The sequence below is a fragment of the Phyllobacterium sp. 0TCS1.6A genome (assembly GCF_026420825.1).
Classification (GTDB): Bacteria; Pseudomonadota; Alphaproteobacteria; order Rhizobiales; family Rhizobiaceae; genus Phyllobacterium.
The window spans coordinates 57672-115342 of record NZ_JAPMAB010000012.1; the positions used below are offsets into that span (position 1 = coordinate 57672).

Consider the following 57671-nt stretch of genomic DNA (forward strand, 5'->3'; position numbering starts at 1 on the left):
AGGGCTTCCGGCGCGCCGGCGAGCTCGCCGTCATAGCGCTGCCGGGCCTGCTGCTGATCGCGATCATCTTCGGCGGCGTCCGTTCCGGCGTCTTCACCGCCACCGAAAGCTCGTGCATAGCGGTCATCTATGCGGCGCTGGTCACCATCCTCGGCTACAGGTCGATGGGTTGGAGTGATTTCGTCCACGCCACGCTTGGCGCGGTGCGGACGACGGCGATGGTCCTGCTGATCATCGGGACGGCGGCATCGTTCAGCTGGCTCATGGCCTATCTGAAGGTCCCTGCCGCGTTGATCGCCGGCATGAATGCCATTTCGACCGATCCGCTCATGGTGCTGCTGCTCCTGAATGTGCTCATGCTTCTGCTTGGCACGTTCATGGACATGGGACCGATGATCATCATCTGCACGCCGATCTTTCTTCCCCTGGCCCAGCACTACGGCGTTGATCCGGTGCATTTCGGCGTTATCCTGATCCTCAATCTCGGAATCGGGCTGAACACGCCTCCGGTCGGAACGGTGCAATTCGTTGCCTGCGCGGTTGGGAAAATCACCGTCTGGCAGGCGATGCGGTCGATCTGGCCCTTCTACGGCGCCGGCATCGTGGTGCTGGGACTGGTCACCTACATTCCGGCCATTTCGCTTTGGCTTCCGAGCATCTTCAAATAGGAAGGCAGATAGAAATGGATGTTGTGGACCTCAAGGTAGAACGAAAGCCCAAGCTGTGCGAGACGGTCGTCGCCGCGATCCGGGAACAGCTGCGCACCGGCATTATCCAGCCGGGGCAGAAGCTGCCGACCGAGGGCCAGTTGACGGGAGTCTTCGGCGTGAGCCGCACGGTTGTGCGCGAGGCGTTGGCGCAACTTGCGGCAGCGGGACTTGTCGAACCGCGCCAGGGAGCCGGCGTGTTCGCCACCGAGCAGATCAGCACTGTGCTCGGCGCGCTGGCATCCGAAATGGGAACGAAAGACTCCATCGCGCTGAACGTGCTGGAGGTGAGGCTGGCAATCGAGATCGAGTCTGCGGGCCTCGCGGCCGTGAGGCGCAATGCGGCGCAGGAGGCCGCGATCCAGGAGGCGCATTTCGAGTTCGGCAGGCTGCTGCGCAACGGCGATCCGACCGGGCCGGCCGATCTCGCCTTTCACCGCGCCATCGCCAGCGCCACGAACAATCCCTTCTATGTCGAGATGCTCGATGTGCTCGGACGCCGGGCAATTCCCTGTGACGTGACCTCGCCGTGGTCCACCGAAACGACGCAGTCCGAAACCTACCAGCAGGGATTGCAGCGCGAGCATCTGACGATCCTGACGGCGATTTCGAATGGTGATGCCGATGCGGCGCGCGACGCCATGCGGGCGCATCTTTCTTCCAGCCAGCAGCGATACCAGGAACGCTTGCAGGAGCGCCGAACCATGCCAGACGCGGGTTGAGCCCGTTTCTTCAATCCAACCAGAGTTGCCCAACCAGAATTGCAGGAAATCATGACCCAGCCTACCACCGACTATTCCATCCGTTTCGCTATCGACCCTTCCGCTGCTGCAGCCATGGGCACGGATGAGCTTCGGCACAATTTCCATATCGGCGATCTGTTCCAGCCTGGCCAGGTGACGCTCACCTATACGCATTACGACCGGATGATCGTCGGCGGCGCAATGCCCGGATCGGCGCCGCTGGAGCTTCAGGCCATCAAGCCGACAGGAACCGCGAATTTCCTCGACCGCAGGGAATTGATCGTCGTCAATATTGGCGGCGCCGGCAGGATCGAGGCCGATGGCGCTTCATTCGAGCTCGCCGCTCGCGACATGCTTTATCTCGGCATGGGCGCGAAGGGTGTTTCGTTCGCGAGCAGCGATGCTGGAAACCCCGCCAAATTCTATCTGCTGAGCGCGCCGGCGCATCAGGCCTACCCGGCACGTCTCATCCGTATCGGCGATGCGAAGCGCATCGATCTCGGCAGCCGCGCGACATCCAATGAACGGTCGATCTTCCAGTTCATCCATGCGGATGGCGTCAAGACGTGCCAGCTCGTCGTGGGCATGACCCAGCTCGCCGAAGGCTCCGTCTGGAACACGATGCCCTGCCACATCCACGATCGCCGGATGGAGGCATATCTCTATTTCGACCTGTCGGAAACGGCGCGCGTCTTCCATTTCATGGGCGAGCCGGACGAGACACGCCATATCGTGGTGAAAAATGAAGAGGCGGTCCTTTCGCCGGGCTGGTCCATCCACTCAGGCTCCGGCACCGCAAACTACGCCTTCATCTGGGCCATGGCCGGAGACAATATAGACTATACCGATGTCGACGCGGTCGCCATCGAAGATCTTCGTTGAACCGCGGAGCATACGATATGAACCAAGCAATGTTCTGCCAGAGCGGCGACAGGCCATGGACACCTACGCTGGACGGGAATCGCCGACGCGTGCTGGTCCATACGGACGAGCTGATGATCGTCGAATTCGCCTTTGAGAAAGGCGGCGTCGGCGCCCTCCATTCCCATCCGCATGTGCAGGGAAGCTATGTGGCGGAGGGGAGTTTCGAGGTTACAATCGACGGCGTGACCGAAATTATCGGCGAAGGAGGCAGTTTTATCGTCCCTTCCAACCTCGTTCACGGCGTAAAAGCGCTTGAAAAGGGGCGTCTGGTCGACAGTTTCACGCCACACCGCGCGGATTTCATCAGCTGATTCAACTGTCGCCGGAAGAGATGGTTACATTTGCAACTATCTCTTCCGGCCTTAACCGCGACGACCTGTGCGACTAAACATGATTTCTCTTTTCATGTTTAGCTTTTGCCCCTATGTAGCCAGTCTCCAGGGGCTCATATGCACCGCTTGCAGATGTTTCCCGATTATTCATTGCGGTCGGCAGAGACATTGAATCAACGATCAATCATCACGCGGCGGTCTTTGCTCGCCATGTCGGCAGGCTTCATCCTGTCACCGCGTTTGTCATATGCCGCAGAAGGCCCGAGGCTCGCCGCCATCGATTGGGCGATGCTCGAAACGGCATTCGCCCTCGGAGCCCATATTGTCGCCGGCACGGAGATCAAGCAGTTCCGCCGCACCTCGGTCGAACCGGCTCTACCGACGGATTTTATCGATCTCGGTTTGCGCGGCTCCCCGAATTTCGAGCTGTTACGGTTCATTCAGCCGGATTTCATCCTGAGTTCGCCATTTTATGCGCAGCACGGGGCGAAATTCTCGCAGATCGCGCCAGTGATCTCGCTCCCCTTCTACGTTGCCGGCGAGCCACCGTTCGAAAAGACGCTGGAAGCGGTGCGCAATCTCGGCGCGAAGCTGGCGCTGGCCGATCGCGCGGAACAGGTGGTCGCCGAGGCAGAACGCAACCTGGCGCGCTATCGGGCAGAGCTCGGGCGCAAGGCGGCGCGACCGATCTATGTGATCAATATTGGCGATGGGCGTCATTTTCGCGCTTTCGGGGCCGATAGTCTGTTCGGCAATATCATGGTCCGGCTGGGACTGACCAATGCGTGGCAGGGAGCCACGGAGTTCAGTTTCGCGGCGCCGGTCCCGATAGAACGGCTGGCGGAGATGCCGGAGGCGCAGATCGTTATCGTCTCCGAAATTCCCGTCGAAGCGAGGTCGACCCTGCGCAGCAGCGTGCTGTGGAACGCGCTTCCTGCCGTGCGTCGGAACCGGGTGCTGCAACTGGAAAATGTCGGGCCCTATGGCGGGGTCATCGCCGGCATGCGGTTTGCGCGGCTGCTGCACAAGGCCCTGACGGAGGCGACGGAATGAACGCTGCACTTCGCCCCCGCAATCTTGTCGCGATCATCGCGGCAGCCATGCTGGCGTCTGCCCTGTCGGCCTATAATATCGCCCGCTATGCACCTGCGACAGGCTTTCCCGCCTGGCCGTTCGATCCGGCGTCGATGTCGCTCGATCAGATCATCATCGCCTATGGCCTGCTTCCGCGCGCCGCTGTCGCCCTTCTTTGCGGCGCGTGTCTCGGCCTTTCCGGAGCCCTGCTGCAGCGGCTGCTGCGCAATCCCATCGCGGAACCGGCGACGCTCGGCATTTCGTCGGGCGCGCAATTGGCCATAGTGGCGGCGACGCTGTTTGCTCCCGGGCTCGTCGATGGCGGCCGGCAGGGCGTTGCATTCGGCGGCGCCGCGCTTGCGGCCCTTATCGTCGTCGGGTTGAGCTGGCGGCGCGGGCTCGACCCGATCGCCATGATCATCGGCGGTCTCCTCGTCGGCATAACGGCGAGCGCAATCTCTGCCGCGCTGGTGCTGGCACAGGGCGAGTACCTCATGTCGCTCGTTTCGTGGAACGGCGGCGCGCTGAGCCAGCAGGATTGGTCCACATCGAGAAACCTCCTGCTGCAGTTCTTCGCCGGGGCACTGGCAGCGGCCGTTCTGACGAAACCGCTGACGATACTCGGCCTCGACGACAGCAGTGCCAGGCGGCTGGGACTGAGCATCAATCTCATCCGGTTCGCCGTCATCGCCATTGCCGTATGGCTCGCAGCTTCGGTCGCCGCGGCCGTCGGCCTCGTCAGCTTCATCGGCCTTGCCGCGCCCGCCTTCGCCAGGCTTGCCGGCGTCCGCAAGGCGTCGTCGGTGCTGCTGCTCGCTCCGGTGTACGGCGCCTTGCTGCTGCTGCTTGCCGATGGCGTCGTCCAGCTGCTCAGCTCCTCGACGGGAGAGACCTTCCCCACCGGCGCGGTGACGGCGCTGCTCGGCGGGCCGCTGCTGCTCTTTCTCCTGCCGCGGCTGAAATTGCGCGAACTTCCAAGGCAGACGCCGACTATCGACAGAGTGAAGATCAGGCGGCCCTGGCGCGTCGTAGCGATCCTCTTCGCCGTGGTGCCGCTCCTCGTCTTCCTGATGCTGACGACGGGCCGCGCCCCGGCTGGTTGGGTCTTCTCGGTCGGCGACGTCTTCCATGAGCTCCTGCCATGGCGGTGGCCGCGGCTCGCCGCTGCCGGTGCAGCCGGTGCCCTGCTTGCCGTGGCGGGAACCATCATGCAGCGGATCACCGGCAATGCCATGGCGAGCCCCGAGGTCATGGGCGTCAGCGGCGGCGCCGGCGTGGGTTTTGCAGCGGTGCTGTACCTCGTTGAAGCGCCGGGTCCGCTCGAATTCCTCATCGGGTCGATCGCCGGTTCGCTCACGGTGCTGGCGATCGTCGTCGGCTATGTGCTGCGAAAGAGCCTGCCGCCAGATCGCCTGCTGCTCGCGGGCATTGCCATAAGCTCTTTTGCAACCGCCATCCTCTCGCTGCTGATCGCAACGGGGAATCCGCGCTCCTGGCAGATATTGATCTGGATCAGCGGCACTGCGCTTTCGGTCACGGCCGAACAATCCGTGGTGCTGATGGTCCTTGCCGGCCTCGTATTGGCGGGCGGGCTGTCCTGCCTTCGCTGGCTCGAGATCCTGCCGCTCGGCGAAGCCGTGCCCTCGGCGCTCGGCATGTCGGCCCGGAGGACGCGCATCATGTTGTTCTGCCTCGCCGCCGTCGCCACGGCCGCCGCGTCCATGCTCGTCGGCCCACTGAGCTTCGTCGGCCTGATGGCTCCCCACATGGCGCGGATGGCAGGCTTCCGCCGCGCGCCCAGCCATCTCGTCGCTGCCTGCCTCATCGGCACAATTCTCATGCTCGTCGCCGATTGGGCGGCGCGCACCGTGACTTTCCCCTACGAGCAGCCGCTGGGGATATTCGCCTCGCTCATCGGCGCGCCCTATCTTCTCTGGCTCATCGGGCGGGAAAAGCCATGATCCACGCTAATCCTCGCCCGGATCGTCCTGCCTGCGCAGAAACCCGACATAGAGGCTGGCACCAGCCAGCAAGGCGGCAAGGCCGAACCAGGTAAAGATATAGACCAGATGGTTGTTCGGGAATGATATGCGGGTCAGCCCGCCGACCGGCCAGCGGCCTGGATTTGGCGTTGCATCGGCGTCGATGAAATAGGGCGCCAGGTTCGATATGTTGCGCTGCTCGCCTATCGCCGCGACGTCGCGGGAATACCAGCGGTCGGAAGCCGGATCGTTGGAGCGAAGCAGCGTCCCTCCGGGTTCTGATATCCGCAAAAGGCCCGTGACGCGCGCGGGCGCCGTCCCCAGCGCCTCCGGACGCGAGGCAGGGCTGTGTTTCTCCGTCGGCACGAAACCGCGATTGACAAGGACGGCAGTGCCGTCATCGAGTATCAGCGGGGTGATCACCCAGGCTCCGGCGCCAAGCTCCGTTGCCGCATAGACCAGGGTCTCCTTGTCATGCAGAAAGGTGCCCGTCGCCGTGACGTGCCGATATTCGCTGTTGGCGGCCGTCACGTTCGGCCATTCCGATCGTGGCGGTGGCGGCAAAGCAGGCGCGTTGACACGTGCCTCGACGCGGGAAATCAGATCGAGTTTCCACGCCCGCCGCTCGATCTGCCACATGCCGAGGGCGACGAGGACTGCGATCGTCAGAACGACCGCGACGCCGACAAGAACCCTCTTCAACAGGGAGCCCCGTCTCCCGGCGGCGTTGGTCATGGTGTTATCCGTTGCCGCGAAACTGTTGTGTCATGGCATGTTTCTCATCATCTCCGGGCTCATCGGCATCATGTTGGAGTTGAGATGGTGCATGACCCAGAGCGAACCCGACAGCGCAATGGCGACGATGACGATGGTGAAGATCAGCGCCATCATGGTCCAGCCGCCCTCCGACTCCATGTTCATGTGAAGGAAATAGATCATGTGAACGACGATCTGGACTACGGCGAAGGCCATGATGAAGAAGGCGGTCAGCGTGGGATTGTCGAAGACATTGCCCATGACCAGCCAGAATGGCACTGCCGTCAGGATGACGGACAGCACGAAGCCGGTGATATAGCCCTTGAAGCTGCCGTGCCCGGCCTCATGGCCGAGGCTGTGGCCATGATGGGTGTCAGAGGCGCTTTCGTGTGACTTTGGTTGCTGGCTCATCCGAGGACTCCCATCAGGTAGACGAAGGAAAAGACGCCGATCCAGACGACGTCGAGGAAATGCCAGAACATGGAAAGGCACATGAGGCGGCGGCGGTTTGCGGGAATGAGGCCGTGTATCGAAACCTGCACCATGAGTGTTGCCAGCCAGACAAGGCCGAAGGTGACATGCAGGCCGTGCGTTCCGACGAGCGTGAAGAACGACGAGAGGAATGCACTGCGCGACGGTCCCGCGCCCTCATGGATCAGGTGGATGAACTCATAAAGTTCGAGGCCGATGAAGATCGCGCCGAAAACGCCCGTTATCGCCAGCCAGACAAGCGTCGATTTCTGGCGTCCCCGCTCCATTTCCAGCATGGCAAAGCCATAGGTGATCGAGGAGAAGAGAAGCATCGCCGTGTTGATGGCGACGAGCTGAAGATCGAACAGGTCGGCCGGCGAGGGGCCTGCCGCATAGTTCCGCCCGAGCACCGCATGGGTGGCGAAGAGCACGGCGAAGATGAGGCAATCGCTCATCAGATAGAGCCAGAAGCCGATCATCGTGCTTTCTTCGGGATGGTGCTCCTCCCGCAGATAGAATTCCGGCTTTTCCATTTCCTGGACGTTGGTATCGCTCATGTCACACCTGCCCGGCAAGCAGCGTCGTGCGCTTGTTCTCTGTCTCGATCACTTCTTCGACGGGAATGTAGAAGTCGCGCTTGTAGTTGAAGGTATGGCCGATCGCCACCGCGAGCATCGCGATGAACGATACCGCCGCCAGCCACCAGATATACCAGATGATGGCGAAGGCCAGCACGACGCTGATCCCGCCGAGGATGATGCCGGCGCCGGTATTCTTCGGCATGTGGATGGGCAGGAATCCTTCCGTCGGGCGTTCATAGCCGCGCTTCTTCATGTCCCACCAGGAATCATGGTCATGCACTACCGGCGTGAAGGCGAAATTGTAATCCGGCGGCGGCGAGGAAGTCGCCCATTCCAGCGTCCGCCCATCCCATGGATCGCCGGTGAGATCGAGCAACTCGTTGCGGCGGCGGAAGCTGACGAACAGCTGGATGAGGAAGGACAGGATGCCGATGCCGATCAGGAGTGCGCCAAAGGCGGCGATGACGAACCAGATCTGCAGCGAGGGGTCCTCGAACTGGCTCACGCGCCGCGTGACGCCCATCAGCCCCAGGACATAGAGCGGCATGAAGGCGAAATAGAAGCCGGTCAGCCAGAACCAGAACGACATCTTGCCCCAGAACGGATCTAGCTTGAAGCCGAATGCCTTCGGGAACCAGTAGACGACGCCGGCCATGAGCCCGAACACGACGCCGCCAATGATGACATTGTGAAAATGGGCGATGAGGAAGAGGCTGTTATGCAGCACGAAATCCGCCGGTGGAACTGCGAGCAGGACGCCGGTCATGCCGCCGATCACGAAGGTGACCATGAAGCCGATCGTCCACAGCATGGGCACTTCGAAGCGGATGCGGCCGCGATACATGGTGAAGAGCCAGTTGAACATCTTGGCGCCGGTCGGAATCGATATGATCATCGTGGTGATGCCGAAGAACGAGTTCACGCTGGCGCCCGAGCCCATCGTGAAGAAATGGTGCAGCCAGACGATATAGGACAGGATCGTGATGACCACGGTGGCGTAGACCATGGAGGCGTAGCCGAAGAGCCGCTTGCCGCAGAAGGTCGCGACGACTTCCGAGAAGATGCCGAAGGCGGGGAGGATGAGGATATAGACCTCCGGATGGCCCCAGATCCAGATGAGGTTCACATACATCATCGGGTTGCCGCCGAGATCGTTGGTGAAGAAGTTCGTGCCGACATAGCGGTCGAGCGAGAGCAGCGCCAGCGTTGCGGTGAGTACCGGAAAGGACGCCACGATCAGGACGTTGGTGCAGAGCGACGTCCAGGTGAATACCGGCATCTTCATCATGGTCATGCCCGGCGCGCGCATCTTCAGGATGGTGGCGATCAGATTGATGCCGGAGAGGGTGGTGCCGACGCCGGCCACCTGCAAGCCCCATATGTAGTAATCCACGCCGACCCCGGCACTGTAGTCGGCCCCCGAGAGCGGTGGATAGGCAAGCCAGCCGGTGCGTGCGAACTCGCCGACGAACAATGAGATCATGATGATGACCGCGCCGGCCGCTGTCATCCAGAAGCTGAAATTGTTGAGGAACGGGAACGAAACGTCGCGCGCGCCGATCTGCAGCGGCACGACGAGGTTCATCAGGCCCGTGACGAACGGCATGGCCATGAAGAAGATCATAATCACGCCATGCGCCGTGAACACCTGGTCGTAATGGTGCGGCGGCAGGTAACCTTCAGCGCCATTGAAGGCGATGGCCTGTTGAATGCGCATCATGACCGCATCCGAAAAGCCGCGCAGAAGCATGATCAGCGCCAGGATGATGTACATGATGCCGATCTTCTTGTGATCGACGCTGGTCAGCCATTCGTGCCAGAGATAGCCCCACTTCTTGTAATAGGTGATCAGTGCAAACAGAGCCGCGCCGCCAAGCGCAACGGCGATGAAGGTCGCGACCAGGATTGGCTCGTGATAGGGAATGGCCTCGAGGGTCAAGCGCCCGAAGACGAACCTCAGAAGATCAGAATCGAAAGACATGGCATAAACCGTTCTTTTTTGTCGACGCGAGCGTCAGGTCAATTGTGCAACTGGTTGGGGACATGGGACCCATCGTGAGGCTGGCTGTCCGTCGGCTTTTCCTCGTCCCGCGGCGCCGTCCCGCTGGCAGGGAAGGTCGCAGCCGTTCCCCCATCCTTGGCATGGCGGTTGTCATATTCGAGCCGTGCGCGATTCTCGGCGCTTTCCTTGCCGCCGCCGCCCATCATGTCGATATGCATCATCTCGTTCATGCACATCTTGCCCGGTGCGGCGCACATGTTCAGGATCGCCTCATAGAGGCCGGGATCCGTCGAAGCGAAATAGCGCACCGGTTCCTTTTCGCTCGGTTTTTCCAGTTTCAGATAGGCGTCGCGGTTGAGCGCCGTGCCGCGCGACTTGGCATTGGCCAGCCATTGGTCGAAATCCTCCTTCGACAGGCCATGGAACTTGAAACGCATGTGGGAGAAGCCGTCGCCGCTGTAATTGGCGGAGAACCCGTCATATTCGCCCGGCTTGTTGATGACGGCGTGCAGCTTGGTCTCCATTCCGGGCATGGCGTAAATCTGCCCGGCAAGCGCTGGAATGTAGAACGAGTTCATGACGGACGAGGAGGTGATGCGGAAATTGATCGGCACATCCACGGGAGCCGCGAGCTCGTTGACCGTGGCAATGCCCTGGTCGGGATAGAAGAAGAGCCATTTCCAGTCGAGCGCCACTACCTGCACGGTGATAGGCTTCACATCGGCCGGCACCGGCCTTGCCGCATCGAGCCTGTCGAGCGGCCGATATGGGTCGAGCTTGTGCGTGCTTATCCAGGTGACCGCGCCCAACGCTATGATGATCGCGAGCGGCGCGGACCAGATCACGACTTCGAGCCGCAGTGAGTGGTGCCAGTCGGGATCATATTTCGCAGTCGTGTTCGAGCGGCGATAGTGCCAGGCGAAGAACAATGTCAGCAAGATCACCGGGATGATGATGATAAGCATCAATATCGTCGAGATGACGATGAGATCGCGCTGCTGCGTGGCTATGTCGCCGGAAGGCGACATGACGACCATATTGCACCCGCTGAGATACAGCGCCGGCAACAATAGGATCAGAAGACGGATTAGTTTCACTGGATATTGCACGTCCGTGGCTTCCTGTTTAACGCAGATTTCGCTCTAACCACGAAATCCTGCAGGATGAATATTCGCCTCCCGGGATAGCGGTTCATCACCGCCTATGTGGCCATTATGAGGGCATCAGCGGATATTTGTCCGCTGATCCGCAGCGGCATATTGCTGCGGTTCCTTCAAAAGCACTGTCCTTATCTTCGAAATGGCTTCCTCCGCGCTCGTTCCATAAGGAATTAGTCCCTTCAACCGCCCATCGGCGCCGATCATGAGCAGCGCCATGGTATGGCTCATATGATAATCGCCGTCCTCGGCCGGTTCCTTCCTGGCATAGACCCGCCAGCCATCGATGACCTTGCGCATTTCGGCCGGATCGCCGGTAACGCCTCTGATGCGATCCGAGAACGCTGTCACATAGCCATGCAGCACCTCCTGCGTGTCTCGTTCCGGATCGACCGAGAAGAAGTACGTTTTCAGGTCCTTGCCCTCCGGCCCGAGCTGCTGAAGCCAGGCGGATAGTTCGAACAGCGTTGTGGGGCAGACCTCGGGGCAGCGCGTATAGCCGAAATAGGCGAGCATCGGCCGGCCGTGAAAGACGGATTTGTCCACCTTGGCGCCCGTGTCGTCGACAAGCGTGAAGGCCGCGTTGAAAGGGCCGCTGGTTTCGCCCGGCAGCCACCGGCTCAACAATGGAGCAGAGAGCAGGCACAGGCCGAGAAAGGCAAAGGAGAAGAGGACCGTTGCGGAACTGCGCTTCATGACAGCGCCTCCGCTTCACGGCTGCGTTTCGCCGCAGCTGCAATGAGGGAACGAGCGATCGTTGAATTCAAACCAAGACGAATGACGCCAATGTTACGCATGCGAACATGCCTCCATAAACGGGAAGACAACAGGAGAATTGTACTTCCGCCGAGAACCGATCTGAACAGCCGTGCTGTCCAGCACTAATCCCAAGTCTATGAATTCAATGCAGGCGGTGCGCGTGGCCCCGTATTGGGTGACAACGGCCAGGGCATTATCGTAGCGGTTGGCCACGTAGTCAATTCTGCCGGCCCGAAAATGCCCCGGGGCTTCCAGACTGAAACAGGTTCGGGCGGCAGCATGCCACTGCTTATCCGGCAAGCTTCGCATTTGCGCTTGAAATGCGCTTCGGCCTGCCAGTCCGAAGGATCATCCGTCGTGCAGATCACCGGTACGCTGCCGTCCGGCAAGGCGTAGAGTGCCAGTTCCTCGGGAGAGAGCCCTTCGCGGGCCTGCGCCGGCTTTCCGTGGGCGAAACCGATGGTCAACAGGCCGACTGCGCAAATGATGCGCACCGCCAATTGCAACCGGTTTATCCACTCGAACGTCACGCTATTCTCCTTGCATCGACCACGCTGCTGATAGCGCCCATTTCGATCATGCTCAATGCGACAAAATATGCCTGTAATACTCAAGTTTTCTGTCTAGCAGCGATGAACCGTGGCGTAAAGGCGCAAGCGGAGCTTCAGGCGAAATTTTCAGAGATTCTCCTAAGTTGCCGATTTTGCGGGATAAAGTCGGTGGCAACGCCCAATCGCGGCCGTTGCCGATCTGGGGCTGGTGCGGCAGAATGGCAGGGCAGGAGCCGCTACATTTGGCCGCGCGGAAGTTCTGGAGATCAGAGCGCGATGGTTGAGTATACGGGCGCCGACGGCTATTGTCTTTCCTTGCCAGCAGAGCCGCTTTGCGAAACAATGCGGTGCGGCGCAGTGGCCGATTTGAGGAAATGCCATGTCCAGTACCGTCCATTATGGGCCATCATCATCGACAATGGAGCGGGACGCGCGTCAGATCCATGACGACAAGCCCGTTTCACCGGGCAGTATCGCCATCGGCGTGGTAATCGGGAGAGCGTCGGAGTTCTTCGACTTCTTCGTCTACGGCCTGGCTTCGGTACTCGTTTTTCCACGGCTGTTCTTCCCGTTCGAACCGGACAGGCTGACGGCCACGCTCTATTCCTTCATGGTGTTCTCGCTGGCCTTCCTCGCACGGCCGGTCGGTTCTCTGGTCTTCATGACGGTCGACCGCTGGTATGGCCGTGGCACCAAGCTTACCATTGCGCTCTTTCTCCTCGGCGGCTCGACTGCCTCGATCAGCTTTCTCCCGAGCTATGACAGTATCGGAGTCTGGGCGATCTATCTTCTCGCGCTTTTCCGCCTGGGACAGGGCTTTGCACTTGGCGGGGCCTGGGATGGGCTTGCCTCCCTGCTTGCCCTCAACGCACCGCAGCAGCGACGTGGCTGGTACGCGATGATACCGCAGCTTGGCGCGCCGATCGGCTTTGCGCTGGCAAGCGGCCTTTTCGCGTTCTTCGTCGGCAATCTGTCGGACCAGGACTTTCTCAGCTGGGGCTGGCGCTACCCGTTTTTCGTTGCCTTCGCCATCAATGTCGTAGCGCTTTTCGCGCGCTTGCGGCTGGTGACGACGAAGGAGTTCGGCAATCTGCTGGAGCGCGAGGAACTGAAGGCAGCGCCGGTGCTGCAGGTGCTGCGCATCCATGGCCGCGATATCATCCTTGGCGCCTTCGTTCCCTTGGCGAGTTTCGCCATGTTCCATATCGTGACGATATTCCCGTTGAGCTGGGTGACGCTGTTCAGCCAGCAATCGACGGGCGAGTTCCTGACCGTGCAGATTGCCGGCGCGGCGCTCGGGGTTGTCGGCATCGTATCCTCCGGCCTGCTTGCGGATCGGATCGGCCGGCGCAACCAACTTGCCATCGGCGGCGCGATCATCGCGATATTCAGTTTCGTCGGCCCCTATCTTCTCGAGGCCGGAACAGCGGGGCAGGACGCCTTCGTCATCATCGGCTTTGGTATTCTGGGCCTGTCGTTCGGCCAGGCCTCCGGCGCGGTATCGTCGCGTTTCGGCCGCGGCTATCGCTATACGGGGGCGGCGTTCACGTCCGATCTGTCATGGCTTGTCGGAGCTGGATTCGCGCCCTTGGTGGCGCTGTTCCTCTCCAGCCGGTTCGGGATTGCGTTCAGCGGCTACTACCTGCTCTCCGGCGCGCTGTGCACGCTGGCCGCCATCAGCCTGAGCAAGGCTCTGGAAACGCACGACTGACGCAAGCGGGGTCGCAGCAAAAATGCGCGACCGTTTTCCGGTGGGCTTCTGTCCACCGTCGCCGCGGCGATACCGTCAATTCAAATGGCTTGATCTAGATGGAGATACCGCCGCAAAGGCCGGTGACAAGGATAGCCATGGCTACCACGATACCAAGTGCCGAGAGGTAGCGTATCGGGCATGACGCGCAGGACCACGCAGCATCGTCGTCCTCTTCGATATCATCATAACCCGAAAAATCACTCATCACGACTCCGTTCCGCCCAACAAATTCGTATGGTCGGTATCATTGACGCATAAAACATTTGTGACAAGAGCTTAATCGAACGGCAGAGCCAAAAAACAGGCATTCTTTACCAAATTCGCTTGGGATAACGTGAAATTCTGCCGCCGGAGGCGCCCGAATTGGTGCGCAGGACCGTCAATCGGCCTCCGGCATGGACAATATCTCCCTGAGGCAAGCCTTGCATGTGCCCCGCCTGCAATTATGATCGTGCGCGAAAGACAATGGAGAAAACATATGGATCTTGGCATCAGGGGCCGGCGGGCGATCGTATGCGCCAGTTCGAAGGGACTTGGGCGCGGCGTCGCGGAAAAGCTCGCGGAGGCCGGCGTCGATCTGACGCTGAACGCACGAACTGAATCGACATTGCGGGCGACGGCCGACGAGATCGCACGGAAGTACAATGTCAAGGTGCAGATCGTCGCCGAAGACGTCACCACCGAGGCGGGGCGGCTGGCGCTGCTGAAGGCCGAGCCTGAGCCCGATATTCTCATCAACAATGCGGGTGGACCGCCGCCCGGCGCGTGGTCGGACTGGGGCGAGGCGGAATGGACGTCGGCGCTGAACAACAACATGTTGACGCCGATCTTCCTGATGAACGCCATCCTGCCGGGCATGATTGCGCGGAAATGGGGCAGGGTGGTCAACATCACCTCCAGTTCGGTCAAGGCGCCGATAGCGCAACTTGGCCTGTCGAACTCCGCCCGGGCGGGCCTGACTGGTTTCGTCGCGGGAACGGCACGCCAGGTAGCCAGGCATGGCGTGATCATCAACAATCTCCTGCCGGGCTCGCATGATACTGACAGGACCAAGGGCTTTCTGGAGAAAGCCGCCGCAACGCAGAATATTTCCGTCGAGGAGGCCCGTGCGGAAGCCTATCGGAAGAATCCTGCGGGCCGCTACGGTACATCGGAAGAATTCGGGGCGGCGGCAGCCTTCCTCTGCAGCCAATATTCAGGCTTCATCGTCGGCCAGAACATCCTGCTCGACGGCGGTGCCTACAATTCCACCATGGGATGATACTTCCCGGCAGTGGAAAATGTCCCTGACCGCGGCGGCATCCGACCGCCGCGGTCATTTCTCGATTACTTGATGATTCTCGCGATCTTGCGCGTCGCCGGCTCACCAAGCACTGTCTGGCCATCGACAATGACGTAGCGATCATTGACTTCCGGTACGTCAAGCGTGTGCAACTCGGCCGTCTCGGGCAAGGTCGAGCCAACGGCAATACAATTTCCACGTGCAAGTTCTGCAACTGGAGTTGACTTTCCTCCCGCCGATCATGATCCTCCGTCGCTTGACGCAAGATCAAAGGGGACTGAAATGAAGTTCAAGCTGAAGTTCCGGCCGCTGGCCGTTGCCGCCATAATCGGTTCGATGGCGATTGGCGCATCGCTGGCGATCGCACAGACGCCGGCATTCTTCCGCATCGGCACTGGTGGAACGGCCGGAACCTACTACCCGATAGGCGGGCTTATCGCCAACGCGATCTCAGGCTCCGGCGACAAGGGCGTGCCGGGATTGGTTGCCACGGCCGTGTCTTCCAACGGCTCCGTTGCGAACATCAATGCGATCAAGGGCGGCAGCCTTGAATCCGGCATGACGCAGTCGGATGTGGCCTATTGGGCCCATAGCGGCACGGGTCTCTACGAGGGCAAGGGCAAGGTCGACGATCTTCGCCTGATCGCAACGCTCTATCCGGAAACGATTCATCTGGTGGCGCGCAAGGGTGCCAACATCAAGTCCGTCGCCGATTTGAAGGGCAAGCGCGTTTCGCTCGACGAGCCTGGTTCGGGCACGATCGTGGATGCGAAGATCGTCCTCGCCGCCTATGGCTTGACGGAAGACGACGTTCAGGCCGAGCATCTGAAGCCGGGACCGGCAGGCGAGCGCCTGCGCGACGGCGCGCTCGACGCCTATTTCTTCGTGGGCGGTTATCCCACCGGCGCCATTTCGGAACTTGCCACCTCCAGCGGCATTTCGCTGGTGCCCATCACCGGTCCGGAAGCCGAGAAGCTGCTCAAGGATTACAGCTTCTTCGCCAAGGACGTCGTGCCGGCCGACACCTACCAGGGGGTTGCGGAAACGCCGACCATTTCCGTGGCGGCCCAATGGGTTACGAGCGCGAAGCAGCCGGAGGAGCTGGTCTACAACATCACCAAGGTGATGTGGAACGACGCCACGCGCGCTGCGCTGGATGCCGGTCACGCCAAGGGCAAGTTGATCACCCTGAAAAACGCGACCACCGGATTGGGCATTCCGCTCCATCCCGGGGCCGAGCGCTTCTACAAGGAAGCCGGTGTTCTGAAATAGCAGCGGCAGCTGCCGTCGCCATTGTGAAACGCGGCCCTTTGGCCGCGTTTCCTGCTGGATTGGCATCTGGCTGGATTGGTATTTGAAAGAATGGAGTTCTGATGAGCGACTCATCGACCGACAAACCCATATCCCCGATGGAACTCGATGAAGCGAAAGCGCGCGAGCTTGAGGAGAAATTCGATTCGGAGATACGGTTCCGCCCGCTTTCGCCAAAGATCGGCTGGGTCGTCGGGGCATTGCTGGTCACGCTCTCGATATTCCACTACTACACCGCAGGCTTCGGCCTGCTGTCGGAGATGGTTCATCGCGGGATCCATCTGTCATTCGTCCTCGGTCTGGTATTCCTGGTCTTTCCGTTCTCGCGCAAGGGCTATGACCAGCCCGCTACGGCCTCGCTGCTGAGACCGTTCGGCATATCCATCCTCGACTGGCTGCTCGCGCTGGGCGCCGTCGTTGCGGTTCTCCATGTTCCGCTCATACCTCTGGACGAACTGGCCTTCCGCGTTGGCAACCCGACACAGACGGATGTCGTCCTTGGAAGCATCCTCGTCATTGTGCTCCTGGAGGCGACGCGGCGCTCGGTGGGCTGGCCCCTGCCAATCATTGCCATCCTTTTCATGGCCTATGGTATTTTCGGGCAGTCGATGCCCGGCATCCTCGTTCATCCGGGCGCAACGGTTTCGCAGCTCATCGATCATCTTTATCTTACCACCCAGGGCATATATGGCATCGCCCTCGGCGTCGTCGCGACCTATGTCTTCCATTTCGTGCTTTTCGGCGTGTTCGCGACACGGATTGGCCTCGGGCAATTGTTCCTCGATTGCGCCGCCTGGGTAGCCGGGCGCTATGCCGGTGGTCCGGCCAAGGTGTCGATCTTCGGCTCGGCGCTGTTCGGCATGATATCCGGTTCGTCCGTCGCCAATACGGTCACTGTCGGCTCGCTGACCATTCCGGCCATGATCCGGCTCGGCTACAAGCGCCATTTCGCGGCGGCCGTAGAATCGGCCTCGTCGACCGGCGGCCAGATCACGCCACCCATCATGGGCGCGGCTGCCTTCCTGATGATCGAGTTCCTCGATCTGCCCTATACGACGATCATACTGGCCGCCATCGTCCCCGCATTCATGCATTTCTTCGGCGTTCTGGTGCAGGTTCATTTCGAAGCCAAGCGTTCCGGCCTGCGTGGAATGACGCCCGAGGAGATGCCGGACCTCAAGGAAGCCTTCAAGCGCGATTGGCCGACGGTCATTCCGCTCATCGTCCTCGTGGGAATATTGCTGGCCGGCTACACGCCATACCTCGCTGCGTTCTGGGGCATCACCCTTTGCGTGCTCGTGGGATTGTTCAATCCACGCAAGCGCATGACGATCATGGAAGTGTTCGATTCGCTGCGCGATGGCGCCAAATACGCTCTGGCGGTCGGCGCTGCCGCCGCCACCGTCGGCATTGTCGTCGGCGTGGTGACATTGACCGGCGTCGGGTTCAAGATCTCCTTCATCGTGACATCGACTGCCGCCGAGATGGCGACCTGGTTCGGCTCGATATTGCCAAGCATGCTGTTTGCTCCGCAGACGCTGACCTTGCTTTTCACGCTGATCATGACGGGCATCGTCTGCATTCTGATGGGCTGCGGCATCCCGACGACAGCGAACTACATCATCATGGCCACTATCGCCGCGCCAGCGCTTGGACTGCTCGGTGTCGAGCCGATCGTGGCCCATTTCTTCGTGTTCTATTACGGTGTTCTCGCCGATATCACCCCGCCTGTCGCGCTCGCCGCCTATGCTGCCGCCGGCATGGCGGGAGCCGATCCGTTCAAGACGGGCAATACCGCGTTCCGGCTTGGCCTCGGCAAGGTTCTGGTGCCGTTCGTCTTCGTCTTCTCGCCATCATTGCTGCTCGTCACCCAAAATTTCACATGGAGCGCCTTCTTGACCGCTTTCATAGGCTGTGTGCTTGGAATCACGTTCCTTGGCGCGGCGCTGTCGGGATATATGCTGGTGCGCACGCGTGTATGGGAACAGGTGCTGCTGGTGGTCGGGGCAATATTGCTCGTCGTGCCGGAGTTCTATTCGTCGCTTGCCGGGGTGATTCTGGTTGTGCCGGTGCTGGTACGCCAATTGAAGGCGATGAGGGCAGGTACCTTGGCGGGCGGTGTTTCGGTCTAATGTGAGGCCCGCTGGCGTTTGACCTTGTCCAGTTCCAGCGCGCGGGTCAGATCGGCTGCAAGTTCGGCGATGGCCTTCAAGACCTCGCCTTTCTCCCAACCGACGATACAGGCGTCGCCAAAGAGAACGATGAAACGAGCTTCGAGCGCCAGTTTGCAGCCCTTCAGCCGGGCGGTCTCGTCCAGGTAGCTTTGCGGTGGAGAGATTGGAATCATCATGTTCTCTCTTTCGGTCAGGGTATGTTCAATCGCGCGCAAGCCCGTGGAACAACCGGAGGGTCAGGATCGACAACGGCCAGAGCGCTCTTGTCTGGCTGGCGGTAGCGGGTAGGGAACGGGCAACAGATAACAAGGTCGCTGGCGCATGTCCGGTTGGGGACACGATCGTCACTCGAGCGGCAACGGCAGGCAAGGGCGAGGTTCATGCCGCGCCGGTGTGGCAGCGAACGCGACGGCAGGTGAAAACCCTGTCGTGGCAAGCGCAAGCAAACTGTGGATCATGGCTCCCCCCAAAGATCATGCCGCAACTCGGTCGATAGCGTACAAAGATAAAGCCAACTCACTATGAATGTCGAATGGAATTGAGGGGAAACCCTCAAAAAACAACTTCAATAATGCTTCAAGATTAATTGCAAATCGGGCGTTTTTTCGCGCACTCAGGCGCAAGACGGCAGCTTGGAGGCGAGTAGCCCTTCAGGAGACGTTGTAGACGGCTATGAAATGGATCGTCGCTGCGAGAACGACGAAGCCGTGCCAGATTGCCGTATTGAAGGGGATGCGCTCGAAGACGTGAAAGATCACACCCGCGGAATAGACCAGGCCGCCGGCGACGATCAACCATAATACCTCCGGCGCCAGCCGCTCGGCCAATACCGGATAGGCAAGGACGCCGCTCCAGCCGAGAGCGAGGTAGAACACGATCGACAATGCCACCATATTGTCGGGCCTGATCAGTTTCAGCACGACGCCGACTAGCGCACTTGCCCAGACGGCCGCCATCAAGGTCCACAGCTGGCACTGCGCAAAGAACGGCGTATAGGTGCCGGCAATCAGCAGGTAGATCGCCGAATGATCCCAGCGCCGCAATTGCATCTTGATCGGCGTGGCCGGCCACATGTTGTAGGCGGCCGAGATACCCAGCGACAGCAGCAGCGTCACAGCATAAATGATCGCCGGTGCTGGGCCCAGCTGGTTCGACCCCGAGAGGAGCACCACAGCGCCTGTCAAACCCAGGAGGACCCCGACGATATGCAGCACGCAATCCGCCCGATATTCGGCGACCGAATATTGGCGGATGGCCGCTGTGGGAGCCCCTGGTGAGTTCAAGCCGTAGTCTCCTGCATTACCCGCAATGGGCTATCCGGTATAATGTCCGTGTCGGCTCTGCGGTTCAACCCGCAGTGTCGTTATTTGCCGATGACCTGTTCATGCGCCGAAAATAATGCTCGGCGTGCTGATAAAGGTTCTCGGCTTCCGAATGGTTTCCAGCGACGACCTGCTGTTCTGCCTGGGCCAGGTACTTCTCATAGTTCCTTCTGGCATTGTCGTCGTTGGAGCGGTTATCCGATTGTCTCGGGGTTCTGGTCTGTCTGTTTTTCATCTGGTTCTCAATCGATCTGCTGCGCGACGATCTCGCGCATTTCCTCACGCGTGAACAATGGCTTGTCAGTTGATCGTCCGACCTGCACGGCATTCTTCAGGTTCTTGGGCTTCAGGTTCTTGGGCTTCAGGTTCTTGGGCTTCAGATTCGTGGGCTGCAAATTCGAGGGCCTCGGATGTGAAGTCTTCAAATGAGCCGGCGCCGCGCGCCATGTGTCCTTGGCAGAAATCTGCCGGTTGTTTTCATTATATGTATTGTACATGTTGGTCCCTTGGCACGTTGATCCGTGCATTGTTTCTTCTTTGTGGAAAGTGAGTTCTGAGTCATGCTCTGGCGCAAAACGCGCAATCGGAGCAAATGACGGAAGAATTCCCGATCTACGGGGTGCCGGAATGTGCATCGGCTTCTCATAGATAGGGCTGTTGATGGCTACTTGCAAGCCAGGCAGCGGAATAATGTTTTTGCCCGGTCGAGCAGCGTCGAGCTAGTGTGGTGGAATTGAAATACGCCTGACTATGGCGGCAGGGGCCGGAGCGTATTTCAATTCCGAAAACCACACTAGAAGCATAAGGTCACTAGGTACGTCCGCCGACTTCATCGATATGCTCGAGCAGATCCGCCGGATCGTCATAGACCCGGAATGCACCGGATTCGCGCAATTCCTCCGGACCATAGCCGCCGCTGAGCAACCCGACGCCGAGCGCACGGCATCGCACCGCGGCCAGCATGTCCCAGATACTGTCGCCGACGACGACTGCAGTGTCGATCGGCGCGTCGAGACGCGCGGCAGCCGCGAGAAACAGGTCGGGATCGGGCTTGGCATATTTGACCATGTCGCGTGTGACGACCGGGGACTTCTGCGGATCCACGCCGAGTGCGGCAAGATTGACCGCCGCGGTCTCCATGCGTCCGCTCGTGGCGATCGCCCAGGGAATGCCTGCCGCGGATAGCCAATCGAGCAGTTCCGATGCGCCGGGCAGGGGGCGGATATTGCTGGACTGGCGCTGATAGGCGGCGGCATGCGCCTGTCGCAGCCGTTCGACGCGCTCGGCGCTGAATTCCATGCCCGTCTCGCGCAGCAACTGATTGGTGAACAGTCCGCCGCTCATGCCGATCTTGCGGTGGATGCGCCAGACCGAAAGGTCGATGCCCTCGCTGTCGAGGGCTTCCTTCCAGGCAAGCACGTGCTGGTAGACGCTGTCGACCAATGTGCCGTCGAGATCGAATAGGAATACGGGCTGGATGCGCATCGAATTGCTCCTGCTGCGATCATGGACCCTGGCATGTGACCACAGTCGGAAAGCGAGGACAAGGCTTCCGGCCATAGTGGACGCTCTGGTCAGGTGACGGTGTCTTTTTCGATGGCGGTATCGCGGCTCTGCTCCTGGAGCTGTTCCAGAAGATATTGTCTCCCGCGGTTCACCCGGCTGCGAATCGTACCCAATGGGCAGCCCATGGCTTCCGCCGCTTCCTCATAGGAGGAGCCCATGACGCAGACCAGCATCAGGGCCTCGCGGAATTCGGGCGCCAGGCGGTGGAGCGCGTCCTGGAGCTCGTGCCCGCGCAAGGTCCATTCCTGCGTCGGAGCGACCGGTATTGCCTGATCGCCAACATCTCCTTCAAACCCCGTGGCCTCGCGCACGCGGCGCTTGTAGTTGGTATTGTGGGCATTGCGCATTATGGTGAAGAGCCAGGATTTCAGTTTCGTTCCCGGCGTGAATTGATGAAGCGAGGCATAAGCCTTCATCAGCGTTTCCTGTACAAGATCGTCAGCTCTGTCCGCTTCCTTGTGAAAGCTCCGAGCGAATAATCGCAAGGCAGGGATCGCCTGCACGATCTCTTCCCTGACGCTAAGCCCCTCGGAACCCGTCTCCGGTGCCTGCTCTCGAAAAGCCATCGATTAACTCCCTTCCGAAGCAAGGGAAATGGTTGAGGCTAGTTTGGGTTCCGAGTGCGAAGGACTTTTTCAGTTGCCGCCAAGAAGGGTCAAAACCGTACAGTCTTTCAGCGGGCGGAGGGGGCGAAAGTGATCAGCAGAACGGCAATGATCGCCAGCATCACGCCCGACATTTGCAGGAGGCTCAATCGTTCGCCATAGAAGCCGACCGCGATGATATTGATCGCTATGAGCTGAATGACGGCGGAGAGGCTGAATGCGATGCTCATGCCGAACTCCCGCACCAGCCGCAGCATGACGAGATTGCCGACCGAATAAAGAATGAGGGTTGCGACCAGCTTCCAGTTGCCGGGTGCCACGGCCCAGCTCTTGGCGAAACTCGCCGCTAGCAGAAACACAAAAGTCGATGCGGCGAGCAGCACCGATCCCACCAGAGTCATGCCGTGACCTCAGCCGAAATGGAGCGCAACTGCGCCGGTTCGGGCAACCTGCGGTGATTCTCGCCCTGCAACAAGCCGCGCCGGGGCGTTAAATATCGATGAGGGAGATGCCGAACTCTGCATTGCGCTTGCGCCGCAGCGTTGCCGGCGTCTCATGTACCGTGACCTCGAGGGTCGGGCGAACGAGACCGTCGAGGAAATGCCCGCCTCGCGTCGTGCCGTCCGACAGTCCAAGCACGGCATGGATGTGAAGTGCCGGCTTGCCGGTATCGTCCAGCGCGATGTCTCCGATTGCGCTAAGTACCTCGCATTGCTGGCGCACGGGAATTTCGTGATAGTGTTTCGTCTCCAGATCGAACCATCCGACCGTTGCATATTCGAAGGCGCCGATGGCGCTCAGCGATGCACTCTGAATATTCTGCTCCCTCGCAAAACGGCTGATCGCCTCGAATGCTTCTTCGCCCGCGTCGAGTATCAGGGCGAGCGAACGTGCTCCATCATTTTCCGCCAAGGTCTTGTGCTTCATCGTTTTTGATCCTTCGACTGAATGTGATTTCAACTCGGATGACAGATGAATTTCATCGGCCCGCTCACGCCGGTACCGACAAGGCTGACCTTCAGGGTCGTTCCGTCCTCAAGTGTCAAGGACGCGTCCGACGCATTGTCGAGCTTGCGCAGGTCGCTCGCATCAACGGCAACCAGCGTCCCGACGATATCTGCCTTCATGACATCGCCGCCACGTTCGATCCGGTAGCTGACTTCGATTTCTCCATCGCCATCGGACAATCTTCCCGTGCCGGCCTCTTCCGTAATGGTGCTCATGTTTCCTCCCTCGCCGCCGCCTGTTCTTCAACCGACAGATCGCGGTCTTGTTCCCTCGCGGTCACGATTTGGCGATGGAGCGCTCTTGACCATGCGCGGCTGTTGCAATTGAGTTCCCGTCATTGGTATTCTCCCTCGGCGGGGTCCTTGCGCTCATATCCGCGTCAACGATTTGCGTGCAGGCAGGTTGCCGGCCCTGCGCGGGACATGGCTGGCTGGTGGGTTGAGCGAGGAAATATGAGCGGCAATAAAAAGCCCGTCGCAGACGAACTTACGGCGGAGAATCTCGATCAGGCGTTCAAGGAACTGCGTGAATCCCTACTGAACGAGCCGATATCGGAGCCGACGCGGCAGCTTTGGGAGCAGCTCGAGGAAAAGCTCATCAGGCACGTCGAACAGCTCAAGATGAAAGTCGGTCAGACCAGGGCCTAGGGAGCCGCGAGCCGCCTCTCGCCGCTCCCGTGCAATGTCGGACTATTTGGCGAAACCCTGCTCGCAGAGGCGCTTCAGTTCTTCGGGTGCGATGCCTTCCAGCCCGAGTTCGGGCAAGAGATCATTGTCCGCCTTGAGATCTCGCCCGTAGGCGGCGGAGTAGATGGCCACCCCCGCCTCATGTAGCGAAGCAGGATGCCCGCTGATACGGCCAAGCAATGCTGTCGGCCAAAGGCCGAACGGCGCATCCTCGAGAATGTATCGGCTTTCGATTGTCGTGGGACCAAAGCCGCCACGGCCCTGGCGATGCATTTCCTGGTTCATTTCGGACACGGAAGCCATGGGCACGTGGAATGACAGCGAGAAATGCTCGTACACCGTCCGAACCTTCAGCCCGAAACTACCGGCGATCGCCAGCCGCTCCTCGTCCAGCGCCTCTATAAGACGGCCGACAGCCGGTGTGACATGCTCGCCCTGACCCCAGACCTCGCCCTTTTCCATTCGTGTCAGATTGAGCATCGCGATGCCGAGATGGTTCTGTGGATTGAGATTGCTGAGCGAGATCGCGAGCATGCCGTCGCGCTTGACGAAACGGTCGCCAAAAAGCTGCGTGCACAGCGTCCAACCCGCGTCGATCGCGCTGGCAGGCAGGGTCGCAACGTCCACTTTCTCCCGCACGGTGGCTACGTTCACCTCCGTAAGGCTCTTTTGCCTGCCGGTAGTCACCGTCGTGCCCCAGACGATGATCGGCAATTCCAACCCGCGGGCAGCCAGAAGCTTTGACAGATAAAGTGCGCCAAACGATGTGTGGGAACTGATGATGACCGGCTGCCCAGGGCGCAGATGTTCGATTGCTGCATCCATCACCGCCCTGTGGCCATAGGCGGGCAGGGCAATGAGCACGGCATCGGAAGTGGCAACCGCATCCTCGCAATCGCGCGCCGCGCCAACCTCGAACTCGCCTTCGATGGCCGATGTGGCCCGCAGCTTGTTGCCGACCGCGAGTTCGGCCGTTTTCGTGCCGGAGGGGGACCAGATGACCGGTGTATGACCCGCCCGTGCCAGATAGGCGGCACATCCGAAGGCGATCGCTCCGGCCCCAAGAATTCCAATGCGCATGACTTCTCCCGATTAACCATTTGAGACAACGACAGCGGATATGACCGGAAACCTGTCGAATCTGCTTGAATTTACATTTGTATTTTATGTTGGAGTTGTGTTCAATGAGCGATGAAGCACAGGGGCGATCGGCTGGCCTGTTGCACCGCGGCAGCGGGTTTTTGGCCGCAACGACCCGGCCGACGAGCCAAAGGGGAAGTGAGAGAGATATGAACGGATTGACGACAAACCGCCGTCAGGCACTGAAGCTCATGGGTGTTCTTGCGGCGCCGATGATTATCCGCCCACGGGCATCCTGGGCCCAGGGCAAAGTTCTGAACATCACGACCTATGACAAGTTCGTACCGCAGGAATTCATCGACAAGTTCCAGAGCGATACCGGTATCGAGGTGCGCATCCGCCTGACGGACGACCAGGGCAAGCAATATAATCTGCTGACCGCGGAAGGCTCCAATCCTTCGACGGATATCGTGACGGTGACGGGTCACAGGCTGACCCAGTTCATCAACTCCAATCTCCTCGCAGCGGTCGATACGGGCCGGTTGAAAAACTGGGGCAATCTCGCGCCGAGCTACAAGGACGCGCCGCAGCTGACCATCGATGGCAAGGTCTGGGGCGTGCCGCTCCTCGCAGGTTTCGAGGCACTGGCCCGAAACACCGAATATACGAAGGCCTCCGATAGCTGGAGCATCCTGTTCGATCCGGAATACAAATCCTACACATCCTATATCATCAGCGACTTTCTCTCGATCACGATGCGCTATCTTGGCAAGGACGGCGACTACGTCACTTACGAGGGCAAGCGCGAGGAAGCCCAGCAGGCGACCAACGAGGCGCGCGATTTCCTGATCAAGCACAAGGACATGGTGCGGAAATATTACGATGCAGGCTCGGAAATGCAGCAGATGTTCGTCAATGAGGACATCTATCTTGCGCAGACGTGGTCGGGCCCGACATCGAAGCTGATCATGGACGGGCATCCGATCGAGCTGTCCATACCGAAGGAAGGGACCTACGGCTTCCTCTATTCCTTCAATGTCGTCAACAATGCCCCGAATGCGGACAGCGCCTATCTCTTCCTCGATGCGATTCTCGCATCTCCGGAAATCGGTGCGGCGATGACGCGGCAATCGGGCTTTACCTCGACGTTCAATGGGGTAGATAAGGTTCTCAACGATCGCGAAAGAGCAGCGTCGACGCTGCCCGAAGAGCAGATCCAGCGCATCCAGTTCTTCAGTTCCGTCAATCGCGACATGAAGAACGAGCTTATCGACCGTGCCGTCGCCGAGATAAAAGCGGCCTGAGCGGCCGTGGCAGCGGAGACAGGTTGGCATGAATGATCGAGATAACCCGGCCCGCTCCGGTGGGCCGACCGGGAACGCACCGCGCTATAGCGGATGGATTGGCCGGCTTGCCGGGTCGAGCGCCTATCGTTTCAGCATAGGCATGCTCGCACAAAGCCGGGCCGGGCGGCTGGCGATGCTGTTGGCGGTTCCGCTGCTGTGGATCGTCGTCTTTCACATCGGCCCGATCTTCCAGCTCGCGCGCATAAGCTTCCTCCAACAATTCCCGATCCCGGCAGGAAGCTCCGGAGCCTATACCTGGGCCAATTACCAGATATTCTTTGCCGATTCGGTCTATTTCGTCCCGTTTGTCCGCAGCCTGATCTTCTCGGCCTGCGTTACGCTGGCCGCGTTGGTCATCGTCTACCCCGTCGCCTATTATGTCGCGAAGGTGGTCGATCCGCGCCAGCGGACCAAGGCCCTGCTGCTGTTGCTGGTGCCGTTCTGGGCGGGAGAACTGATCCGGACGTTTTCGGTGATCATGCTCCTCGCCAACAGGGGCGCGGCAAATGTCCTGATGCGGGAGCTCGGCTTGATCGATCGCCCGATTCCATTGCTGTACAATTATTTCTCATTGAGCTTCGGCGTGCTCTATCTGATAGCGCTCTTCATGCTGCTACCGCTTTATGCGGCGATCGAGAAGATACCGAGCCATCTCGTCGATGCCGCGGCAGATCTTGGAGCCGGGCCGCTGACCCGGTTTCGCCGGATCATCCTGCCCCTGTCGAAAGACGGCATCGTTTCCGGCTGCAGCCTCGTCTTCCTGACCTGTGTCGGCGTCTTCGCATCACCGCTGCTGCTTGGCGGTCCGGGGACCGTGATCTTTCCGGAGATCATCTCCGCCTTCTTCCATGGTGCCAGTGACAAATGGCCGGTTGGCGCTGCCTTCTCCATGATCATGCTGGTCGCCGCCCTGGCGATCGCGGGTCTGTTCATGCGCATCGTCGGCGGTTCGCGCTCCACGAGGTTCATGTGATGAGCAATAAATCCTTCCTGCTTGCGGACGCACCGCGCACCATGTTGACGGGCTTCTATTGGGCATTCGTCATCTATCTGCTCGGTCCGCTGCTGCTGATGTTCGCCATGAGCTTCAAGGATGCGACATTCATCGCATTCCCCATAAGCAACTGGACCCTCGACTGGTACGCGAAAGTCGTGCAGGACCAGCAATTCCTCTCCGCCTTCGTTTATTCGCTCTTCATCGCCTTTGCCACGACCTGTTTCGCGACGATCATCGGCGTCTGGATATCGATGCTCATCTCGGCCGAAGGCATCTGGGGCAAAGCGTTGCTGTTCGCCCTGGCCTGTCTTCCAGCGGTGGTTCCCGGCATGATCTCGGCGATCTCGCTGCGCATATTCGTCAGCGTCCTCGACATGCAGACGGGCACGGCGGCGATCATCATGGGTCACACGGTTCACGCCGTTCCATTCGTCGTGATCATGGTGCTGACCCGCCTGCGCACCATGCCAGCCAATCTTGTCGATGCGGCGCGCGATCTCGGCGCGGACAGTTTCATTGCCTTCTGCCGCGTCACGTTGCCCTTCCTTGGACCGGCTCTGGTCGGCGGCATGATCTTCTGCGCGTTGACGAGCATTGACGATTTCGTCCGGACCTTCTTCCTCGGAGGCTACAGGCCGACGCTGCCCATGCTCATCTTCGCCAAGGTGCAGGGCGGAATGTCGCCCGAGATCAATGCCATGGCGACACTCGTCGTTATCGTTACCGCCGCTGTCGGGCTTTATGCCGAGCGTCTTACCCGCCGATCAAGGATCAGCTGATGCAGCCTATCGTACATTTCGACAACGTAACCAAGACCTATGGCGCAGTGCCGGCGGTGGACAAGCTCGATCTGGAGATCGAAGCGGGAAAGTTCGTCACGCTGCTCGGGCCGTCCGGTTGCGGCAAGTCGACGACGCTGCGGATGCTGGGCGGGTTCGAGACGCCGACCTCCGGCCGGATCATCCTGAGCGGCAAGGACGTCACGTCCCTGCCGCCCAACAGGCGTAATGTGAACATCGTCTTCCAGGATTACGCGCTGTTCCCGCATATGACGGTCGGCAAGAACATCGCCTTCGGCCTGGAGCTGAAGGGCATGGCGTCGGACCGCATCCACAAGCGCGTGACGGAACTGCTGGAACTCGTCCGCCTCGAAGGCTTCAGCGACCGCATGCCTGCCCAATTGTCTGGAGGGCAACGCCAGCGCGTCGCCCTGATGCGAGCGCTCGCACCGGATCCCGACGTACTGCTGCTCGACGAGCCGCTCAGTGCGCTCGATGCCAAACTGCGCCAGCAGATGCAGATCGAGCTGAAGTCCATCCAGGAACGGACCGGCAAGACCTTCATCTTCGTCACGCATGACCAGGAGGAGGCCCTCACCATGTCCGACAAGATCGTGATCATGAACAATGGCCGTATCGAGCAGATGGGCGACCCACATACGCTGTATCGGCGGCCGGAGAGCCGCTTCGTCGCCAATTTTATCGGCGAAACCAACTTTTTTCCGGGGAAAGTACTCGAAATTGCCGGGGACGTCGCCGTCATCGATGCAGATGGCGACAGATTGCGCGCCCGCACCGCGGCTCGAAAGCCCGGTGTCGGCGATACGGTCGATCTTGCGGTTCGTCCCGAGGCAATCGTTTGCTCGGCAGTGAAGCCGGCCGGCGACAACGCCATCGAAGGCGAACTGGTGCAGGAGATATTCAAGGGCAATCATAGCTCGCTGACCATAAGACTGCCGCAGGGGCGCATCGTCCATGCACTGGTGGATCCGCTCAAATCCGATGGGTTCGCGCCGGGGCCGATCTGGGTGAGCTTTGACGAGACGCACGCCGTCGCACTCGTAGCGTGATCTGCGAAGGGACGATGCTACAATGCTGAAACAGGATGCAACAGGTCTGGATGCGCTCAACGCACGCGTGCGCGAGGACCTTGAATATCTCAACTATCCGCCGGCAAACTGGGTGCCGGTGAAATCCGACGCTGCCGGAAACAGGGCTGCCGACGTCACGATCATCGGGGCCGGGATGTGCGGGCTCGTTGCAGCATTCGCTCTCTATAATGCCGGCATTTCGAATGTCCGCATCCTGGACAGGAACCCCGCCGGACGCGAGGGGCCATGGATGACCTATGGGCGCATGGAAACCCTGCGCTCGCCAAAGCAACTCGTCGGCCCGGCCTATGGCATGGCTTCCCTGACCTTCCGCGCCTGGTTCACCGCCCAGTTCGGCCGAGCGGAATGGGACGCATTGTTCCGGATACCCCGGCCGATGTGGATGGACTATCTGCGCTGGTACCGCGACGTCCTGAACCTGCCGGTGGAGAACGACGTCGATGTAACACGGATCAGGCCGCAGGAAGACGGCTTGTTCGAGCTCGAGGTTGCGGGTGGTGCGAAGCCGGCAATCATGACGCGCAAGGTCGTGCTGGCCATGGGCCGCGAAGGGCTCGGCCGGCCCACGATCCCGGCCTTCATGTCTTCGCTTCCACGGCATGCGTGGTCGCATTCCTCTGACATGATCGACTTCGCATCGCTCGCCGGCAAGAGGGTCATCGTCGTCGGCGTCGGCGCTTCGGCAGTCGACAATGCAGCCGAGGCGCTGGAGCATGGCGCGAAGGAAGTCCGGCTTCTGGCGCGACGCAAATCAATGCCGACGATCAACAAATTGATGGGCATCGGCTCCTATGGCGTTACGGCTGGTTTTGCCGAAATCAGCCCGGAATGGCGCTGGCGGATCATGGACTACTCGTTCAAGCAGCAGACGCCGGCACCGCACAATTCCACCTTGCGGGTCAGCAGGCATGACAACGCGTTCTTCCATTTCGATTGCGCTATCGAGACTGTGGCGATCGAGGGCGACGAGCTGCTGGTTCGCACCGTCAATGGACGCGAATTCCGGACAGATCACATCATTTTAGGCACGGGCTTCACCGTCGATACGTTCAGCCGGCGTGAGCTCGAACCCTATGCGCAGGAAATATCGACCTGGGCGGATCATTACACGCCGCCGGCGGACGAGGCGAATGCGGACCTGGCACGCTTTCCATGGCTCAATCGCGATTTCTCCTTCACGGAAAAAGCTCCGGGCCGCGCACCCTGGCTCAAGGATATCCACTGCTTCAACTATGGTGCGACGCTGAGCATCGGCAAGGTCAGCGGCGACATACCGGCGATCAGCGAAGGCGGGCAATGGCTCGCCCAGGGTATCGCCGCGGGGGTGTTCATCGAAGACATAGATGTTCATTGGCGCAATCTCCTCGCCTATGAGAAGCCTGAACTGGATGGCTCCGAGTGGACCGATGCGGACGCGCCATCGGACGGGCCGGATGAAGCAAGACGCACATATGCGGGAGGCCGGAATGGCAAATGACGTTATCGATGAAGTCCTCGGGCTGTCGCAGGGCTCCGATCTGTTTCAGCTGCGCGAGCAGCGGGCGGAATTGAAGCATCGGACGCAGACGAGCTATCAGGCGGCGCTGAAGCCATCGGATCCCCGCAACCTGTCCAATGCGATGCGGGCAGCCCTGGCGGCGCGCATGGCCCGCCTGTGGAATTCACGCGAGCTCGCGGAACATTATGACCAGCTTCTGGGCCAGGAAGCGCCCGACGGAGTGGAAGGCGCCATAGGTGATCCGAAACTTCGTCCTGAGGGATTGACGGCGAGGCTGGAAGCGATCATCCGCCACGTCGATCTCGTCACGCTCCGGCCGAAGGACGCCACTCGCGCCGATATCGAGCGGCTCTATGCGGCCGGGCTTGACGATCGTGACATCGTGACACTGGCCAATCTCATAGCACTCGTGAACTACCAGATACTCGTGACCGCGGGTCTGCGCATGTTGAGGGACAATTGATATGGCCAAGGAAGTCGTGCACGAATTCACCCTGGATACGCTCGGATGGGACCCTTACGTCACGCCGGTGGATCTGGACAGCGCTACGCCTCAACAGCTCGAAGCGCTGAAGGTGACACCCTCGAACCGTAAAATCTCGGCCTATGTCCTCGTCCTGGCGCAGGAGGCCGAGGCGCTGGCCGAGCGTACGCCGCTATTCAACGACATCATGTACAGCGAAGGCGGCCTGTCGCGTGGCGGACGCGAGCTTGGCGCGCTTGCCGCCTCGATCGTCAATCGCTGCGTCTACTGCGCTTCCGTCCATGCGAACCGCTTCATCGCCAATGACACGCTGCCGGAGATCATCGAGGAGATCTATGCGCGCGGCGTCAAGGCCGATCTGCCGGAGAAATATCAGGCAATATTCGATTTTGGCGTCGAGTTGACGGCCAATCCCGACAAGGTCGGCGTCTATCAATTCTATCATCTGCGCGAAGTCGGCCTTTCCGACCTCGAAATACTCGACCTTATTCACGCTGTCGCGATCTTCGGCTGGGCTAACAGGTTGATGCACACGCTTGGCGAGCCCGTCAGGGGCGGCTGAACGAAGCGCTGGAAATATTTTACCATTGTCACGTTAGTATCTCGCCGTCGGCGCGTGATATGATAGCGAGACGCCGCGGGAGCGATGCCCATCGCGCCATCACTCGACGGAAACAAGTATGTCGCGATATCGAGCCCGCTTCTGGCTGAATACGCTCCTGGTCGTGCTCCTGATCGTCGCGGGCGGCGCCATCGGCACCTGGATCAGCCATCTGGTCGCCGTGTCGCGCGACCGTGGCGAGATGGCCACATACACGACACAGGTGCTCGATCGAGCCGTGACGGTGTTCCGCGAGGCGGACGTGCTGCTGGCCGCGGTGAACAACTCGCCGTTCGAGTTCTGCTCGGATGAGGAAATCAGATATCTCCGCAACATCCTTTTCGAGACGAAATACCTGAAGGACATAGGCCGGGTCCGGGACGGCGCATTTCACTGTTCGGCAGTTTTCGGCAAGGCCAAATCGCTGAAGTCGCTGCCGCCGACCGATCTTCGTACCGCCGATGGCAAGCGTGTCTACCCCCGCATGGACCTTGCAATATCGATGTCCACCGCGCCGGTCATCGAATCGGGAAGCGGCAATGTCGTTCTCGACCCTGCAGCCGTTGACGGATTCGACGATCCTGCTTTCCGGGCGGCGGTGCTCTATCATACCGCCGGGGACAAGAAGGCGATAAAACTCTTTGGCGGTCATGATCTCCCGGCGACGATCGACCTGCCGATTGCCGGACCAGGGCGCAAGGGCGACATCCTCTACAGGAACATGTGCAGCGAGCAGGCCTGCGTAGCCGTCGAAGCGGATGTGGCTAAACTCCAGGCCGCCGCCCGACCGGTAACGATCGTCATCATCATCCTTTGCGGCCTGCTCGGCGGCGCACTCGGCCTGATATATTTCCTCTACCGCAAGACGCGATCCGGCATGAGATCACGTTTGTCCCGCGCCATCGCACGCAACAGCCTGACCGTCGAATACCAGCCGATCGTCGAAATAGCCACGGGACGGATGACCGGCGCGGAAGCGCTGGTGCGCTGGCGGGAGAATGGCGAAGACATATCGCCGGAAGTATTCGTGCCGGTGGCGGAGAAGGCCGGCCTGATCAACCAGCTGACACTTGCCGTGGTCGACCAGGTGCTTGCTAGCCTCGGCCGGCATATTGGCGCCCATCCGGATTTTCGCATCAGCATCAACATCGCGGCGGACGATCTCTTCAACCGTGATTTCAACGTCCTTTTGACCGACCGCCTGCGGAAGGCAGGGGTTGATCCGCGCCAGATCGCGCTTGAAATAACCGAACGTTCGACGGCGGATTCCAGCGCTGCACGGGGGGCGATCGAGCAATTGAAATCGCGCGGACACAAGATTTTGCTCGACGACTTTGGAACCGGGTATTCGAGCCTCGGTTATCTTGGAATGTTGAATGTCGATGGCATAAAGATCGACAAATCCTTCACCCAGACCATCGGGACGAGTTCCGTTACCCGCTCGATCGTCCCACAGATCGTCGACATGGCCAAGGTCCATGGGCTCTCGATCATCGTCGAGGGGGTGGAAACGGCCGCTCAACGGCAATATTTTGCACCCATGGTTCCAACCGTTCAGGGGCAGGGGTGGCTGTTCGGGCACCCTGTCACGGCCGCTGAACTGATCGCAATGCTCGACCAAAGATCGCCAGGGAGGCAGGAAACGCCATGAAAGCCATGCCCACAACCTCATTGCCCTCAGGAACAGCCCTGCCGGTCCTTGGCCAGGGCACATGGTATATGGGCGAGTCCCGGCAGGCGCGCAGCGCGGAAGTCGAAGCGCTGAGGCTCGGTATCGACCTTGGCATGACCCTCATCGACACCGCCGAAATGTATGCGAGCGGGCGGGCCGAAGAGGTCGTCGGCGAGGCTATCCGCGGCAGGCGGGACAATGTTTTCCTCGTCAGCAAGGTTCTGCCGTCGAATGCTTCGAGACATGGAACCATTCGGGCCTGCGAACAGAGCCTGGCACGGCTTGGCACCGACCGGATCGACCTTTACCTCTTGCACTGGCGCGGCGGCTACAGGCTGGATGAAACTGTCGAAGCGTTCGAGGAATTGCGTGCCGCCGGCAAGATAGGCGAGTGGGGCGTCAGCAATTTCGACATGGAGGACATCGAGGAATTGACCGGGCAGGCTGCGGGGCAAAAGGTCGCCGCCAACCAGATACTCTATAATCTCCGGCGCCGGGGCCCCGAACATGAGCTTGTCCCCTGGTGCCAGGCGAGGTCTATTCCGATCATGGCCTATTCTCCCATAGAGCAAGGCCGCCTCCTCGACCAGAAGACATTGATCGACATCGCCGCTGAACTTGAAGTCACCGCTGCAACGGTCGCGCTGGCATGGGTGATAGCGCGGGGCGGCGTCATCGCCATTCCTAAATCCGGCAATCCGAAACATGTTCGGGAAAACCGGTTGGCGGCCGAAATAGCGCTTTCCGCCCAGCATCTTGAATTGCTCGATGCGGCCTTTCCGCCGCCACGCCGAAAAACCCCGCTGGAAATGCTCTAGAATTTCACTGTCCCGCCAAGGCTAAATCCTCGAACACCCGGATGATTCAGCGCTCAGCTGATCTGTCCTGAGGACGATATGCAACTTATGCACGCGCAGAGTTGCATCTGTTGCAGCATTCCCCTAACAAACATGAGTTGATTCATCAACATTTGGATCGGGGGGCGCATCGCGCCAAATTGACGAGAAGCGAAATGAGCATGACAAAATGGCATGTGCGCCGTGCTGGCTGGTACGCATCGACGGGGATTGCGGGACTGCTGCTGGTGCTGGGAAGCGAAAACGTACAGGCGCAGAGCCGGCCGAACGCACAGGCGGGCAGCAATTCCATCGTCCTGGATACGATCGTCCTGGAGGGCGCGAAAGAGGGCGCCAAGGGCATTGTCGGAACCGAAGGCTATGTCGCCAAATCCAATCGCACGGCAACGAAGTCTGACGCGCCCGTCGCGGAAACCGCGCAATCCATGTCGACGATTTCACAAAAGCAGTTGCAGGATATCAAGCCGCAAAACCTCGTCGAAGCGCTGAACTACAGCGCCGGCTCCAGGGGCGGCCAATATGGTGCCGAGCCCCGGTTCGACGCGTTCAAGGTCCGCGGCATCGACCTGACCTATACCGGGATATTCCGCGACGGACTGCGCCAGATCAGCAGCCCGAACGGCCTGTTTCGTCTCGAGCCCTATGGCGTCGAGGCGATAACGCTGCTGCGTGGACCCTCGGCCTCGATCTACGGTGCCAGCAGTTCGGGCGGCATCGTCGACATCATTTCGAAGCGGCCGACCGAGGAGAGGCTGCGCGAAGTGGAACTGCAATACGGCTCCTACGGAAGGGTGCAGGGCGCGTTCGATTTCTCCGGCCCGCTCGATGCCGAGAACACGCTGCTCTACCGGCTGACGGGTGTGGCGCGCGATGGGCGCAACGAGATCGACGCCATCAAGGACGACCGTCTGTACATCGCTCCCGCCATCACCTGGCAGCCGAGCGACGACACGAAATTTACCGTGCTCGGCGAGTATATGGACAGTACGACCGGCGGGACCTGGGGATACATAAATAATTACGGTCCGGACGGCACCTCCACCGGAGCGACACCGGTCTATGGCGGCGATGCGCGGTTTAATGATTTCACGCAGAAGCAGTGGCGTATCGGCTATGAGCTGGACCAACGGCTCAGCGATTCCGTGACGCTGCACCACAAGCTGCGCTATTCGGACGTTTCGATGCGGCAGGAATGGGTGTTCGAGCAGTTTCCTGGGCTAAGCTATGAAGATAACAGGGGCCTCGCCACCGATACATATCTGAAGACGGAATTCGAGACCGGCGCGGCGCAGCATGAGCTCATTACCGGCGTCGATTACAGCTACATGAAATATACCGCGGAGCAAGGTACGGGCGCCGATCCATTTACCGATGATTTCACCTATGTGCCCGAGATCGATTATTACGAGGCACAGCGGCAGCGCAGTATCGGCATCTATGCCCAGGATCGGATCGAATATGGCGCCTGGAGGTTGTCGGCCGGGGTCCGCCATGATTGGGTGGATAGCGCCTTTTCGCCGGGTGGCGACACCGAATATGAACGCGACGACAGCGAAACCACAGCGCGCTTCTCTCTCGGCTATGTGACCTCCTATGGCATCATGCCCTATGTCAGCTATGGAACCTCTTTCGTCGCCAATCCCGGAGTGATCCAGAATGTCGGCGGCGTGGCCCAGCAGGCACGCCCGACACTCGGAGAACAGGTCGAGGTAGGTGTGAAATATGCGGTGCCGGATACGAATGTGCTGCTCACCGCATCCGTGTTCAACATCGAACAGGAAAATGCCTCGGTTTACGAGACATCGTCCGGCGATAATCTTTTGACCCAGCTCGACCTGCGCTCAAGAGGCGTCGAACTCGAGGCGACCGCATCGCTGGACAATGGGCTGAGCCTGATCGCGGCCTATTCCTACAATGATGTCGAAATCACCAAGCTGACACCGCAAACTGTCGGCAAGACGCTCAACTCGTCGCCCTATCACATGTTCTCTATCTGGGCCGATTACGAGGTGCAGTCGGGGCCGCTCGAAGGCCTCGGTGTCGGCGCCGGCATACGCTATGTGGGGTCGAGCTTCGGCGACAATGTGAATACTCCGGTTCTCGACAACAAGGCGCGCACCTTCGTCGACGCGTCGCTGCGGTATGATTTCGGCAAGCTCAACCCGTCATTCGAGAACGTGCGTCTGCAGATCAATGCAACCAATCTGCTGAATGAGGTCAAGCAGGTCTGCACGAGCGGCTTCTGCTATTATGATGAAGGCCGCAAGGTCATCGCCAGCATGCGGTATCGCTTCTGATGGCCAGCGCGGGGATATCGGCACCGTCGCCCCTGGCGGTCTTCATCGCGGTGGGCGGCCTCTATGTTGCACAGAGCGTGATCGGCGGTCTGACGATGCTCGGCCTGCCTGCGGTGCTGCGAGAGCAGGGTTTGCCGCTGGACCAGATAGGGCTGCTATATCTCACCGTCCTGCCATGGGCGCTCAAATTCCTTTGGGCCCCGCAGGTAGAGCGATTTCGCTTGCCCCCGGTCGGCCGCAACCGCTCGCGGCTGATCGTGCTGGTCGGCGGACTGCTCTGTGCGGCCGGATTGGCAGCGATCGGCCTGACCGGGCCATCGCCCTTGCTGCCGGTCATTATCGTGCTGACTTTCATCGCTTTCGTCACCTCTACGGTCGATATCGCCTGCGATGGCTACGCCGTCGAAGCATTGGCGAAGGAACATCATGGCTGGGGCAATGCCGCGCAGGTCGGTGGCTCCTATCTCGGTTCGGCCATTGGGGCCGGCCTGTTTCTGGTGCTCGTGGCAAAGCTCGGCTGGGCCTATGCGACCTATGGCATGGCAATGCTCGTCGTCCTGCTCGGGGTGCCGTTCATTTTCGGTCCGGCGACGCGCTCGCAGGTCGAAACGCGTCAACACCTGCCCTCTTTGAAGGCGGCCTTGCGCCGGCCCGAAATCATCAGGGGGCTGGTCATTGCTGCCGTCTTCGTCGCCGCACAAAAATGGGGCATGTCGATGATGGGTCCGTTCCTCATCGATTATGGCTTCGATCTTGCGACGCTGGGCATCCTCAACGGGCTCGGCAGCATGATGATAGGCCTCGGCGGCGCGCTGCTGGGTGGTTTTCTGGTTCGGATATGGGGTGCGGGACCAGTTCTGGTTCTCTCCATTCTGGTCCAGACAGCGCTTCTCGCTGCCTTTGCCTATTTCAGCATTCATCCGGGACTGTCCAGGACCTTGGTCATCACCGTAGCGATGGCAAGTTCATCCGGCATCATGGCACTGGGTTTCGTGGCGCTCTATGCCCAGTTCATGGGCTGGTCCGACCCGAAGCAGGCGGGCGTGGACTTCACCATCTTCCAATGTATGGATGGCCTGGTGAGCATGGCGGGCGGCGTGGGTGCCGGCTGGGTCGCGCAGCATCTCGGCTATACCGCGTTCTTTTCTGTTTCTGCCCTCGTCGCCCTTCTGTCCGCACCGATTATCTATTTCATGATGCGACAGAAGAGCGAGGCTTCTCCGGCCGGTGAGCGCGGCGAAGCCCAGGGGATCGTCTGACAGGCACGAAATTTTCCGCACCGATCATTGATAAACGCCGAACGGCTTCCCAGCTTATCAGATACGAGATGGAGGAAGTCATGGGGCCATTCAGGGGATCAGGGCGGTTGTTGCGAACGGGGCTCCTTGGGGCGGGCGCGATCATTGCAGCCGCATCGGCATCCGGGGCGCTCGCGGGAGAATGCTCGAGGCAACCTGCCGCCGGCATCGACTGGAGCGAATGCAGCAAGAAGAGCATCATTATCCCCAGTAGCGACCTCAGCGGCGGCGCTCTTTTCCATACCGACCTCAGCGGAACGGATCTGGCCGGTTCCAATCTGACAGGGGCGAACTTCGAAAAATCGGTGCTGATCCGCGCATCGCTTGCCGGTTCCATGGCCGAGGGAGCGAATTTCGCCAGGATCGAGGCCTACCGGTCGAATTTCTCCACCGTCAAGGCAGACAAGGCTTCCTTTACGATCGCCGAGCTGCAACGCGGCATCTTTAAAGCCGCCAGCCTCAACGGTGCGAACTTCGACAAGGCTGAGCTCGGGCGGGCGGATTTTACCGACGCGAAGCTGTCGGATGCACGTTTTACCCTGGCAAATCTCTCACGCGCCGATCTCAGCGGGGCTTCCGTCAATGGCGCGGTCTTTGATCGCGCATTCACCTATCGTACGCGCATCGAAGGCGTGGACCTGAGCGGCGCCAAAGCCCTTACCCAGTCGCAGCTGGACATTGCCTGCGGCGATCCCGCGACGCAGCTGCCGGACGGCTTGACCATGCCGGCTGGCTGGCCTTGCACGGACGACTGAAACCGACGAATTTCGCTGGTCTGGCACACGCTGCCCGTTAAAAAAATATCTCGGCGGATGCCGGGCCATACGCATTTCCATTTAAATCCAATTGTTTAGTAGCTGTTGGCTTACGCCCCGCATTAACTGAGTATTTGCTTGGCCATTGAGCAAATATTCACTACACTCGACCGCTCAGATCGAGGGAGGTTACAACATGGCCGTACAAGGCATTGCATCCAAGACTTCTGACAAATCCACCGAGAATCCAGCCCACGAGTTCGATAAAGCCGTTGCGAGAGCTACCAACAAGGCGGCGCCTACGGAAACGAAACAGCCCTTGCTGTTTGCCGTGGATGGAAAACCGCATGTTCAGATCCTGAAGGAAAAGTCCGACGGCCCGGCCGAGGCGGACGATTTCCGCAGCAAGGCCAAGGAGAACAAGTGGACCGTCGTTGAAGAAAAGGATGCGTTGCCGCCGGTCAACAACCTGAAACCCAAGCGCGTCGATTCCACCACCATCACCTATGATTATGAGGGCAAGACCTATGCCGTTTCGGAGCATTTGACCCCTTTCAAGTTCTCGGTGCTCGAAAACAAGCTCGCGGGAACAGAGATCAGCAAGACCGACAACAATATCGACATCAAGGTCGCGGATTCCGAGGCCACCGATTTCATGAACGCCAAGACCACCGAAGACGGCAAGACGGTGGGAGAACTGTTTCATGACAACATGAAGAAGGAATGGGGCGAGCTGGATATCAAGGATCCCCGCCGCCAATACTACGAACTGCTGCAGGCAAAGGCGGCTCTGGTCGGCGGGTACGAATATCTCCCGAGCGAGACGGGCGAGCGGATATTCGGCACGACTGGCACGTCCTATCTTCCCAATACGGTCATCATGGACCAGGCCAGTACCTATGGTCTGCTGAAAGAGGAAGAAGTCTCGCAGAAGCTCGCCGAACTATCCCAGAACGAGGAAGTGATCGATGGCGTCGATGGTCTCATGAAGGACGCCGTCGCCAAGATCGAGGACAAGAAGGGGCTGGTCAACAATATCTACAAGACGATGGGCAGCCAGGAATATATGGACATGCTCGAGGGCATGGACAGTGATGGCGCCAAGACGCGGTTCGCCAATGACCTGAAGTCCCTGGACTATCTCGACAAGGAGAAGGCCACCGAAATTCGCAGCAAGATCCTCGACAAGGGGCTGGTCGACGAGATCAGCAAGATCGTCGAGAGCGGCGAATATTCCGACGAGGGGCTCAAGACAGCCGTCAACGATCAGGTGCAGATGGGGCTGCAGGGAACGTTCTCGACGATCTTCGGCATCGCATTCTCCGACAAGGCGGTGCAGAACTATTTGAAGGACGGCAAGGCCGATCTGCCCGATGACGTGAAGCGGGGGCTGGACAGCTACAAGGCGGCGGTGAAGATCGCCAGCAATTCGATCGTGGATTCGTTCAAATCCAAGGGCAGCTTTGACATCAAGGACGTGTCCTCGCGCATATCCACCGTGCTCAAGGCCAATAATCCCGATATTCCGACTGGCGTAAGGAACGGAGCCGCGGCACTGCTCCAGGCCAGCATGAAGAACGGAGTTCTTCCCGCTATCGGCGGCGTTCTTTCAGCAACGGCTGCGATCTATACGCTCAACAAGAACATGGGCGACACCGTGGAAGAACGGATGGGCGCCGCGCGCGGACTTCTGATCGCCGTCGCCACCACGCCTGCCCTTGCTCTGGCGTCAACCAAGGCTCTCGGGAAAATGTTCGACAATCCGGGCATGGCGACAATGCTGGGGCTCGAAAACAACACCCAGCTTCGCGAAATCTACCTGGAGCGGTTTCCAAACGCCGACAATGACATAACGATTCCCGGGCCCCGCGATATCGAACTGGATACGATCGACGAACAGCGCAGTGCGATCTCCGGCCTTCTGCCGGAACCCGATATGGGTGAGCCGATGGACGATTGGGCGCGCCACTTCCAGGATTATTTCAGCGATGTTGCCTCGGGTGAGGGAGATACCGGCGGTCGCCCGGCTACGGTCTCCGCTGATAGTCTCGACGACATCATGGAGGATCCCAATTCGCGGGTAGCCACGGCAACGTCGGAGTCCGGTTCCAGATATTCCAACATCCTCGACGACCTTGATGCCGACCGCCGTGCGAGCATCATGGGAATGGTCGACGATCGCATCGGCAATATGGGGCTGGACCCGAGCGACCTCGACAATCCGAGCAAATTGCGGCTCGTCGGCACCGTGTTGGGCACTGTCGGCGGCATGGCGGACTTCACTGGCGGCGTACTGGATCTTGCCTTGGGCGGCATGTCCATCGACAAGCTGCGCAACAATCCCGACGCCCTGCCAAGCGAATATGCGGCTGCGACAATGCAATTGCTCGGCGGCATAAGCATAGCCGGCATGGCCGGAACGAGCCTGGCCAGCATGATCGCAGGGCCGGCGACGGCCTCTGCACTCGGCATAGCATCCGGAGTCCTCGGCATTGCCGGTGTTGGCTTTGGTGCGATTGCCGCGATCGTCACGGGGGTTATCGCCAAACAGAAGCAGGAGCGAAAGGCCGATGAGCTCCGGCAGGACTTCAATGATTGGAGCACGCTGGGGGTCACCGAGGATGACTGGGGTGACAAGCTCAACTACACGAGCCATGCCCGTTACAATTACAACTATTATCACGGTACAAACCGCTATTATGACCTCTATCCGGAAGACAAGCCGGTCTGGGAAGCGCGGCCGGACCAGTACAAGGACTTCACCAATTATGTCGATGATCACGGCAGGATAACCGAGGACTGGTTCGACGATTGGGACAAGGATCACAATTCCGGCCTGGGCGAAGGCAGTCCCGATCCGTCCGGCCTGCCACGCTTCGGCGATGACGGCAAGCCGGGGACGTTCGACGACTTCAAGCAGGATATCGACCGGGTAGACGTCGGTTCCATCGAGCAGGCCGAGGATGGCCGCGTCATCTTCACCAAGGATGGCGTGAAGCAGGTCATCGATCCGATCATCGGCGGCGAGGCAGACGAGAAAGACCGGCAAAAGATCATCGACTACCTGAACGATCTCTATGAAATCTCGCACCCGGATGGCAAGCGCGACCAGGAGATCATCGACAGGATCACCAGGCTGCATGATGAATCCGACCGTCACAACGATATCGATTATCTGAAACGTGCCCTGGACACATCCAAGGCCCCGCTGCTCGGCCGGGAGGGCAAGGCTGGCACTTTCTCGGACTTCAAGGAGGACATCGATCGGGTCGATATCGGTTCGATCGAACTCGATCCGACGAACAGCAACAGTATCAGTTTCGTCAAGGATGGCAGGCGATGGGCGTTGGACAAGAACGACCATGGGGACCTTTCCGACTCGGATGCGTCCGATATCTTCGACTATCTGAAGGACCTGCACATCATGGTCCAGAGGGATGGCGGCCAGGATCAGGAACTGATCGACAAGATCACTGAGCTTCACGACAAATCCGACGACCACAATGACCTGGATGATCTGCGCACCGAATTGGGTCTCGCGAGCGATCCGTCCGGCCTGCCGCTGTTCGGCGATGGCGGCATCCCCGGCACGTTCAGCGACTTCAAGGAGGATGTCGATCGCGTGGATGTCGGGTCGATCGAACTGCTGGACGATGGCAGGGTAATCTTCACCAAGGACGGGGTGAAGCAGATCATCAACTCCTCCGCCGGCGACGATTCCGACCGCGACACGCGTGACTCGATCATCGGCTATCTGTCAGGCCTTTACGAGTTGACCCATCCGGACGGCAAATTCAGCAAGGAGATCGCCGACAAGATGAACGAGATCTTCGGCGGCACCGACAAGTACAATGATCTTGACGATATCCGCGAACATCTGGAGGCATAGGCGGGCCAGCGCCTGACATCGACCAGTATTTGTATTGCAAGGTTCTGCATTTTGTGCCGGCCCGCCGCCGAAATAGCGGGCCGGCGTATATATTTTCAGCTTTTCGGCACAGCACATATTGCCAACCGCCCGCCTCTTCGGTGAGACAAATAATTTCAGAGATAGTGCGAAAAGGCTGACTGAAAACGACAAATCGCCCTGTCACAAAATATACTTCAAAATTGTAGAAATACTATAGCAATTAAAAATTACATAAGATTTGATTTGAATACCGGATATATTCTAAGCAATGTGGCATCGGTTGAACAATATTTTCAAACTGGGGAGGTTGATATGCCAATTGACAGGTTCTTGATGGATATTCTCAGAGTAGGCAAGACTAACGACGCCTACAACGTCGTCATTGGCACTGACAGGGCGGACGATATTCGCGCGACAGGCAGCTATGGCTGGTATCTCGAGGGTCGCGGCGGCGGCGACACGCTCATCGGTCCAAGCACAGGCGATACGGTGGGCTATGCCGCTTCTCCCGAGGGCGTAAGGATTGATCTGAGCTCCGCGAATCCTGAGGGATTTCTGGATGTTGCTGCGGGCGGTCATGCCTGGGGCGATCGGATATCGGCGAGTATTTCCAATGTCGTGGGATCGGAATTCGATGATCTCTTGACTGGCGACGGGACCAGGAATGTGCTTGCCGGCCTTGATGGCGATGATGGTCTGGTCGGCGGCGGCGGGGATGACACTCTTGTCGGCGGCCTGGGTGCGGATTCACTCGATGGCGGCACCGGCGATGACAGGCTTCTCGGTGGAATCGGGAATGACATCTTGCGTGCAGGTATCGGCAATGACCGGCTTGAAGGCGGGTTGGACAACGACCGGATGAGCGCAGGCGAGGGCAATGATTCCCTTCTTGGCGGTGACGGTGACGATTGGCTCGATGGCGGCACGGGCGACGATCTGATCAGCGGCGCAGCCGGCAACGACAATCTCGCCGGTGGCGATGGTATTGACAGCCTCGATGCCGGGGCGGGCGATGACACGGTCAGTGGCGGTGCTGGCGGGGATCGCATCAATGGTGGCGATGGTATCGACAGGATCGGCGGTGGTGCTGGGGTGGATCACCTTAGCGGCGGCGACGGTGATGATTTCATCTCCGGCGGCGACGATCGGGACTACATCGGCGGGGGTGATGGCAACGACCTGATCGACGGTGGCGCCGAGTCAGACTTTATCTGGGGCGGCGCGGGCAATGACGTGCTTGTCGGAGGGCCGGAAGACGACACGCTGATGGGCGGGGCAGGCGATGATATCATCGTCAGCAATGGCGGCGGCAACATCATCGCCGGCGGTGATGGATTCGACACACTGGACAGGTCCCAGGCCCACGATCCATCCGATATCGGGCCGGACTACTACATGGATATCGAACATTTCATTGGCAGCCGGTTTGATGATGCCATAGGCGGCAACGCCTCGGACAATTTGATCGAAGGCGGGCTTGGCGCTGATACGCTGACCGGCAGCGGCGGAGCCGATTCGTTCATCTTCGACCAGACCAGCGATCATTTCTCGGTGCTTGCAGGACAGACCGGGAACGACACGATAACCGATTTCAGCACGACCGAGGGAGACAGGATCGACGTGAGCGGCTTTGATGCCAATGCCCTTGCATCCGGTGACCAGGCTTTCCACTTTATCGGCGGCAGCGAGTTCTCGAACCTGGCGGGCGAGCTACGGATATTCCAGGCGCAGCAGGACACGCCCGATGCTTCCGATCTCGACCGCTGGATAGTCGAGGGTGACAGCAACGGCGACGGTATTGCCGATCTGGTCGTTCAGGTCGACGGCTATCTCGATTCCGGTCTATCCGCGCAGGACTTCACGCTATAGGTCCTTCGCGCCAAGATGGAGTTTGCATGCCGAACGGGCTAGGTCTCTTCAACCGGGGCCGTTAACATATAGCCGCCAAGGCGAACGGTCTTGAAGATGACCGGGTCCTTGGCGTCTTTCTCGAACTTCTTTCTCAACCGGCTCATATGGACGTCAACGCTTCGTTCGATCGGCCCGGCGAGGCCGGCATGCGAGACGGCGAGGAGTTGTTCACGCGTCAATACCCGCCCGGGGTTCTTGCAGAATGCAAGAAGCAGGTCGAACTCGTGCGTCGTCATCGGCACCCGGGCGTTGCTGGGATCATGGACCTGCCGGCGCAGGGGATCGATCCTCCATCCCTCGAAGCGATACAATTTCGGTCGCTCCCTGCCCACCGGGGCGTAAGACGCGCGCCGGAGCAGCCCGCGAATGCGCGTGGTGACCTCGCGGGCGCTGAAGGGTTTGGTCATGTAATCGTCGGCGCCTATTTCGATGCCCAGTATTCGATCGATCTCGTCACCGAGCGCAGTCAACATGAGGATCGGAACAGTCGTCTCTGTCCGCAAGCGGCGGCACAGGCTGAGACCGTCTTCACCGGGAAGCATGACGTCCAGTACGATCAGGTCGAATTCGTTCCTGGCAAGATGCGAGTCCATCTCCGCCCCATCAGATGCAATCTCCACGAGCATTCCATTTTCCGTGAGCGTGTCGGCAAGCATTTTAGCGATCTGGTAGTCGTCCTCGACGATCAGAATCGTATTTCCTTCGCGGGTGCTTCGCATGTGGGTATCCGTATCAAGGAGCGCGTTCTTCGCAAACATTAGCGCCAGAACCAGTCATGAATGTTTCAAAACATTAAGTTTTGTTTCCAAGATGGCAGAGGCGATCGGGCACTATTCCGCCACGGGCTGCAACAGAACTTAACATAAAATAACAGCCGGAGGCCGAAGGCTCATTACAGCTTGGGACCGTCGAACCCGGGGCGCGATCGCGCTCTCGGCGTGACGTTTGAACAATTGGAGTCCCATATGTATCTCTACCCGGTCAATCTGTCGACGCAGGCCCTGTTGACGCTTGCAGGCGCAGCGTTTTTTGTTGTTGCTCTCGATCCATCGGTCTCATCGGCAGCTGATACGCCAACGGAGTCTGGCGAGATCGCTCCTGTTCCAACGCAACCCGATCCGGCGCGATACGGTCCCATCAGGACCCGGCTGCACGATTGGGAAGTAACCGTTGGCGGTGGAGCCATGTACAAGCCGGCGTTTGAGGGCAGCGACACGATGGAGATCTCGCCAGTTCCCTTCGTTTCGGCAAGATTGTTCGACCGCCTCACCATCGACCCCACGGGCCTGGAACTCGACGCCTATGAGAATGGGCCGTTCACGCTCGGACTCCTGCTGGGGTATGACACCGGCCGCGACGAGGATGATGGCGATGACGACTACCTTGAAGGGTTGGGCGATGTCGGCTTCGGGGTAAATGTCGGTGCGAGAGCATCGGTGGAGTACGGTCCGGCGGAGTTCTACGGAACGATCAACAAGACAATCGGCGGAAGCGACGGCCTATTGGGCAAAGTTGGTGTCGAGCTGAAGCAGCCGCTTTCCGAAAGATTTGTGGTCGGACTTGACGCCTCTGCCACCGTCGCCGACGAAAACTACATGGACGCCTATTTCAGCGTCAGTGCCAACCAGGCTTCCAAGTCACGCTTCAAGGAATACGACGCCAACGCAGGATTCCAACGGGCCGATCTTGCGCTGACCGTTACCTACCTTGCCTCCGAAAATTGGGTCGTGCGCGGCAAGGCTGGCGTTGGCCTGCTTCTGGGCGATGCCGCCGACAGTCCCATCGTACAGAAGAAGACACAACCGGAATTCGGCTTGTTCGTGGGATACCGGTTCTAGCCAGTCATATGCTCGCCAGTGCCTGCCAGCACACAAAACTTAGCAGAATGACACGCTCAAGACGGCGGGAATGCCCCATCAGTATGGCCGAAGGACGATGTCGTCCGGTGCAGTACGAGGAGATATTCATGGCGATACACCATTCTGATGCAAGGGCGGACAAAGCAACGCTGCGGGTCATTGGATTGCCAAAGCCTGACATGTCAGGGCGGTTGTTCCGGGCGAATGGCATCATGGCCGGTATCGTCGGCTGGGCTCGGCTGTCGGCCCTTGCCTGCTTCGTCGCGGCGAACAGCACGGCGGCCACCGCCGAAGGTGCGGCGCCTGCCGTGACGGTTGTCGCGGCGGTATCGGGAGAACTCGCCCAAACTGTTCGTGTCGTCGGTACCATCGTGGCAAGGGATGAAGTACTGGTTCATGCCGATCTCGACAGCGACAATGGTGCGAAGATCGTGGAGATTCTGGCCGAGGTCGGCGACAGGATCAGGAGCGGCCAGCTGCTCGCACGCCTGGATAGCAGCAGAATCGAGATCGAACTGAGGCAAAGCGATGCAAGGTTTGCTCGCGCCGAGGTGGCAATCAGACAAGCAACCAGCCAGGTCGAAGACGCACGCACGGTCGAACGACAGGCCCGATCGAACCATGACCGCAGCACGAGGCTCAAGGCTAAAGGCGCGGTATCGAACCAATCCGTCGAAGATAGCGAAACCGCACTGATCCGGGCGGTCTCGGCGGTCGAACTTGCTGAGCAAGGATTGGAACTGGCCAAGGCCGACTGGCAGCTGGCGGAGGCCGAGCGGCAGAATGTCAGATTGCGGCTGGACCAGACACGCATCATTGCGCCAAGCGACGGCGTCGTCATCCGGCGCCCTGCCCAGCTGGGCGCAATCGCATCCTCATCGACCGGTCCGCTTTTCGCCCTGGCACGCGACGGGGAGGTGGAACTGAATGGCGAAATTGCCCAAAGGGAATTTTCCCTTGTCCAAACCAACGCCGCCGCGCAGGTGGAATTTCTCGACGGCAGACCTCCCGTCGATGGATCGGTCAGGCTCAAATCGGCTGAACTGACTGCCGGCAACAGGTTGGGTCAGATCCGCATTTCACTATTCGAACACCCTGACATCGCTATCGGAGCCTTTGCGCGAGCAAATGTGATCGTCAGGCAAAGGCATGGAGTGATCGTGCCGGACGCGTCCGTTGTCGGCGCCGATGGCTCGTACCGCGTCCAGGTCATCGCGGATGGCAAGGTACGGGCGCGGGAGGTGACCGTGGCGCTGCGAACTGACGGCCTGGTTCAATTGAGCTCCGGGCTGGCTTCGGGTGAAGCCGTCGTTTTGAAGGGGGACAATTTTCTGAAGGAGGGCGATGCGGTCACTCCCGTCAAGGCGGCTTTTCGCGCACCGGCAGAATTGCAATCCGCCGAGACCGTTAGTTCGGTTGCCCGGCAATGAGAGTAGCACTGTCTGCCTGGGCCATTCGCAATCCATTGCCGCCCCTGCTGTTGTTCGTGGTGCTGACGGTGCTCGGAATAGCCAGCTTCATGCGGCTGCCCATCACCTATTTTCCGATCATAGACGAACCGACTGTCAAGCTGACCATTGCACAGCCAGGCATGTCGCCGGCCCAGATGGAATTGCAGATAACCCGGATTGTAGAAGATGCCATTGCACCGCTGGTCGGGGTAAAGGAAATCAGTTCGTCGATAAGCGACGGAGAATCCACGACGACGGTTGAATTCGAGCTGGAGATACCGATCGACCGTGCAGTGTCCGATGTGCGCGATGCGGTATCGTCCATACGGTCCAAACTTCCGCCCACGATCGATGAGCCGACGATTGTACGCGTCGACGAGGACAGCCAGCCGGTCGTCACCTATAGCGTTGCCGATCCGGCGATGACGGGCGAGGAGCTGTCATGGTTTGTCGAGGACGTGGTGATGCGCAAGCTTCAGAGCGTCGCGGGTGTCGGTCAGGTCGAACGGGCGGGCAATGTCGAGCGCGAGGTGCAGGTCCAGCTCGACCCGGATCGGATGCTCGCTGCAGGTATCGGTGCGGCGCAGATCGACCAGGAGATCGCGTCGAGCGAAATCGATCTCCCAGGTGGCAATGTCGAGCTCGCTGGGCGCGATCGCGCAGTGACGGTCGACAGCACCGCGCGGACTGTGGCCGAGCTGGCCAATAGCAGGATCAATCTTCCAAACGGCGGAAACGTCGCGCTGTCCGACGTCGGCGAGGTGTCGGACGCGATCAAGGAGCGGCAGGATTTCGCGACCTTGAATGGCGAAGATGTCGTCAGCCTCTCCGTTTTCCGTACCAGAGGAGCGAGCGACGCCGTTGTTGCGGAACGTATTGCGGAAGAAATCGAAAAGCTGAGCAAGGCCTATCCGCAAGCGATCATCACCCGCATCGACGATAGCGTGACCTATACGCTGGGTAATTATGAATCTGCCATGAGCACGCTGGTCGAGGGTGCAGTGTTGGCCGTAGTCGTGGTTTTTCTGTTCCTGCGCGATTGGCGCGCGACGGTCATCGCTGCGGTGACCCTGCCTCTGTCGGCCATTCCGACGTTCTGGGTAATGGATATGCTCGGATTCTCGCTCAATATATTGAGCTTGCTCGGATTGACGCTCGTGACGGGAGTTCTGGTCGACGATGCCATCGTGGAGATCGAAAACATCGTCAGGCATATGAATATGGGCAAGCGCCCATATCGAGCTGCGCTGGAGGCCTCCGATGAAATCGGTCTGGCGGTTATCGCGATCTCGGCGACGATCATCGCGGTGTTCATGCCAGTGGGTTTCATGCCCGGTGTCATTGGGCAGTACTTCAAACAGTTTGGGCTTACCGTCGCTATCGCCGTTTTCTTTTCGCTTCTCGTTGCCCGCCTGATCACGCCGGTGCTCGCGGCCTATTTCATGCGCAGCCACCCGCTCAAGCCGGTCCGACAGAGCACCGTCGCCCGGGCGTATCGCAACGTGTTGGAGACAACGCTATCGCAGAGAGCTGTGACGCTCTCGGTGACGCTGATGTTCTTCGCTGTTTCGGTCTGGTTTGCCAGCACGCTGCCGACCAGCTTTCTGCCCGATGAAGATACCAGCCGTGTCGCACTCTCCATCGAACTGCCGCCGGGATCGACACTCGCCGAAACGGAGGAAAGAGCCGGGTTGATCGCCACTCGTCTCGGGGCTCTGCCGGAGGTAAGGAATATTTTTATCCGGGGCGGTATCACCGCGTCCGGTGTCAAGGAAATCAGGAGGGCAGCGGTCACCATAAACCTCGTGCCGAAAGCAGAGCGCTCGCGTTCGGCCAATGAAATGCAAGCCACGGTCGCGGAGATACTGAATTCCGTGCCTGATATCCGCTATGAGCTGGTCAATAATCGTGGCGGTCGGGACATATCATTCGCCGTCCTGAGTACGGATGGCGAGGCTGCGGGTGAAGCCGCGCGCCGGATATTGACCGAGATGGCTGCGATGGCTGAATTTCGCGATCCAACCTCGTCCGAGGCGGCACTGCGGCCAGAGCTGCGCATCAGTGTCCAGTCCGATATCGCGGCCGATGCGGGTGTCAGTGCCGCGGACATAGCGCGCACCATAAGGATATCGACGGCCGGTGACATCGACAGCGAACTCACCAATTTCCATGATGGCAGCCGGCAGATACCTATCAGGACACGGCTGAGTGACAATGGTCGCAACGATCTCGCTACGCTCTCGTCATTGCGTATCCCGACCTCATCCGGTGCGACGGAGTATCTCGGCAATATTGCCGACATTGGCTTCAGTCAGAGCGCGGCGACAATCGAGCGATATGACCGGGAGCGGCGCATTGAGATAGGCGCCGATATGGCCAATGGCTTGTCGTCAGGGCAGGGCCTGGCGCTGATTCGTGATCTTGCAGCCGTGAAAACCTTGCCTGGCGGGGTGCGGATAGAGGCGACCGGGGACTCCGAAACGCAGGACGAGGTATTCACGAGTTTTGCGGCGGCCATGGCCTTGGGCATATTGCTGGTCGTGGTCGTGCTCATCCTGCTGTTCGGCAGCCTGCTCACGCCGCTGGCAATACTTGCTTCGCTTCCGCTGTCGATCGGTGGAGTCGTCGTGGCATTGACACTGACCGGTGCATCAGTGTCTCTCCCCGTCGTGATCGGCATCCTTATGCTGATGGGCATCGTGACGAAAAATGCCATCATGCTTGTTGACTTCGCGATCGAGAAAGAGGCTGCAGGCTCGACACGCCGGGCGGCGATAATCGGAGCGGCAAGCGATCGCGCCCGTCCGATCATCATGACCACGGTCGCCATGGTGGCGGGCATGATCCCCGCCGCGCTTGGAACGGGAGAAGGCGGCGAGTTTCGTGCGCCCATGGCCATAGCGGTCATCGGCGGACTGACGGCATCGACGCTGCTGTCTCTCATTGTCGTCCCCGCTCTCTACATGTCGGTGGCCAACGCTGCACAGAGCATCGGTCGCGTGTTTCGGTTGGGTTCGGGCCGCGGCGATCATCTTCAAAAGAACGCTCCGGACGACTTTCGCACGCAGTAACTACTGGATACAAATCGAGTTGGTGGCATGACACACAGCGGGATTGACAATATGCGTGCAACGGACGCCCGGAAGCGTTTGCCGGCAGCAATGCGATCAGTGTTCCAGAAACTGATACCACAGACATTGCGCGGGCAAATCATGGTGGTGATCTTCGTCGCCGTTATTCTTGTGGTTACGGTCGGGAACTGGTTGAGCGCATTCCGCGCCTATATGGGTGTCGAAGACATAGATCTGACCAATGCAAAGGCTGCCGCGGTAGCCCTGCTGGTGCAAAAGGCGCCGAACGCAGAACGGCCCAAATTGATCGAATGGTCGGCCGAGGCGGGGATGCCGCTTGAGATAGTGACTGCCGAATCCTTGAGGGACAGAACTGCACCCGACCCTGCCTTCCCATCCGCCCGGTGGATCGTTGGAAAGCTATTTCCCGCCGATAATCCTTTGTCTGCAGGCGGACGACAGATCGTGCTGGACGGCCGGCCGGCCCTGGTGTTTCCCCTCGATGGAGATCTCGCTGTCGTTTTCAAAGGCTTGCCCGACACTTTGGTAACGTCCGACGTCGTGGGGCCGCTTTCATATTATATCCTGGCATTCGTGACCCTCCTGATCCTTTTCTCCATCTATGCGTCGCGAACGCTGACAGAGCCGCTTGCATCGATCACGACGCGCCTCAAGGAAGTGGAAGGCGATTACCTTGCACCCGTCTTCGAAGAGCGCGGAACGGTTGAGCTGGTTGCCCTTGCACGGGCGCTGAATGAAATGCGCGCCAGAATAAAGAAAATGATCGAGATCCGCACCCGGCTGCTTCGCAGCGTCAGCCATGATTTGCGAACACCGTTGACCAGGGTGAGGCTTCGCATAGAGAGATTGAAGGTCGATAGCCAACCGATCATGTCCGATCTGGACAATATCGATGCGCTCGTCCAGGAGACGCTCGACTACATGAGCAGTGCCGTCAGCACCGAAACCCTGGAACGTACGGATATCGCCAGTTTGCTGCAGACGATCTGCAACGAATATTCGGATATGGGGCAGTCCGTTTCCTATGAAGGCCCCGACAAGCTTATCGGGCAATGCAAATCGCGAGCTCTAACGCGAGCGGTCAGCAATCTTTGTGACAATGGCATCAAATTTGCGCACAATGTAGTCATACGCCTGAGATCGGACGATGCCCGGATATTGATCGAAGTTTGTGACGATGGACAAGGCATCGCGCCAGCGCTTCGCGAACTCGTGACGGAGCCATTCTTCAAGGCGGACGCGGCGCGCAAGGCCGTGGGTATTACCGGTGGCTTCGGCCTGGGCCTATCGATCGTGGCCGAGATCGTCGAGGATCACAGGGGCCGTCTCTCCTTCACTGACAACCGCCCGAACGGCTTGATCGTGCGCATCGAAATTCCACTGAAATAGGCTGCCCGGCGTTGGCGACGACGTGCAAATGGGTCCGCATTGCGGCAGCTATCCAAGTTTCGCCGCCATTGAAACAAATCTAAACAATCGGACACACATCAACACAAAATCTCGCGAATATCGCCGGGTTTTCGGTGAATAACCAGTGGCACAGGCTCCCGTTCAAGGCGCCCCAATTTGCAAACTGGCAGGTTTCCCGATGACGAACCTCGAGCGATGGCTCCACCGTAACCATGAATGGGCGTGCGTCTGCCGGACTGCGGCTTCGCCATCCGGAGCACGGGCGGAGGGACGCGGTTCGCACGGACCATGACGTGAGCCTCGCCGGCACCTGTCGCCCTGAGGCCTGGCCTCTATTCGTAGAACTTCTCTTCGCAGAGCCCGCAAATTTTCATGAAACACGTTCAAACCATTTCGGTCGTCGTGCCAACGCTCGACGAAGCCGAAAATATCGACCTGCTTCTGTCGTCCGTCCTCTCCCAGTCCGCCGCGGACATGATACTCGAAGTGCTGGTCGCCGATGGTGGATCGACCGACGGAACACGCGACCGCGTCCGGGCGTGGGAAGCAAGGGCGCCGGTCAGGCTTGTCTGCGGAGATGGAACGCAGGGACTGGCAGGTGATGTCCTGCAGGCGGCGCAGTCGGCTACAGGCACCATCATTGTCGTCATGGATGCCGATCTCAGCCATCCGGTTGAACAGATCCACGATCTCGTTCAGCCGATTATCACCGGCACGAGCGACATGGTCGTAGGGAGCCGATATGTGGCAGGTGGCGCGACCCCGGATTGGCCGGGTTCGCGCCGCTTGCTGTCGCGGCTCGGCGGCGCCTTGGCCTGGCCCTTGTGCGATCTGCGGGACCCCATGTCCGGGTTCTTCGCTGTGCGGAAGGAGCGTCTTCTAGCGGTTGATCCAGAGGCCATCGGATTCAAGATCGGGCTCGAAATCATAGCGGAGGGTGGAGGCGACCTCCGGTTGACGGAAGTGCCGATCGTCTTCCGTGACCGTGTACGGGGCAAATCCAAGATCGGCTGGGGGCAGATGATGAGCTTTGCACGTCGCCTTCTTGTCCTGTCCGGCGGGGCGGTGTCGCTTGGAAATGCGACGCGTTTCGCCGGGGTCGGTCTTGTCGGCCTCGCCTTCGATCTCATCATGTTCCAGCTTCTGATCGAGGCGGGAATCGGCCTGGGAGCAGCGCATGCCACCAGCTTCTTCGCAGCCACGATCATCAATTATGTCCTGAACTCGCGATGGGCTTTTGCCGGCGATGTCAGGGAGCGGGATTGGAAACGCTGGTTTCGCTTCGTTACGGTGTGCCTGCTGGCATTCGCGCTGCGAGGCGGCGTCCTCGCGGGAGCAATCGAAATCCTCGGATGGCCGGCGCAAGCCGCCATTGTCCTGGGCGTCGGCGCTGCGGCAATCGTCAATTATCTCGGCAATGCCTTTTTTGTGTTCCCGTCCCTGAACCCTCGCGTGCCGCATGACACCCGATGGCGCATCGCAGCTATCGGCGTTCTGGTGTACGTCCTTGCGCTGCGCCTGGCATATCTCGGATTGGTGGATCTCCTTCCGGAGGAAGCATATTACTGGAACTACTCCCAGCACCTCGATATCGGATATCTTGACCATCCTCCGATGGTTGCGTGGCTCATCTGGCTTGGCACAGGACTGTTCGGCAACAACGAATATGGCGTAAGGATCGGCGCTTTCGGTGTCTGGGCAGCAACTGCATTCTTTGCGTTCGGCCTAACCAGAAATCTTTTCGGCAAATCGGCCGGACTTGCCAGCGTGCTTTTTGTATCGATCATGCCGTTTTTCTTCTCCACGGGCCTGATGATGATGCCGGATGCCCCGCTCACCGCCGCCTGGGCGGGCGCACTCTATTTTCTGGAGCGGGCACTCGTGGGCGAGCAACGCCGGGCGTGGTGGGGCGTAGGGGTATGTATCGGGCTCGGGATGCTGTCCAAATACACGATCATCCTCCTCGGGCCCGCTACGCTCGTCTTTCTGCTCCTGGAGCCTGGGGCGCGGCATTGGCTGAGGCGGCCGGAGCCCTATGGTGCTGCCCTGGTCGCGGTGATCCTCTTTTCGCCAGTTGTTGTGTGGAACGCCGTGAACGATTGGGCCTCGTTTGCCTTTCAGAGCACACGCCGCCTCGACAATTCTTTCAATTTCTCGTTCCCTGCACTCGTCGGCAGCGCGGCAATCTTACTCACGCCGTTTGGACTGCTGGCTGCAATTCGCGCCGGCAAGCGCATTCTGACACGCGGCGTGGAGATGGACGATACAGACGCTGTCCGTCGATCGCGTTTTATCGCCGTCTATACGCTGGTGCCGCTTTCGGTATTCATAGGCTTCAGTCTGTTTCACACGGTCAAGCTGAACTGGACCGGGCCCGTTTGGCTTGCGCTTCTTCCGATGATCGCCTTCATGGCGGTTGCAGCAACTGACAATGCCGGGAAGTTCGGTCGCATTTTCCAGGGTTTGTGGGTCCCAACCGTCGCCTCGACGCTCGTAATCTATGGGCTTGGGCTACATTATCTCGTCCTTGGTCTGCCGATGGCCGGCTATGTCGGGACCATTCGGACACTACCTGTCGCCTGGAGGGAACTCGGCACCGCCGTAGGGTCGGTGCAGCAATCTGTCGAGGAGGCGACTGGCGCGCAGGTTCTGCTCATTGGGATGGACAAATACTTCCTCGCCAGCGAGGTTGCCTTTTATAATCGGCGAGACGGAAACGGAGTAGATAGCTCCGTTGGTAGCGGCGCGGTCGGCAAAAATAGCTTGATGTATGATTACTGGTTCAAGCCTGAGGACTTGCGGGGCAAGACCGCTGTTCTGTTCAGCCTGAAACGGCATGAACTGGAACAGGAGGGCTTGGCGGAGCGCTTTTCCCGGCTCACGGAAATCCAGCAACAGGTAATAACCAAACACGGCGTGAATATCGGCAGCTTCTACTACAGGACAGGATTTGATCTCAGAGATCGATCCATCACGGCGGCGAGATAGCGGACGATGGATATCCTCACCGGACGCCGGATCAGGAAGCCGATGTCGCGCCCAGGTCTTGCCAAGGATCGACGATGAGACAGCTGCCGTCATCGGCGCACCAGACCGCACCCGGCGAGTGCTCGCTCTGCGCTCTGGCGAAATGCACGGCAGACTCCTTATCGGCAAACAATCCACCGACCAGCCGCTGGCTGTCGCATACAACCCAATCGCCGTCGATGTTGCGCCCGACAATGAACCGGCAGTACGTGTTGGAGTTGTCATGCCGTTTATCCAAATATCCCATGATTGCCCGCTTTCGCCAATTTCCAGAGGTTGCTGAACGCATTGACATGGGTCACAAACGCCACGCCAGCGGCGTTGAGGCCGACAGTTGCGGAGTCCTGGTCCAATCCTCGATGGCCTCGCTGCCGTCCTTTTCGATCTGCCCGCCAAGATGATTCAACGCGGTCCGGATCTGATACGCGGTCTCGGATGTCACTGGCACCAGCGGCAAGCGAACTTCATCGCTTAGCCCGAGGCGATGCCTGAGGCCGTATTTCACCGGACAGGGATTGGTTTCAAGGCTGAAAGCCTTGAGCACAGGGGCGATCCTGTCCTGAATATATCGGACGGTAGACCAGCGGCCGTTCTTGCAGGCTCGATACATCGCGGCAAGGACATGCGGCAACACATTGGACGCGACCGATATGACGCCGTCGCCGCCCGACAGCATGAATCCGGCCGCCGTTTCATCGTGACCCGATAGGAGGTTGAACCTTGCGCCAAAGATCGTTCGGATGCCTTCCGATCGTCTTGCATCGCCGGTGGCGTCCTTGATTCCGATGATGGATGGTAGCTGGGCCATTCTGTCGAGCGTGGAAACGGCAATGTCGACGCCGGTTCTCGATGGTACATTATATGCGATGATCGGAATGTCGGTATTATTGGCGATGGCCTCGAAGTGCTTTGCAATGCCCTCCTGATTGGGTTTGTTGTAATAGGGCGTGACGATGAGTACTGCCTCGGCACCACATGCCTGTGCTGAAATCGTCTGTGCAATAGTCGATCGCGTACAGTTCGTGCCGGTGCCCGCAATCACCGGAACCCGGCCATTTGAAATCCTGACACAGGTCTTGATGATCTTCAGCCGCTCCTCCCAGGTGAGTGTGGGCGCTTCTCCGGTCGTGCCACAAGGCACGAGAGCATCGATTCCGGATTGGATCTGCCATTCCGCCAGGGACGCCAAGGCCTCGTAGTCGACATTCTCGTTCTTGAAGGGGGTGACAAGAGCCGTCATCACGCCCTTGAAACGTTCAGCTCGGGATTCGCTGTTCATGATTGGAGATCTTTCAAATGGAAGGATTTGCGTTCACTGCACGGAGTAGTGCAGCGCCAGTCCGAATCTCAGGGCAGCGACCAGAAGGACAGCCGCCGCCAGGATGCCGCTGGCGAGCAGTTCGGTCCGGTGTTTTCGTGGCAGGTCGGGTTTCGGATAGGTTTCCGCAGCAAGTGCGCCTGGAGGTAAGGGCATGCGATTACTCCTCGGTTGTTGATCGAAAAGTAAAAGCCCCTCCATATAGAATCCATGTCGGGCGGGTGGATGAGATATAAAATCATTACTATATGGTGGAATGTAACCGCCGTGCTCATATGAATTTTTTATAGTAATCGATAGTTTGAATAATGGATTTCCTATATTGTTGTAACTAGGCTTCATCTCTGCAAAGAGTTTGATGCCATGCACGACCTGAATATCGTACTTGCAATCATTGTTGTGGTCCTGTTGCTCGCCCAGAGCGGTTCGGAGGGCGTCCGCTCCGGCAAGTCCACCCGGGCGCGGCTGAACGATGCTGACTGGGCCGTCCTGGTTTTTACGCTTACCCTCACCGTGCTGGTGGCACTGATTGCCATCCGCATATGAGATGTCCGCTATCGGCACGTCCTCTCAAACGTGGCGGCTGCCGGCGCGTTCATGCTTTTGAAGCGATGCAATCATGGAGTGCCCTGGCAGTTGTGGCCGATCGCATTCGACCGAGCACGCCGGCGGCGCCAAGTCTCCGCGAAAAGCAGGCAAGGACGTTGAGATGCTGGTTCGGCTCCGTCGTCGGGGTGAGTAGCATCAACATGATGTCGACTGGCGCTTCATCTATGGAATCGAAATCGATCGGCTGTCTCAACCGTACTAGAATTGCCGTGGGCGTTTCGATCCCGCCCATGCGCGTGTGCGGAATGGCGACGCCGTGTCCGATTCCGGTAGATCCCAGTTCTTCCCGTTTCAGCAATGCGCGCTGAATTTCGTCGCCCGGAACTTTGGTGATCAACGCTGCTTTTGCTGCCAGCAACTGGAAAAGATGCGATTTTGTTACGGCATTCAGGTCGATGGCGACATTATCAGGCCGAATGTAGTCGTTCAGTTTCATCGGGTTCTCAGCGCAAGGTTCATGGTTCTACAGGCCGCTTTACGGCCGGTAAGGCGACAGGTGAACCTTAGATGCGGGCACATATTTTTTCGATTATGCAGACCGGGCAAAGATATAAAAAACTGA

Annotated in this window: 55 protein-coding genes (1 of these 55 only partly in view); 31 read left to right on the top strand and 24 right to left on the bottom strand. The window is 59.4% G+C overall.

Annotation, left to right across the window (positions count from 1 at the left end; translation table 11 throughout):
• From OSJ75_RS21215 to fhuB, 6 genes are all read left to right on the top strand, one after another.
• Positions 1-668 carry the 3' portion of a TRAP transporter large permease gene (locus OSJ75_RS21215; RefSeq protein WP_267229412.1) on the top strand. The gene continues 613 nt to the left of window position 1, outside the view, so 668 of the gene's 1281 nt are visible here — the last part of the coding sequence; its start codon lies off the left edge, out of view; it ends in the stop codon at positions 666-668.
• 14 nt (positions 669-682) lie between these two features.
• A complete protein-coding gene (locus OSJ75_RS21220; RefSeq protein ID WP_250019304.1) occupies positions 683-1429 on the top strand; it encodes a FadR/GntR family transcriptional regulator in 747 nt (248 codons plus the stop codon).
• A 51-nt stretch (positions 1430-1480) separates the two neighbouring features.
• Positions 1481-2332, top strand: coding sequence for a 5-dehydro-4-deoxy-D-glucuronate isomerase (gene kduI, locus OSJ75_RS21225; protein ID WP_267229413.1), 852 nt, complete (start codon positions 1481-1483; stop codon positions 2330-2332).
• A 17-nt stretch (positions 2333-2349) separates the two neighbouring features.
• Positions 2350-2685 carry a cupin domain-containing protein gene (locus OSJ75_RS21230; protein WP_267229414.1) on the top strand — a complete coding sequence of 112 codons (336 nt, stop codon included), beginning with the start codon at positions 2350-2352 and terminating at the stop codon, positions 2683-2685.
• Between the two features lie 231 nt (positions 2686-2916).
• Positions 2917-3759, top strand: a complete 843-nt coding sequence (locus tag OSJ75_RS21235; RefSeq protein ID WP_267229466.1) for an ABC transporter substrate-binding protein — start codon at positions 2917-2919, stop codon at positions 3757-3759.
• A complete protein-coding gene (gene fhuB / locus OSJ75_RS21240) occupies positions 3756-5741 on the top strand; it encodes a Fe(3+)-hydroxamate ABC transporter permease FhuB (protein WP_267229415.1) in 1986 nt (661 codons plus the stop codon). The genes OSJ75_RS21235 and fhuB overlap by 4 nt, the downstream gene beginning before the upstream one ends.
• A 6-nt stretch (positions 5742-5747) precedes the next feature.
• Here fhuB and OSJ75_RS21245 read toward each other — a convergent pair whose 3' ends face one another.
• The 7 genes from OSJ75_RS21245 to OSJ75_RS21275 form a co-directional block, all read right to left on the bottom strand.
• The gene (locus tag OSJ75_RS21245; protein ID WP_267229416.1) at positions 5748-6497 is read right to left on the bottom strand and encodes an SURF1 family protein; all 750 of its coding nucleotides are present in this window, start codon (positions 6495-6497) and stop codon (positions 5748-5750) included.
• A 30-nt stretch (positions 6498-6527) separates the two neighbouring features.
• Positions 6528-6929, bottom strand: coding sequence for a cytochrome o ubiquinol oxidase subunit IV (cyoD, locus tag OSJ75_RS21250; protein WP_250019309.1), 402 nt, complete (start codon positions 6927-6929; stop codon positions 6528-6530).
• Positions 6926-7546 carry a cytochrome o ubiquinol oxidase subunit III gene (gene cyoC / locus OSJ75_RS21255; RefSeq protein ID WP_267229417.1) on the bottom strand — a complete coding sequence of 207 codons (621 nt, stop codon included), beginning with the start codon at positions 7544-7546 and terminating at the stop codon, positions 6926-6928. The genes cyoD and cyoC overlap by 4 nt, the downstream gene beginning before the upstream one ends.
• A 1-nt stretch (position 7547) precedes the next feature.
• Positions 7548-9551 carry a cytochrome o ubiquinol oxidase subunit I gene (gene cyoB, locus OSJ75_RS21260; protein WP_250019311.1) on the bottom strand — a complete coding sequence of 668 codons (2004 nt, stop codon included), beginning with the start codon at positions 9549-9551 and terminating at the stop codon, positions 7548-7550.
• Between the two features lie 38 nt (positions 9552-9589).
• Positions 9590-10609 carry a ubiquinol oxidase subunit II gene (cyoA, locus tag OSJ75_RS21265; RefSeq protein ID WP_416362596.1) on the bottom strand — a complete coding sequence of 340 codons (1020 nt, stop codon included), beginning with the start codon at positions 10607-10609 and terminating at the stop codon, positions 9590-9592.
• 186 nt (positions 10610-10795) lie between these two features.
• The gene (locus OSJ75_RS21270; protein ID WP_250019313.1) at positions 10796-11425 is read right to left on the bottom strand and encodes an SCO family protein; all 630 of its coding nucleotides are present in this window, start codon (positions 11423-11425) and stop codon (positions 10796-10798) included.
• A 197-nt stretch (positions 11426-11622) separates the two neighbouring features.
• Complete coding sequence (locus OSJ75_RS21275) at positions 11623-12102, bottom strand: hypothetical protein (protein WP_250019314.1); 480 nt, start codon at positions 12100-12102, stop codon at positions 11623-11625.
• Positions 12103-12418: 316 nt separating this feature from the next.
• Between OSJ75_RS21275 and OSJ75_RS21280 the strand changes: the two genes are divergently transcribed.
• Entirely contained in the window at positions 12419-13750 is a 1332-nt protein-coding gene (locus OSJ75_RS21280) for an MFS transporter (protein WP_267229419.1), read from the top strand.
• Between the two features lie 94 nt (positions 13751-13844).
• Here OSJ75_RS21280 and OSJ75_RS21285 read toward each other — a convergent pair whose 3' ends face one another.
• Positions 13845-13997, bottom strand: coding sequence for a hypothetical protein (locus OSJ75_RS21285; RefSeq protein WP_250019316.1), 153 nt, complete (start codon positions 13995-13997; stop codon positions 13845-13847).
• A 273-nt stretch (positions 13998-14270) separates the two neighbouring features.
• Here OSJ75_RS21285 and OSJ75_RS21290 point away from each other — a divergent pair, with 273 nt between their 5' ends.
• On the top strand, positions 14271-15053 hold the full coding sequence (locus OSJ75_RS21290; protein ID WP_267229421.1) for an SDR family oxidoreductase: 783 nt from the start codon (positions 14271-14273) through the stop codon (positions 15051-15053).
• Positions 15054-15118: 65 nt separating this feature from the next.
• On the opposite strand, the gene OSJ75_RS21295 is transcribed toward OSJ75_RS21290, so the two are convergent.
• Positions 15119-15262 carry a DUF1236 domain-containing protein gene (locus OSJ75_RS21295; RefSeq protein ID WP_267229467.1) on the bottom strand — a complete coding sequence of 48 codons (144 nt, stop codon included), beginning with the start codon at positions 15260-15262 and terminating at the stop codon, positions 15119-15121.
• Positions 15263-15356: 94 nt separating this feature from the next.
• On the opposite strand from OSJ75_RS21295, the gene OSJ75_RS21300 reads away from it, so the two are divergent.
• The gene (locus tag OSJ75_RS21300) at positions 15357-16346 is read left to right on the top strand and encodes a TAXI family TRAP transporter solute-binding subunit (protein ID WP_250019319.1); all 990 of its coding nucleotides are present in this window, start codon (positions 15357-15359) and stop codon (positions 16344-16346) included.
• Between the two features lie 101 nt (positions 16347-16447).
• The gene (locus tag OSJ75_RS21305) at positions 16448-18517 is read left to right on the top strand and encodes a TRAP transporter permease (protein WP_267229422.1); all 2070 of its coding nucleotides are present in this window, start codon (positions 16448-16450) and stop codon (positions 18515-18517) included.
• Here the strand turns inward: OSJ75_RS21305 and OSJ75_RS21310 are convergent.
• The 9 genes from OSJ75_RS21310 to OSJ75_RS21350 all read right to left on the bottom strand — a co-directional run bounded on the left by OSJ75_RS21310 (position 18514) and on the right by OSJ75_RS21350 (position 23275).
• On the bottom strand, positions 18514-18735 hold the full coding sequence (locus tag OSJ75_RS21310; protein ID WP_250019321.1) for a hypothetical protein: 222 nt from the start codon (positions 18733-18735) through the stop codon (positions 18514-18516). The genes OSJ75_RS21305 and OSJ75_RS21310 overlap by 4 nt on opposite strands.
• 474 nt (positions 18736-19209) lie before the next feature.
• Positions 19210-19842, bottom strand: a complete 633-nt coding sequence (gene trhA / locus OSJ75_RS21315; protein ID WP_267229423.1) for a PAQR family membrane homeostasis protein TrhA — start codon at positions 19840-19842, stop codon at positions 19210-19212.
• A gap of 64 nt (positions 19843-19906) precedes the next feature.
• A complete protein-coding gene (locus tag OSJ75_RS21320) occupies positions 19907-20116 on the bottom strand; it encodes a DUF4167 domain-containing protein (RefSeq protein WP_250019323.1) in 210 nt (69 codons plus the stop codon).
• Positions 20117-20123: 7 nt separating this feature from the next.
• Complete coding sequence (locus OSJ75_RS21325; protein ID WP_267229424.1) at positions 20124-20276, bottom strand: hypothetical protein; 153 nt, start codon at positions 20274-20276, stop codon at positions 20124-20126.
• 415 nt (positions 20277-20691) lie between these two features.
• Complete coding sequence (locus OSJ75_RS21330) at positions 20692-21366, bottom strand: HAD family hydrolase (RefSeq protein ID WP_267229426.1); 675 nt, start codon at positions 21364-21366, stop codon at positions 20692-20694.
• Positions 21367-21455: 89 nt separating this feature from the next.
• Positions 21456-22013: a sigma-70 family RNA polymerase sigma factor gene (locus OSJ75_RS21335; RefSeq protein WP_267229427.1), complete on the bottom strand. Its 558-nt coding sequence runs from the start codon at positions 22011-22013 to the stop codon at positions 21456-21458.
• 107 nt (positions 22014-22120) lie between these two features.
• A complete protein-coding gene (locus tag OSJ75_RS21340) occupies positions 22121-22453 on the bottom strand; it encodes a hypothetical protein (protein ID WP_267229429.1) in 333 nt (110 codons plus the stop codon).
• An 88-nt stretch (positions 22454-22541) separates the two neighbouring features.
• A complete protein-coding gene (locus OSJ75_RS21345) occupies positions 22542-22979 on the bottom strand; it encodes a PPC domain-containing DNA-binding protein (RefSeq protein ID WP_250019328.1) in 438 nt (145 codons plus the stop codon).
• A 29-nt stretch (positions 22980-23008) separates the two neighbouring features.
• Entirely contained in the window at positions 23009-23275 is a 267-nt protein-coding gene (locus OSJ75_RS21350) for a hypothetical protein (protein ID WP_267229430.1), read from the bottom strand.
• A gap of 237 nt (positions 23276-23512) precedes the next feature.
• Between OSJ75_RS21350 and OSJ75_RS21355 the strand changes: the two genes are divergently transcribed.
• Complete coding sequence (locus tag OSJ75_RS21355) at positions 23513-23707, top strand: hypothetical protein (RefSeq protein ID WP_267229431.1); 195 nt, start codon at positions 23513-23515, stop codon at positions 23705-23707.
• 42 nt (positions 23708-23749) lie between these two features.
• Here OSJ75_RS21355 and OSJ75_RS21360 read toward each other — a convergent pair whose 3' ends face one another.
• Entirely contained in the window at positions 23750-24826 is a 1077-nt protein-coding gene (locus OSJ75_RS21360; protein WP_267229432.1) for an NAD/NADP-dependent octopine/nopaline dehydrogenase family protein, read from the bottom strand.
• Between the two features lie 209 nt (positions 24827-25035).
• Between OSJ75_RS21360 and OSJ75_RS21365 the strand changes: the two genes are divergently transcribed.
• The 14 genes from OSJ75_RS21365 (at position 25036) to OSJ75_RS21430 (ending at position 44301) form a co-directional block, all read left to right on the top strand.
• Complete coding sequence (locus OSJ75_RS21365; protein ID WP_250019332.1) at positions 25036-26130, top strand: extracellular solute-binding protein; 1095 nt, start codon at positions 25036-25038, stop codon at positions 26128-26130.
• A gap of 28 nt (positions 26131-26158) precedes the next feature.
• On the top strand, positions 26159-27145 hold the full coding sequence (locus tag OSJ75_RS21370; protein ID WP_267229433.1) for an ABC transporter permease: 987 nt from the start codon (positions 26159-26161) through the stop codon (positions 27143-27145).
• Positions 27145-27948: an ABC transporter permease gene (locus OSJ75_RS21375; RefSeq protein WP_267229434.1), complete on the top strand. Its 804-nt coding sequence runs from the start codon at positions 27145-27147 to the stop codon at positions 27946-27948. The genes OSJ75_RS21370 and OSJ75_RS21375 overlap by 1 nt, the downstream gene beginning before the upstream one ends.
• The gene (locus OSJ75_RS21380) at positions 27948-29018 is read left to right on the top strand and encodes an ABC transporter ATP-binding protein (protein ID WP_267229435.1); all 1071 of its coding nucleotides are present in this window, start codon (positions 27948-27950) and stop codon (positions 29016-29018) included. Before OSJ75_RS21375 ends, OSJ75_RS21380 begins: the two co-directional genes overlap by 1 nt.
• A 22-nt stretch (positions 29019-29040) precedes the next feature.
• Positions 29041-30537 (top strand): NAD(P)-binding domain-containing protein, encoded by a 1497-nt coding sequence (locus OSJ75_RS21385; RefSeq protein ID WP_267229436.1) that lies wholly within the window; start codon positions 29041-29043, stop codon positions 30535-30537.
• Positions 30527-31021: a CMD domain protein gene (locus tag OSJ75_RS21390; protein WP_267229437.1), complete on the top strand. Its 495-nt coding sequence runs from the start codon at positions 30527-30529 to the stop codon at positions 31019-31021. Before OSJ75_RS21385 ends, OSJ75_RS21390 begins: the two co-directional genes overlap by 11 nt.
• Position 31022: 1 nt before the next feature.
• Positions 31023-31604, top strand: a complete 582-nt coding sequence (locus OSJ75_RS21395; RefSeq protein WP_267229438.1) for a peroxidase-related enzyme — start codon at positions 31023-31025, stop codon at positions 31602-31604.
• A 118-nt stretch (positions 31605-31722) separates the two neighbouring features.
• A complete protein-coding gene (locus tag OSJ75_RS21400) occupies positions 31723-33294 on the top strand; it encodes an EAL domain-containing protein (protein ID WP_267229439.1) in 1572 nt (523 codons plus the stop codon).
• Entirely contained in the window at positions 33291-34133 is an 843-nt protein-coding gene (locus OSJ75_RS21405; protein ID WP_267229440.1) for an aldo/keto reductase, read from the top strand. The genes OSJ75_RS21400 and OSJ75_RS21405 overlap by 4 nt, the downstream gene beginning before the upstream one ends.
• A 194-nt stretch (positions 34134-34327) precedes the next feature.
• Positions 34328-36469 (top strand): TonB-dependent siderophore receptor, encoded by a 2142-nt coding sequence (locus tag OSJ75_RS21410; RefSeq protein WP_267229441.1) that lies wholly within the window; start codon positions 34328-34330, stop codon positions 36467-36469.
• On the top strand, positions 36469-37728 hold the full coding sequence (locus OSJ75_RS21415; RefSeq protein WP_267229442.1) for an MFS transporter: 1260 nt from the start codon (positions 36469-36471) through the stop codon (positions 37726-37728). The genes OSJ75_RS21410 and OSJ75_RS21415 overlap by 1 nt, the downstream gene beginning before the upstream one ends.
• Positions 37729-37808: 80 nt before the next feature.
• Entirely contained in the window at positions 37809-38522 is a 714-nt protein-coding gene (locus OSJ75_RS21420; protein WP_267229444.1) for a pentapeptide repeat-containing protein, read from the top strand.
• A gap of 196 nt (positions 38523-38718) precedes the next feature.
• Positions 38719-42411, top strand: coding sequence for a DUF4190 domain-containing protein (locus tag OSJ75_RS21425; protein ID WP_267229445.1), 3693 nt, complete (start codon positions 38719-38721; stop codon positions 42409-42411).
• 333 nt (positions 42412-42744) lie between these two features.
• Positions 42745-44301 (top strand): calcium-binding protein, encoded by a 1557-nt coding sequence (locus tag OSJ75_RS21430; protein ID WP_267229446.1) that lies wholly within the window; start codon positions 42745-42747, stop codon positions 44299-44301.
• 38 nt (positions 44302-44339) lie between these two features.
• Here OSJ75_RS21430 and OSJ75_RS21435 read toward each other — a convergent pair whose 3' ends face one another.
• Complete coding sequence (locus OSJ75_RS21435) at positions 44340-45062, bottom strand: response regulator transcription factor (protein ID WP_250019346.1); 723 nt, start codon at positions 45060-45062, stop codon at positions 44340-44342.
• Positions 45063-45308: 246 nt separating this feature from the next.
• Here OSJ75_RS21435 and OSJ75_RS21440 point away from each other — a divergent pair, with 246 nt between their 5' ends.
• From OSJ75_RS21440 to OSJ75_RS21460, 5 genes are all read left to right on the top strand, one after another.
• Complete coding sequence (locus OSJ75_RS21440) at positions 45309-46181, top strand: MipA/OmpV family protein (RefSeq protein WP_267229447.1); 873 nt, start codon at positions 45309-45311, stop codon at positions 46179-46181.
• 128 nt (positions 46182-46309) lie between these two features.
• Positions 46310-47632 (top strand): efflux RND transporter periplasmic adaptor subunit, encoded by a 1323-nt coding sequence (locus OSJ75_RS21445; RefSeq protein WP_267229448.1) that lies wholly within the window; start codon positions 46310-46312, stop codon positions 47630-47632.
• A complete protein-coding gene (locus tag OSJ75_RS21450) occupies positions 47629-50724 on the top strand; it encodes an efflux RND transporter permease subunit (RefSeq protein ID WP_267229449.1) in 3096 nt (1031 codons plus the stop codon). The genes OSJ75_RS21445 and OSJ75_RS21450 overlap by 4 nt, the downstream gene beginning before the upstream one ends.
• Positions 50725-50823: 99 nt before the next feature.
• Positions 50824-52134, top strand: a complete 1311-nt coding sequence (locus OSJ75_RS21455) for a HAMP domain-containing sensor histidine kinase (protein WP_267229451.1) — start codon at positions 50824-50826, stop codon at positions 52132-52134.
• Positions 52135-52527: 393 nt separating this feature from the next.
• The gene (locus OSJ75_RS21460; protein WP_267229452.1) at positions 52528-55143 is read left to right on the top strand and encodes a glycosyltransferase family 39 protein; all 2616 of its coding nucleotides are present in this window, start codon (positions 52528-52530) and stop codon (positions 55141-55143) included.
• A gap of 31 nt (positions 55144-55174) precedes the next feature.
• Here OSJ75_RS21460 and OSJ75_RS21465 read toward each other — a convergent pair whose 3' ends face one another.
• Genes OSJ75_RS21465 through OSJ75_RS21475 form a run of 3 tightly spaced genes read right to left on the bottom strand, consistent with a single transcriptional unit; the run spans position 55175 to position 56656 of the window.
• On the bottom strand, positions 55175-55429 hold the full coding sequence (locus tag OSJ75_RS21465; protein WP_250019352.1) for a hypothetical protein: 255 nt from the start codon (positions 55427-55429) through the stop codon (positions 55175-55177).
• Between the two features lie 51 nt (positions 55430-55480).
• Positions 55481-56461 carry a 4-hydroxy-tetrahydrodipicolinate synthase gene (dapA, locus tag OSJ75_RS21470; RefSeq protein WP_267229454.1) on the bottom strand — a complete coding sequence of 327 codons (981 nt, stop codon included), beginning with the start codon at positions 56459-56461 and terminating at the stop codon, positions 55481-55483.
• Between the two features lie 33 nt (positions 56462-56494).
• Positions 56495-56656: a hypothetical protein gene (locus OSJ75_RS21475; protein WP_267229455.1), complete on the bottom strand. Its 162-nt coding sequence runs from the start codon at positions 56654-56656 to the stop codon at positions 56495-56497.
• Between the two features lie 207 nt (positions 56657-56863).
• On the opposite strand from OSJ75_RS21475, the gene OSJ75_RS21480 reads away from it, so the two are divergent.
• Positions 56864-57046 carry a hypothetical protein gene (locus OSJ75_RS21480; RefSeq protein ID WP_267229456.1) on the top strand — a complete coding sequence of 61 codons (183 nt, stop codon included), beginning with the start codon at positions 56864-56866 and terminating at the stop codon, positions 57044-57046.
• A gap of 49 nt (positions 57047-57095) precedes the next feature.
• On the opposite strand, the gene OSJ75_RS21485 is transcribed toward OSJ75_RS21480, so the two are convergent.
• Positions 57096-57545, bottom strand: a complete 450-nt coding sequence (locus OSJ75_RS21485) for a PTS sugar transporter subunit IIA (protein ID WP_267229457.1) — start codon at positions 57543-57545, stop codon at positions 57096-57098.
• Positions 57546-57671: the final 126 nt, after the last annotated feature.

Bases quoted from the DNA above. Each gene is read 5' to 3' on its own strand.
- OSJ75_RS21220 (WP_250019304.1), top strand. From the start codon at position 683: ATGGATGTTGTGGACCTCAAGGTAGAACGAAAGCCCAAGCTGTGCGAG.
- kduI (WP_267229413.1), top strand. From the start codon at position 1,481: ATGACCCAGCCTACCACCGACTATTCCATCCGTTTCGCTATCGACCCT.
- OSJ75_RS21230 (WP_267229414.1), top strand. From the start codon at position 2,350: ATGAACCAAGCAATGTTCTGCCAGAGCGGCGACAGGCCATGGACACCT.
- OSJ75_RS21235 (WP_267229466.1), top strand. From the start codon at position 2,917: ATGTCGGCAGGCTTCATCCTGTCACCGCGTTTGTCATATGCCGCAGAA.
- fhuB (WP_267229415.1), top strand. From the start codon at position 3,756: ATGAACGCTGCACTTCGCCCCCGCAATCTTGTCGCGATCATCGCGGCA.
- OSJ75_RS21245 (WP_267229416.1), bottom strand. From the start codon at position 6,497: ATGACCAACGCCGCCGGGAGACGGGGCTCCCTGTTGAAGAGGGTTCTT.
- cyoD (WP_250019309.1), bottom strand. From the start codon at position 6,929: ATGAGCCAGCAACCAAAGTCACACGAAAGCGCCTCTGACACCCATCAT.
- cyoC (WP_267229417.1), bottom strand. From the start codon at position 7,546: ATGAGCGATACCAACGTCCAGGAAATGGAAAAGCCGGAATTCTATCTG.
- cyoB (WP_250019311.1), bottom strand. From the start codon at position 9,551: ATGTCTTTCGATTCTGATCTTCTGAGGTTCGTCTTCGGGCGCTTGACC.
- cyoA (WP_416362596.1), bottom strand. From the start codon at position 10,609: ATGGTCGTCATGTCGCCTTCCGGCGACATAGCCACGCAGCAGCGCGAT.
- OSJ75_RS21270 (WP_250019313.1), bottom strand. From the start codon at position 11,425: ATGAAGCGCAGTTCCGCAACGGTCCTCTTCTCCTTTGCCTTTCTCGGC.
- OSJ75_RS21280 (WP_267229419.1), top strand. From the start codon at position 12,419: ATGTCCAGTACCGTCCATTATGGGCCATCATCATCGACAATGGAGCGG.
- OSJ75_RS21285 (WP_250019316.1), bottom strand. From the start codon at position 13,997: ATGAGTGATTTTTCGGGTTATGATGATATCGAAGAGGACGACGATGCT.
- OSJ75_RS21290 (WP_267229421.1), top strand. From the start codon at position 14,271: ATGGATCTTGGCATCAGGGGCCGGCGGGCGATCGTATGCGCCAGTTCG.
- OSJ75_RS21300 (WP_250019319.1), top strand. From the start codon at position 15,357: ATGAAGTTCAAGCTGAAGTTCCGGCCGCTGGCCGTTGCCGCCATAATC.
- OSJ75_RS21305 (WP_267229422.1), top strand. From the start codon at position 16,448: ATGAGCGACTCATCGACCGACAAACCCATATCCCCGATGGAACTCGAT.
- OSJ75_RS21310 (WP_250019321.1), bottom strand. From the start codon at position 18,735: ATGATGATTCCAATCTCTCCACCGCAAAGCTACCTGGACGAGACCGCC.
- OSJ75_RS21320 (WP_250019323.1), bottom strand. From the start codon at position 20,116: ATGAAAAACAGACAGACCAGAACCCCGAGACAATCGGATAACCGCTCC.
- OSJ75_RS21330 (WP_267229426.1), bottom strand. From the start codon at position 21,366: ATGCGCATCCAGCCCGTATTCCTATTCGATCTCGACGGCACATTGGTC.
- OSJ75_RS21335 (WP_267229427.1), bottom strand. From the start codon at position 22,013: ATGGCTTTTCGAGAGCAGGCACCGGAGACGGGTTCCGAGGGGCTTAGC.
- OSJ75_RS21340 (WP_267229429.1), bottom strand. From the start codon at position 22,453: ATGACTCTGGTGGGATCGGTGCTGCTCGCCGCATCGACTTTTGTGTTT.
- OSJ75_RS21345 (WP_250019328.1), bottom strand. From the start codon at position 22,979: ATGAAGCACAAGACCTTGGCGGAAAATGATGGAGCACGTTCGCTCGCC.
- OSJ75_RS21350 (WP_267229430.1), bottom strand. From the start codon at position 23,275: ATGAGCACCATTACGGAAGAGGCCGGCACGGGAAGATTGTCCGATGGC.
- OSJ75_RS21355 (WP_267229431.1), top strand. From the start codon at position 23,513: ATGAGCGGCAATAAAAAGCCCGTCGCAGACGAACTTACGGCGGAGAAT.
- OSJ75_RS21360 (WP_267229432.1), bottom strand. From the start codon at position 24,826: ATGCGCATTGGAATTCTTGGGGCCGGAGCGATCGCCTTCGGATGTGCC.
- OSJ75_RS21365 (WP_250019332.1), top strand. From the start codon at position 25,036: ATGAACGGATTGACGACAAACCGCCGTCAGGCACTGAAGCTCATGGGT.
- OSJ75_RS21370 (WP_267229433.1), top strand. From the start codon at position 26,159: ATGAATGATCGAGATAACCCGGCCCGCTCCGGTGGGCCGACCGGGAAC.
- OSJ75_RS21375 (WP_267229434.1), top strand. From the start codon at position 27,145: ATGAGCAATAAATCCTTCCTGCTTGCGGACGCACCGCGCACCATGTTG.
- OSJ75_RS21380 (WP_267229435.1), top strand. From the start codon at position 27,948: ATGCAGCCTATCGTACATTTCGACAACGTAACCAAGACCTATGGCGCA.
- OSJ75_RS21385 (WP_267229436.1), top strand. From the start codon at position 29,041: ATGCTGAAACAGGATGCAACAGGTCTGGATGCGCTCAACGCACGCGTG.
- OSJ75_RS21390 (WP_267229437.1), top strand. From the start codon at position 30,527: ATGGCAAATGACGTTATCGATGAAGTCCTCGGGCTGTCGCAGGGCTCC.
- OSJ75_RS21395 (WP_267229438.1), top strand. From the start codon at position 31,023: ATGGCCAAGGAAGTCGTGCACGAATTCACCCTGGATACGCTCGGATGG.
- OSJ75_RS21400 (WP_267229439.1), top strand. From the start codon at position 31,723: ATGTCGCGATATCGAGCCCGCTTCTGGCTGAATACGCTCCTGGTCGTG.
- OSJ75_RS21405 (WP_267229440.1), top strand. From the start codon at position 33,291: ATGAAAGCCATGCCCACAACCTCATTGCCCTCAGGAACAGCCCTGCCG.
- OSJ75_RS21410 (WP_267229441.1), top strand. From the start codon at position 34,328: ATGAGCATGACAAAATGGCATGTGCGCCGTGCTGGCTGGTACGCATCG.
- OSJ75_RS21415 (WP_267229442.1), top strand. From the start codon at position 36,469: ATGGCCAGCGCGGGGATATCGGCACCGTCGCCCCTGGCGGTCTTCATC.
- OSJ75_RS21420 (WP_267229444.1), top strand. From the start codon at position 37,809: ATGGGGCCATTCAGGGGATCAGGGCGGTTGTTGCGAACGGGGCTCCTT.
- OSJ75_RS21425 (WP_267229445.1), top strand. From the start codon at position 38,719: ATGGCCGTACAAGGCATTGCATCCAAGACTTCTGACAAATCCACCGAG.
- OSJ75_RS21430 (WP_267229446.1), top strand. From the start codon at position 42,745: ATGCCAATTGACAGGTTCTTGATGGATATTCTCAGAGTAGGCAAGACT.
- OSJ75_RS21435 (WP_250019346.1), bottom strand. From the start codon at position 45,062: ATGCGAAGCACCCGCGAAGGAAATACGATTCTGATCGTCGAGGACGAC.
- OSJ75_RS21440 (WP_267229447.1), top strand. From the start codon at position 45,309: ATGTATCTCTACCCGGTCAATCTGTCGACGCAGGCCCTGTTGACGCTT.
- OSJ75_RS21445 (WP_267229448.1), top strand. From the start codon at position 46,310: ATGGCGATACACCATTCTGATGCAAGGGCGGACAAAGCAACGCTGCGG.
- OSJ75_RS21450 (WP_267229449.1), top strand. From the start codon at position 47,629: ATGAGAGTAGCACTGTCTGCCTGGGCCATTCGCAATCCATTGCCGCCC.
- OSJ75_RS21460 (WP_267229452.1), top strand. From the start codon at position 52,528: ATGAAACACGTTCAAACCATTTCGGTCGTCGTGCCAACGCTCGACGAA.
- OSJ75_RS21465 (WP_250019352.1), bottom strand. From the start codon at position 55,429: ATGGGATATTTGGATAAACGGCATGACAACTCCAACACGTACTGCCGG.
- dapA (WP_267229454.1), bottom strand. From the start codon at position 56,461: ATGAACAGCGAATCCCGAGCTGAACGTTTCAAGGGCGTGATGACGGCT.
- OSJ75_RS21475 (WP_267229455.1), bottom strand. From the start codon at position 56,656: ATGCCCTTACCTCCAGGCGCACTTGCTGCGGAAACCTATCCGAAACCC.
- OSJ75_RS21480 (WP_267229456.1), top strand. From the start codon at position 56,864: ATGCACGACCTGAATATCGTACTTGCAATCATTGTTGTGGTCCTGTTG.
- OSJ75_RS21485 (WP_267229457.1), bottom strand. From the start codon at position 57,545: ATGAAACTGAACGACTACATTCGGCCTGATAATGTCGCCATCGACCTG.